Source organism: Paraburkholderia sp. C35 (assembly GCF_003121405.1).
GTDB lineage: Bacteria > Pseudomonadota > Gammaproteobacteria > Burkholderiales > Burkholderiaceae > Paraburkholderia.
Genome location: NZ_QBUY01000016.1, coordinates 57,672 through 115,342, shown reverse-complemented (window position 1 = coordinate 115,342; position 57,671 = coordinate 57,672). Strand labels below are relative to the sequence as shown.

The window sequence follows — 57,671 nt, the reverse complement described above, 5'->3', positions numbered from 1 at the left end:
GCTCGAAGGCATCGCGGTCGGGCTGATCCGGCCGACCGAATTCTAATTAGCTGAACACTGTCTGGAGAGTCTCATGGAACGCCTTGCCCGTTTGCTGCCTTTTCGCCAGTTCGGTCGTCTGCGCCACCTGCGCGAGCTCGTCCCCTGTGGTTCGCTGACGGCGCTTGCGTCGAATGTCGCGGACCGCACGGCCTCGCTGTTCGATGAAGAACCCCAGACGCTGCCTTCCGCTCAACCCGCGTTCGCACGCGTCTCGCTGAACTCGGCGCTCAACGCCGAACCGGCGCGGCGTGCGCCCGTGCGTGTCTATCATGGCTCGTCGCGGCTGATCATGGTCGGCACCGTGGACGCCGTGTGCAACATGATCGATCGCGCGATTGCCGAGCAAGGCGATCAACTGGCCAAGCAGGCAGCGTAAGCCCGTCATGGCCGCGTGCGGTCATGCGCGGAAACGCTTGCTTGCAAAGTTGCGGGATCGTTTCAGCGCCGATCGGGTCCATTCCTGACCGATACTGAACACGGAGCATTCCGCACAATGGCAGGTTTGAAAAGCATGAGAGGCCGGATTGGCCGGCCGGTTCTGATTGCGTTGATCGTGATCATCGTCGTGGCAGTGTTGGGTTATACGTACGCGTCGCCGTATCTCGCGCTCGAAAGGCTCAAGCGCGCCGCCGATTCACGCGACGTTGCAACGGTCAATGAATACGTCGACTACCCGGCGCTGCGCGACAGTCTCAAACAACAGGTCACCGGGCTGCTGACGCGCCGGCTCGACGTGCAGCACAACGGCAATCCACTGGCTGCGATCGGCGCGATGATCGGTGTCGCGTTGATTGGTCCGCTTGTGGATGCGTATGCGACACCGGATGGCGTCGCTGCATTGCTCAATGGCATGCCGCCGCGCGGCGAACCGGGCGAGCGCCCGCCTCCGCCGCCTGCTGCACAAAACGGCAATCCGGACTCGAGTCCGCAGCCGACGCCCGCGCCCGCATCTGGCGACTCGCATGACACCGGCAAGACACCGCCGCAGCCGCCGCAAACCACAGCGGGCTACCGCGGCATCAACGAATTTGTCGTGACTTATCAGCACGGTGTCGGCGACACACGCTATTCGGCGATCTTTCACCGCGACGGGCTGTTCATGTGGAAGCTGTCAGCCGTGGATCTGAACGGCTGACGCGTCATCCAGGCAACTGCTGCCTGGCAGTTGCCCGAAGTCACATCGTCACGCGGCGGCCTGTTCCTCTTCAGCCGCCGACGAGCACGCCACAAGAATGCTGCACGACACGCGGTCCAGCAACGGCGTGTTGCCCGCGCCCATCCACCAGCGCGACAGGCCGGTGCGGCAGCGATGCCCGACCACCACCAGATCGACATGCATTTCGTTGGCAAGCGACGCAATTTCGTCTACGGGATGACCGAACGCAAAATGGCCGGTCGCCCGCACGCCGCGCTCGGTGAGCCAGTCGACGCCTTCCTGCAGGATTTCACGCGCCGTCTTCTCGAAGCTGCCGCAGGCGACGTCGGTTAGCAGGCCTGCGCTTTGCGCAATGCTCGAGCGCATATCGACCACGGACAGCAGATGCGTTTCCGCGCCCAGGTCGAGCGCCAGATTCGCGCCGCAACGCAGCGCCTTGCGGCCTTCGCGCGAGCCGTCGTAGCACAGCAAGATCTTGTTGTAGCTCGCCATTTCACTTCCCCCCATTCCCGCGTCCATCGCGGTCTCACTTGCATCATGGTGCGCCGCAATTCGACATGCAAGGGATGGAAAACGCTAAGTGCGGTAGAGCGCGCAGTACGGCATGACGCAGCGCAAGATCGTGCCTATGATCGGCCAGCCACGCGTATCGACCCGCCAAACAAGGCGCGCACGATGCCCTAAAATAGGCAGCCGCCTCGCCTTTGCACCAGCAATGCACATATTCAGGGAGCATCGTTCTTCGTATGTCCGAAGCTGCAATTGAATTCCATCAGGTCGAAAAGCGCTACGGCGAGAAAATCGTCGTCGATGGCTTGTCGTTTCATGTGCGCGCAGGCGAATGCTTCGGACTGCTCGGTCCGAATGGCGCGGGCAAGACGACCACGCTACGTATGCTGCTCGGCATCGCCGCGCCTGACGCGGGCAACATCCGTCTATGCGGCGAACCGATTCCAGTGCGCTCGCGCTTCGCGCGGGCGCGCGTCGGCGTGGTGCCGCAGTTCGACAATCTCGATCCCGATTTCACCGTCCGCGAAAACCTGCTGGTGTTCGGCCGCTACTTCGGCCTGTCGGCCGCGCAGTGCCGCGCGAAGGTGCCCGAACTGCTCGAATTCGCGCGGCTGGAGAGCAAGGCCGATGCGCGCGGCGGCGAGTTGTCGGGCGGCATGAACCGGCGGCTGACGCTGGCACGCTCGCTGATCAACGATCCTGACGTGCTGATCATGGACGAGCCGACCACGGGCCTCGATCCGCAGGCGAGGCATCTGATCTGGGAGCGGCTGCGCTCGCTGCTCGCGCGCGGCAAGACCATTCTGCTCACCACGCACTTCATGGAAGAAGCCGAGCGTTTATGCCACCGGCTATGTGTGATCGAAGAAGGACGCAAGATCGCGGAAGGCGCGCCGAATGAATTGATCGCTTCGGAAATTGGTTGCGATGTGATCGAGGTGTTCGGTCCCGATCCCGTCGCGCTGCGCGACGAACTGGCGCCACTGTCGGTGCGCACCGAGATCAGCGGCGAGACGCTCTTCTGCTACGTCGACGATCCGCAGCCCATCCATGCGCGCCTGAAGCAACGCGCTGGCCTGCGGTATCTGCATCGCCCGGCGAATCTGGAGGACGTGTTCTTGCGGCTAACGGGCCGCGAGATGCAGGACTGACACACCTGCGCGAGCTTCGAGCCGCATACGGTCGCATCGGGTCACGACATCGAACGCACAGCAAAAACACGGCAAACGCATAGCACACGCACAGCAAAATGGACGCACGCACCTACGACACCCCCGAACCCGCCGCAATGCGCGAGCGCTTCGCCGCCTTCCCCGCGAATGCCGTCAACTGGACGGCCGTCTGGCGGCGCAACTATCTGGTGTGGCGCAAGCTCGCACTCGCATCGATGTTCGGCAATCTCGCCGATCCGATGATCTATCTGTTCGGGCTGGGCTTCGGCCTCGGCCTGATGGTGGGACATGTCGACGGCGTGTCGTACATCTCGTTTCTCGCAGCGGGCACGGTGGCGTCGAGTGTGATGATGTCGGCGAGTTTCGAATCGATGTATTCGGGCTTCTCGCGCATGCACGTGCAGCGCACGTGGGAAGCCATCATGCATACGCCGCTCACGCTCGGGGACATCGTTCTCGGTGAAACCGTCTGGGCAGGCAGCAAGGCCGTGCTGTCGGGTGTCGCAATCATGCTGGTGGCGGGCGCGCTCGGCTACGCGAGTTTTCCGTCGATGCTGATCGCGCTGCCCGTGATCGTACTGGCCGGACTCGCGTTCGCGAGCACCGCGATGATCGTCACGGCGCTCGCGCCGTCGTACGACTTTTTCATGTTCTATCAGACGCTCGTGCTCACGCCGATGCTGCTGCTCTCTGGCGTGTTCTTTCCGCTCTCGCAATTGCCGCCGGCCGCCCAGATCGCCGCGCAACTGCTGCCGCTCGCGCATGCTGTCGATCTGATCCGCCCCGCCATGCTCGATCGTCCGATCGACGGTGCCGCGCTGCACGTCGCCGTGCTCGCCGCCTATGTGCTGGGGTCGTTCTGCGTGTCGGCGGTGCTGTTCCGCCGCCGCATGATGCGCTAAGGGCGCCGCGGCGCACATTGCGTGCGCGGCGACGCCCTCGGGCAGATTGAGTCAGATCACTCTTCGTCGTCGGACCAGGGCACGTCGACGTCCGAGATGAACTCGACCGTCGCGAACGGGCCGCCTTCCTGACGGCCGATCTTGCCGTCCGCGCGATGCCATTCGACGCGGAAGATCGTGCCGGGATCGTCCGAGCGCAGGCGGATCGAGCGCAGCTCTTCGGGGTCGGCTTCTTCGACGGGGCCGTCGAGCGAGACGAGCAAGGCCTGCGGCCAGACGCCTTCGACGGGATCGTAAATGCGGTCGCCGTCGGGAATCGATGTGTGCGCTTCGACGCCGATCGTCGCCGATGCTTCGACGATCATCTTGCCCAATGCACGCAGCACGGCGGTTGCGCGCGCCGAGTTGGCCTGACGGATGGCGAGATCCCCTCGCGTCAGCGCCTGCTCGAGTTTCGGATTGGTCTTTTGTTGGGCCATGCGATGTCCTGATTGACTGATTGACGCCTGCGCGCCGTTTGTGCAGCTGAATGCGTATTGTGTGGTGCCTGCCGCCGCGTGCCACGTCTGCGACGGCAGCATGAACGGGCGCCATCGTAGCATTTGCGTCGGCCTCGCAGCGCCTTGCAATGCAACAAGCCTGTGTCATCTGCAACAGACGATGCACGCATTTATCCGCTTGCCTCCCCAGTGTAGGACGAGAATGCGCGCGGCGACGTTGCGATTTATTACAGGCAGTTTCCTAGAAACCCAGCGCCACGGCCAGCAAGCCGGCCAGCACACCGAACGCCACCACGCCGATGGCGACCAGCGTCAGCACGCGCGGCCGGAACGAGCGCGCGAGCATCGCCAGCGACGGCACGCTGATGGGCGGCAGCGTCATCAGCAGCGCGCCCGCCGGGCCGACACCCATGCCGAGCGACAGCATCGCCTGAATGATGGGCACCTCGCCCGCCGTCGGGATCACGAACAGCATCCCCGCGACGGCCAGCGCGACGATCCACACCAGTTCGTTGCCGATCTCCGGACCGACTTGCGGAAACAGCCACGCGCGCGCCGCGCCGAGCAGCAGGACGAGCACGATGTATTCCGGCACGAGACGAACGGCCATCCGTACCAAGATCGACAGCCAGCGTGCGAACGGGTTGCCCTCGCGCTGCTCGCCGATCAGTTCGACGAGACGCGCGTCGGCGGCTTGTGCTTCCGTGGGCGTGACGAGCCGGTTCACCAGATAGCCAAGCCCAAACACCATCGCGATGCCGAGCACGAGACGCAGCCCCGCCCAATGCCAGCCGAGCACGAAGCCCATGAACACCAGCGTGGCCGGGTTGAGCACCGAGTTGCCGAGCCAGAATGCAATCGCGCCGCCCGGCGATGCCTGCCGCGCGCGCAATCCCGCCCCCACGGGCGCCGCGCAACAGGTGCACATCATGCCCGGCAGCGCCAGCACGCCGCCCGCCGCGACGCTGCCGAAGCCCGTCTTGCCGAGCAGCCGCGCGACCCAATGCGCGGGCAGCAGCGCCTGCACGGCCGAGCCGAGCAGAAGACCGAGCACCATGGCCTGCCAGATTGCCTTGCCGTACGCGAGCGCGTAGGCGAGCGCCGCGCTCCACGACGGCGCGGGTGGCGTCGACGCCTTGCCCATCAGGATCGATGCACCGATCGAATGGGTCGAGGCCGCCGTGAACGCGCGGTTGTAGTACGGAAACCATTTGACGTAGAACAGCCCGACCACGGCCAGCAGTACGAATAGCGGCCAGGTCGAGGTGGAAGACGAGGAAGCAGAACGCGTGGTATTCATCGTCGTGGGATGGATTGTTGTGTGGTTGGCGACGTAGTTGCGCAAGGTATGGGTGATGCTCGCGCGAGCATGCCGGGCGGGCATCGCCGCACGGCAACGCTCACTGTACACGGATCAGCGTGGGGCGTAAAAAGTGGGGGCGAAAGCGGCAGAACCGTGCGCTTTCGCAAAAGAGTGCGCGTTGCGGGTGAAATGGATGTTGGCGTAGCGGCGACACGATCGTCACCGCTACGCGGCGCCTGATGTCAGGGCGCGGGGTTCGGCTGCAATTCGTGGAGCGCGTCGATCTCGGCGAGCACTTCCGGCGACAGCTTCACAGCAGCGCTGGCGATGTTTTCCTTCAACTGATCCAGCGAGGTCGCGCCGATCAGGTTGCTCGTGACGAACGGACGGCTATTGACGAACGCCAGCGCGAACTGCGCGGGCGACAGACCATGACGCTTCGCCAGTTCGACGTAGCGCGTGATCGCCTGCACGGATTGCGGCTTGCTGTAGCGCTGAAAGCGCTCGAACAGCGTAATGCGCGCGCCCGCCGGACGCGCACCGCCCTCGTACTTGCCCGACAGCCAGCCGAACGCCAGCGGCGAATACGCGAGCAGGCCGACGTGCTCGCGATGCGAGAACTCCGACAGCCCCGCTTCGAACGTGCGGTTCACGAGGCTGTACGGATTCTGGATCGACACGATGCGCGGCAGGCCGAGCTTTTCCGACGCGCGCAGGAATTGCGCAACGCCCCACGGCGTTTCATTCGATACGCCGATATGACGAATCTTGCCTTCCTTGACGAATTCGGCGAGCACGCTGAGCGTCTCTTCGATGGGTACGGTGTACGCGTCGTCGATCCAAGGATACGCGGGACGGCCGAACGTCATCGTGCTGCGGTCGGGCCAGTGCAATTGATACAGATCGACGTAGTCCGTTTGCAGTCGCTTGAGACTGTCGTTGAGCGCTTCCGTGAGATTCTTGCGGTCGAACTGATTGCCTTCGCCGCGAATGTGGCGCGGATTGTGCGGCTGGCGCGCGGGGCCGGCAATCTTGGTGGCGAGCACGATCTTGTCGCGCATTGCGCGGTTCTGTGCGATCCACGTGCCGATGTAGCGCTCCGTCGAGCCTTGCGTCTCCGGGCGCGGCGGCACCGGGTACATCTCGGCGGCGTCGATCAGCGTGACGCCCTGGTCGAGCGCGTAAGCGATCTGCTCGTGCGCTTCGCTTTCCGTGTTCTGCTCGCCCCACGTCATCGTGCCGAGACCGATCAGGCTGACCTGCACATCCGTTTCGCCGAGTCTGCGGTATTCCATCTGTCGTTCCTGTTCGTCTTTTTGCGGGTGATAAATCGGTAAAGGCCGAAATTACCACGTCCGCGCCAAACGCGTGCGTGGCTAGAATATCGGCTGGCCGCGCCGGTTTCGATGCGCTTACAACGTTTCCCGAGAGTCATGCCGATGTCAGAGTCACCGTCCCCATCAGCCCGTCCGTCGAACGGACGGCAGTCGCTCATCGTGCCACTGGTGGCCGCGGCATTTTTCATGGAGAACCTCGACGGCACGATCATCGCGACGGCGCTGCCGCAGATGGCGCATTCGTTCGGCGTGCATGCCGTCGATCTGTCGATCGGCATCACCTCGTATCTGCTGACACTCGCCGTGTTCATCCCGATCAGCGGCTGGGCCGCCGACCGCTTCGGCGTGCGCAATGTGTTCACGGCTGCGCTGGCCGTGTTCACGGCATCGTCGGTGGTCTGCGGGATGACGGATGGACTGGTCGGCTTCACGGCGGCGCGGATCGTGCAGGGTATCGGCGGAGCGATGATGGTGCCCGTCGGGCGGCTGGCCGTGCTGCGCGCGACATCCAAGGACGGCCTGATGCGCGCGATCTCGATCATCACGTGGCCGGGACTCGTTGCGCCTGTGATCGGGCCGCCGCTCGGCGGCTTCATCACGACGTATTCGTCGTGGCGCTGGATCTTCTATCTGAATCTGCCGCTCGGCATCATCGGCATGGTGCTGGCGTGGCGCTTCATTGCCGCCGAAACGGAAGCCCACAAGCGTCCTTTCGATGGCATCGGCTTTGCGCTGTGCGGCATCGCGGGCACGGCCATCATGTATGCGATGGAACTGCTCGGCCGCTCGGATGCGCCCTGGCGTGAAGCGCTCGCGTTTCTCGTGGGCGGCGTGGCGGCGGGTCTCGGCGCCCTCTTTCATCTGCGCCGAAGTGCGCATCCTGTCGTGGATCTGTCGGCGTTTCGCGTGAAGACGTTTGCTGTTGCAATGGGCGGCGGATCGCTGTTTCGTGTGTCGATCAGCGCGGAGCCGTTTCTGCTGCCGCTGATGTTCCAGCTTGGCTTCGGCATGAACGCGTTTCACTCGGGGCTGCTGACGCTGATCGTGTTCGCGGGCAATCTGTCGATGAAACTGCTCAGGACGCCTGTGATGCGCCGCTTCGGCTTTCGTCCCGTGCTGATCGTGAATGGCGCGCTCGCGGCGTTGAGCATCGCCGTGATGAGCCTGCTGACGGCGGATACGCCTTTGCTGCTAACCGCAATCGCGCTGTTCGCGAGCGGCCTGTCGCGTTCGCTGCAGTTCACGGCCGTCAACACGCTGGCATTCGCCGATATGCCGAAACCGCAGATGAGCGGCGCGTCGACCTTATCGAGTACCCTCTCGCAGATGACGATGGGCATGGGCGTCGCGCTCGGCGCGATCGCGTTGCGGCTCGCCGCGTGGCTGCATGGCCATGAGGCACAATCGGTGACGCCGGCGGATTTCAGCGTCGCGTTTCTGCTGGTTGCAGCCGTGGGGCTGGTGGCGATAGTCGATGTGTTCGGGCTTGCACGCGACGCGGGTGCGAATGTGAGTGGGCATCAACGTCGCACGCGCGCCTGAGTGGCGGACGTTTTTTGAAGGACTTGGCGTTGAGATGAATGTCGAACAGTTTGAATTGCTCGTGACGCGGACGATGCCGTTTGGCAAGTACAAGGGCCGCGTGATCGCCGATCTGCCGGGACACTATCTGAACTGGTTTGCGCGCGAAGGATTTCCGCCTGGCGAGATCGGCAGGCTGCTCGCGCTGATGCATGAGATCGATCACAACGGCTTGAAGGATATGCTCAAGCCGTTGCGCAGAGGTTGACGCGCGATGGCGATGGTGTGGATGCATCGAACGATGCGTCCTGTGTCATGCCACGAAGGCCAAAACAAAAACGGCATTGCGATTGCTCACAATGCCGTTTCTGAATTCTTTGGGGTGGCTGATGGGACTCGAACCCACGACGACAGGAATCACAATCCTGGACTCTACCAACTGAGCTACAGCCACCACTGCACTACACCTTCGCTGCTTTGCTGTAGAGCGCTGCTCAACAACGAAGAAGCGAGATTATACAAACACGAATCGTATTTGCAAAGCCCTTTATTCAAACATTTCGCTCGGCTCGCGCAAATGCTGTCGCGCCTCGTCGAAAATCGCGAGATCGCGCGCCTGCAGCTTCTTGCTATCCGACAGCACGCGCCGCCATCCACGCGAACCCGCCACGCCGCGATACAGCCCCAGCGCATGCCGCACGATTGCACCCGGATACGTGCCGCGCGCCATCTCCGCACGGCAATACTCGATCAGCTTCGCTTCCGCTTCTTCTCGCGTCGGCGCGGCATCCGTCGAGCCGTAGAAACGCGCGTCGACATCGGCAAGCACGTACGGGTTGTGATACGCCTCGCGTCCGAGCATCACGCCATCGACGTGTTCGAGATGCGCCTCGACTTCGTCGAGCGTCTTGATCCCACCGTTGATGATGATCTCCAGCTGCGGGAAGTCGCGCTTCAACTGATAGGCGTAGTCGTACTTGAGCGGCGGAATCTCGCGGTTCTCTTTCGGGCTTAACCCTTTGAGGATCGCATTGCGCGCGTGCACGATGAACACGTCGCAGCCGGCCTCGGCAATCGTGCCGACGAAGTCGCGTACGAACGAATAGTCTTCGACGTCATCCACACCGATGCGGTGCTTCACCGTCACAGGCACCGATACCACGTCGCGCATCGCCTTCACGCAATCGGCGACAAGCTGCGGCTCCTTCATCAGACACGCGCCGAACGCGCCGCGCTGCACGCGCTCCGACGGGCAGCCGCAATTCAGATTGATTTCGTCGTAGCCCCACTGCTCACCGAGTTTCGCCGAGCGCGCCAGATCGTCCGGTTCGCTGCCGCCGAGTTGCAGCGCGACGGGCGCTTCCTCTTCGGTAAACGCGAGGTGGCGCTCGACGTCGCCGTGAATCAGCGCGCCGGTGGTCACCATCTCCGTATACAACCAGGTGTGCCGCGACAAGGTGCGGTGAAACGAGCGGCAGTGGCGATCGGTCCAGTCCATCATCGGCGCGACGGACACGCGGCGGGGACTGACAGCAGGCTTCGAAGACATGAGGCGGCGAACCAGAAAAGAGAGAACGAACGACGGACAAACGGCGAAAGACCAGTCCGCAATTTTACCGCAAGCCGGCCCCGAACCCCTCGTTTTGCGCCGCAACAACCCCGGAAGCCCATGATTTACATAAGGTTTTTTCAACCGGAAGAAACCGCTTATCGGGGCGCATACACGGCAAAAGCCCGCCCAGCTTGCCTCCAAGCATTGTTTCTAATCTCAGAATAGTAATTTCAAATTATCGGCACAAAAAATCGATAGTAGGGGTATACACTGCCTTCCATCGACGTTGCGAACACAGCACTCCACGCAAGACCCGCAACGTCTTACTGAATCAAACATTACGGAGAGTTCACCATGAATACCAAGTTCATCGCTGCAGTTCTGGTCGCCGCATCCGCCACGCTGGCTGCTCCCGCTTTCGCAAGCGGCTACGGTCCGGCTCCGCATTACAACCCGACGGTCGGCGCACCGGCTTCGCAACAAGGCCAGAGCGCACAAACGCTGGCAGCCGAAGCACAGCAAGCCAACGCAAACGCGTACGGCGGCGTGCAAAACGGTTCGACGCAAGCTGGCAAGCATGAAGTCGTGACGGGCCCGGGCTCGGTCTTCTTCGGCCACTAAGCCGATCCTGACACACGCAGGTTTCGTTGCAGGCAGTACCGGCAGTACCCAGCAGTAAGAGGTAGCTAGCAGTATCGAGCAGTAGTGGTTGCACGCAGTACCTGAAGTTGCAGTGGTCGTAGAAGTTGCAGCAGGTAGTCCTGAAGTTGCAGTTCCAGATGTGGCAGTACCGCAGTCAAAGCTTCACGCAGTAAGCAGTACCGTTGATGGCGAAGTACGAAGCAAGCAGTGTCTGGAAGTACCCGCAGTTCGAAGTTGCCGTACCCTGGAAGTACCACGCAGTCTGTTGTTGCAGGTGTAGTTAAGCCGGATGTTCTCCTCCAGAGCATCCGGCTTTGTTTTTTTCAGCGCCTGAAGTTTGAAAGGCGCGTGAACAGCGGACGTCTATCCGCCGGCGGCCAGCAATTCGACATCGATGGCCTCGCGCGCCGCGCGAAAACCCGCTTCCGCCGCCGCATGCTCGGTCGGCAGGAAGCCGTCGATCGGCACGAGCCGCCAGTCCAGCATCACGGCGTCGTCCTTCAGTATGCGGAAATGGGCCTTCACCCCTGTCAGCACCTGTTCGACGCAGACCTCCATGTCGAAGTCCTTGTAGCGCTCTTCGTAGTCGCCCATGTCGATGCCTTTCGGCTTCATCGCGCATTCCTCCGTCGTCAGGTCGAGTTGCAGCTTCAAAAGCGGGTCCAGTCGCGGCTTCAATCGCAATCGCCGGACAGATACTTCCTGCCGTCGCAGGTAATCTCGACACCTGCACCCTTCCCCGATTTCGCCACCAGCCCCGCGCCGAGCAGTTCTTTTTCGATCACCGGCTCGACGGCGGGCGTCGTCTGTCCCGTTCCGACATCGTTCAGTTGCCGCAGGGTATCGATTGCATCTGCACTCAAGGACTTCGTCGTCGCAGCCTCCGCATTCGTTGGCGGCGCGCCGCCCGCATGGCAGTGCGCCAGTCGATGCTGAATTCATGCTAGCACTTCCTGCCGGGATTGCCTGGACGTAACCCATCCCCCATCGCGCAGGGCTGGCACACGCCTAGCGACAGGAAGAAAAACCGCAGGGAGAATCAGATGAATCCAGCGATGTCGAAACAGCGGCGCCGACTATGGGCGCCGGCAGGTGCCGCCTTGCTGGCGGTGTCGGCGGGCGTGACGCAACTGGCGTGGGGCCAGACCGTCGCGCCGCAGGCGGGCGGCACGCCAATGGTGAAGCCGCCGCCCGCGGCGGCCTCGGGCGCGGCGAGCGCGACCAATCCCGACAATATGCCCGTCAAGAAGCCACGCAACTCGCCGAATGACGACATGTCGGTGCATCCACCCGCCAGCGCGACGAATGCGAAATAGCGCGCGGCGGTTTCAACCCGCCGCGCGCTGCGTATCGAGAAGTGAAAGCAGGCGTTACAGCCGCGCGATCGACACCTCTGTCGACTTGACCAGCGCGACGACTTCCGCGCCGACCTTCAGTTCGAGTTCGTCGATCGAGCGTGTCGTGATGACCGACGTGACGATGCCGAACGGCGTGTCGACGTCGACTTCGGACACGACCGGCCCGCGAATGATTTCCTTTACCTTGCCCTTGAACTGGTTGCGTACGTTGATCGCGGAAATGCTCATGTCGGATAGCTCCGTGGTCGATGAAAATGGATGGGCGTCAGCCCTCTAATCGTGCTCAGTTGCGTGCTTAGTTGCGTGCTCAATTGCATGCTCGGTTGCGTGCTCAATCTCACGCTCAAACCGCCCAGCGAATGTCCCGCGCGTGCACCGTGCGAGCCTGCTGATAGGGCTCGACGTCTTCCGTTGCGCGGGTTTTCATCACCCGTTGCAGCACGCGTTCTTCGATCTGCGCGAACGCTGCCGTTGCCCGCTCGCGTGGCCGTGCGAGCGGCACGGCCTGATCGAGCGCAATCCTGCCCTCTTCGATCAGCAGAATGCGATCGCCGAGTGCGACGGCTTCCTGCACGTCGTGCGTGACGAGCAGCGCAGTGAAGCGATGCTCGCGCCACAGACGCTCGATCAGCGCGTGCATTTCGATCCGTGTGAGTGCATCGAGCGCCCCAAGCGGCTCATCGAGCAACAGCAGTTGCGGCCGATGCACCAGCGCACGCGCCAGCGCGACGCGCTGCCGCTGGCCGCCCGATAGCTGCGCAGGCCAGTCGTTTGCCCGTTCGAGCAGCCCGACTTCGTCGAGCACGGCACGCGCCTTGTCGCGCGAAGAACGGCCGAGGCCGAGCATCACGTTCTGCAGCACCGTCTTCCACGGCAACAGGCGCGCGTCCTGGAACATGATCCGCGTGTCGAACGGTTGCGTGCCATCCGCGTGCTTGTCGAGCGTGCCGGACGTCGGCGTCTCCAGTCCGGCGATCAGCCGCAGCAAGGTCGACTTGCCACAGCCGCTGCGTCCGACGATCGATACAAAGCTGCCGCGCTCGATCGACAGATCGAAGTCCGACAGCACCGCACGCTCGCCGTAGCGCTTGCCGACGCCGCGCAACTCGACCGAAATGTCGTGCTTCTGACGTCCCGTCTCACGCAACACAGGCGTCTGCGACGACACACGATCGTGCGCGCCCTGTTGCCGCAATTCGGCTTCCAGATCGACACCCGTGATACCGCCGATCAATTCGGACAATGTGCCTGCACTCATGCTTTCGTTCCTCGTTGATACGCGGGATGCCAGCGCAGCGATACGCGCTCGAGCCCTTTCGCGAGCATGTCGGCCAGCTTGCCGAGCGCCGCGTACAGCAGAATGCCCACCACCACCACATCCGTTTGCAGGAACTCACGCGCATTCATCGTCATATAGCCGATACCCGATTGCGCCGAGATCGTTTCCGCGACGATCAGCGTGACCCACATCAGGCCGAACGCGAAGCGCACGCCGACGAGGATCGACGGCAGCGCGCCCGGCAGGATCACGTCGCGATACAGCGCGAAACCTTTCACGCCGTAGCTGCGTGCCATTTCGATCAGATTGGTATCGACGGAACGGATGCCGTGATACGTGTTCACGTAGACGGGGAAAAACACGCCCAGCGCCCCCAGAAACAGCTTCGCTTCCTCCTCGATGCCGAACCACAGGATCACAAGCGGAATCATCGCCAGCGCGGGGATGTTGCGAATCATCTGCACGGTCGTGTCGAGCGCAATATCGACGGGACGAAACAGGCCCGTCGCGAGCCCGAGCACGAAGCCGATGCCGCCGCCGATCGCAAAGCCCGACACGGCGCGCCATGTGCTGACCTTCACGTCCGCCCACATTTCGCCCGATTCGATCAGCGACCACGCGGCCTTCACCACGGCGAGCGGTTCGGGCAGCACGCGCGTCGAGAGCACGCCGCTGCGCGCAGCGATTTCCCACGCGAGCAGGATCAGCAGCGGCACGCTCCATGGCGCAATCCGGCGCGCGAGTCCCGCCACGTTCAGGCCCGCGAGACGCGCGCTCGCGGGACGTTTACCAGAAACAGTCGACATCAATCAGCACTCCTTTCATGAGACGTTGCGCCGTGACGCAGCGTCGTCGAATCCACCTGCAGCGCAATCAGCTCTGCGACGCCCTGGGCGCATAGTTGTTGCCGACGATCTCGCCGACCGGCCCCGACAGCGGCCCGCTCACGCCCGCGCGCTGGCGTCCAGGCAACAGCGGGAACACGAGTTCGGCAAAGCGATACGATTCTTCGAGATGCGGATAGCCGGACAGAATGAAGGTTTCGATGCCGAGGTCCGCGTATTCCTGCATGCGCGCCGCGACCTGTTCCGGACTGCCGACCAGCGCCGTGCCCGCGCCGCCACGCACGAGGCCCACACCCGCCCACAGATTCGAATAGACCTCCAGTTCCTTGCGCGAGCCGCGCTTGCCGCCGTGCAGCGCGGCCATGCGGCGCTGCCCTTCCGAGTCCATCTTCGAGAACGAGGCTTGCGCCCGTGCGACGGTGTCGTCGTCGAGCTTGCTGATGAGTTTGTCGGCGGCGGCCCACGCTTCGTCTTCCGTCTCGCGAACGATCACGTGCAGGCGAATGCCGAATTTGATCTGGCGGCCATGCTGCGCAGCGCGCGCGCGGATGTCGGCGACTTTCTTCGCGACGGCTTGGGGCGGCTCGCCCCACGTCAGATACGTGTCGATATGCTCGCCCGCCATCTCGTGCGCCGCCGCTGACGAACCGCCGAACCACAGCGGTGGATGCGGACTCTGCACAGGCGGATACAGCACCTTGCCGCCCTTCGACGTCAGATGCTTGCCGATGAAATCGAAGGCTTCGCTCTGGTGTGCGCTCGTCAGCAGTCCGCGCCAGATGCGCAGGAACTCATCGGTGATTTCGTAGCGCGTGTCGTGATCGACGAACAGGCCATCGCCTTCCAGTTCGGCGGCGTCGCCGCCCGTCACGACATTGATCAGCAAGCGCCCGCCCGAGAGCCGGTCGAAGGTCGAGGCCATGCGCGCCGACAGCCCCGGCGACGAAATGCCCGGCCGGATCGCGACGAGAAACTTCAGGCGCTTCGTCGCGGGGATCAGACTCGATGCGACTACCCATGCGTCTTCGCATGAACGGCCCGTCGGCAGCAGCACGCCCTCGTAGCCGAGCGTATCGGCTGCGACGGCGATCTGCCGGAAGTAGTCGTAGTCGGCGGCACGCGCGCCTTGCGAGGTGCCGAGATACCGGCTGTCGCCGTGAGTCGGAATGAACCAGAACACATTCATGGGAGGCTCCTGCTTTATAGGTGTGTTGTCGCCCGCTGTGACGTCGCATGCGATGCGGTTGCGCCGCGCGCCTGGCTCGCGTCGATGCACAGGCGCAGGACGTGACACGCCCTGCCGCGCATACGCAGCGTTTCGCAAACGGATGGATTAAGAAGACCGCGTCAGCAGCGACAGCGCGGCGGCCTGTCAGCCAGACCCGCGTCGCGCATGGCGGACGGCACAGCCGGACAGACGCGAATGGGCATCGGATGGGACATCGCGACGGGTTCTCTCAAATGAATCGAAGTGAATCGACATCAGCGACGCACGGCATGCCATGCTCGCGTAATCCATAGCGTGGCGGCGTCCGGCGCATCACGCGCCATGCACGAAGGCAACGCCGCCTGCATGGGAAAACAGTCTATGGACCGCGCCGTTTCTTTTGAACGATTTTTTTGAGCTTAGGTTTTCCACTTTCGTGATTTACCTGACGTTGCAGCATACGTGGCGAAAGCGCCCATTGCCCGAATCCCCCGCCCGCCGCCGATATAATGGCGCTCGTCTCCGATCAACCTGCGCGGGCGTTGCGACAAGTCATTGACGCCCGGCGACCGTCGCTGTCAAGCATGCAAAAAATTATCCTGCCGTTCGTGTCCGGCTTTCTGGCGTCGCTGTTCTTTCACGAATCGACGCTCGCGCTCCTGCACGCCGCCGGTCTCATCGACCCGACAGGGTTCTCGACTGCGCCGTTCATGCCCATCGGGCTGCCCGAATTCATCGCCAATGCGATCTGGAGTTCGGTGTGGGCCGTGCTGATGGCGTGGCTGCTGCGCGTGTCGCCCGAACGGCCGGCGCCGTGGGTGCAGGCCTTCGTGTTCGGCGGCATCGTACTTACGGCGGCGGGCGTGGTCGTGGTCGATCCCATCCGGGGCATCTGGCCGACGGGCAACATGCTGCCGCGCCTGGCGCTCGGCTTCGCGTCGAATGCGATGTGGGGCTGGGGCGCGCTGGTGTTCATGCGCGCCTTCATGACGAACGACGACTGAGGCCGCCCGCCGTTCCTGTATTTCAGCCCTGCAGGTCCTTGAGCGGATGTTCGTTCGCGGGCCACGGGCTTTCAAACATCTTCGCGACGTCGGCAGGCGTCACGTCGTCGAAGCGCGCAAAGCGCCACGCCGGCTTGTTGTCCTTGTCGATGATGCGTGCGCGGATGCCTTCCGCCGCATCGCCTTGCTCGAACGACGAACGCGTCAGGTCGAGATCGCGGCGCAGGCATTCGGCCATCGTGCCTTCGGCGCGCGTCACCCCCTCCAGTGCCACGGCCATCGACAGCGGCGAGCGCTCGCGCAGCGTCGCGCCCGTCTGCTCGGCCCAATCCGCGTAAGCGCAATCGCCTTCGCGATCGAGCGACTGGATGATCTGCGCGACATCGGGCAGCGAGAAGTGTTTGTCGATGGACACGCGCGCGTCGGCGAGCGGCGACACGTCGGGCGCGGGCACGACCTTGTGCCGTTGCGCTTCGTCCTGCACGCAGGCGACCACGTCCGCGCCCTGCTCGAACGGCCGCGACTTCAGGCGATCGAGCAGCGCGGGGATCGCTTCATCGGGCAGGTACGCATCGGCGAGGCCTGCATACAGCGCCTCAGCGGGACCGATGGTCTCGCCCGTCACGGCAAGAAAGCGGCCGATCGCGCCCGGCGTGCGCGCGAGAAACCAGCCCACGCCGACATCCGGAAACAGACCGATGCGGGTTTCCGGCATCGCCATGCGCGTGCTCGACGTCACGACCCGCAGGCCGCCCGTGCGATGCGCGCCCTGCGAGATACCCATGCCGCCGCCCATCACCACGCCGTTCATCAACGCGATATACGGTTTCGTGTAGGTGAAGATGGCGTGGTCGAGCCGGTATTCGTCGATGAAGAAGGTATCGACGGCATCGCCGTCGCCGCGCTGGAACGACTCGTACAGATAGCGGATATCGCCGCCCGCGCAGAAGGCGCGCTCGCTCGTGCTGCGCACGACGACGGCGAGCACGTCGGGGTCTTCGCGCCACTCGTCGAGCGCCGCGTGCATCGCGCGCATCATGCCGAGCGACAGCGCGTTGAGCGCCTTGGGCCGGTTCAGTTCGATGAAACCGATCTGGTTGGCGACGTAGGCGATCAGTTCGTCGGAGGCGCTGCGCGATTCGTGTGTCGACATGGTGTGGGCGTTAAGCGATTGAATGAGCTTGCGACGTCAACGGTAGCATGCACACCCGACTTCTTCAGTGAAACCGGCAAGGCAGACGCACGCCGCAAGCTATGCCGCTTTCGCTTTCGATGACGCGCCGCGCCGCGGCTTCGCTGGCTTGTCGGCTTGAGCGTCTTCGTTCGCGTGATCGGCGCTATGCACCGCGCTTTGTACCGCGTCGGCCCCGAACCACGCGACGAGCGCAGCGTCCACCACGGCGTCGAGCGGCGCACGCGGAAACACCGGGCAAGTCAGATGCAACGCGACGATGCCGTGCATGGTCGCCCAAAAGGCCTCGGCGCACACGTGGCTGTCAGGCGCGCCCGGCAGACGGCCTTGCGCCTTGAGCGCATCGATCGATTCGACCATCAGACGAAACGACTTGTCGTCGGCCTTTTCTTTTTCATCGGCGCCCTCGCCGCCGTCGAGCGCCGCGCCCGTGTACGACGGATCCTCCATGAAGATCAGCCGGTACGTTTCGGGATGCGCGACGCCGAACGCCACGTACGCGCGCCCGAGCGCCTTCAGCCGGTCCGCCGGGTCGGCGATGCCGAGCACAGGCTCGAAGCTGGCAAGCAGTTCCGCGTAGCCCTCCGCGCACAGCGCGTGAGCGATGGCGTCGCGGCTGGCGAAATGCAGATAGAGCGTGGCGGGCGAATATTCGATCGCATCGGCGATCTTTCGCATGGACAGCGCGGCAAAGCCCTCGCGCATGACGATCCGCCGCGCGGCATCGAGGATGCGTGTGCGCAGCTCCAGTTTCTGTCGTGTCTTTCTTTCGGCGATTCCCATGCAAGCGATTTTCGGGTTGACAAACTGAAAAGTCAATTTAAACTGAACATCGTTCAGTGAACAGTGTTCAGTAAATTTATTGCACTCAGTTTCGGCCCGGTCCGGCTCTCTGGACGACGGGCGCACTCGACGGGAGTTGTCATGGAAAACGCAGCACAGATCGGACTGTTCGGCGCGGCGGGCGCGGCCGGACGCAGCATCGCGCATGCGCTCAGCGTGGCGGGCCGGCGTTATCGCGTGATCGGGCGGGGACGCGAGGCGCTGCAGGCGTCGTTCGGTCATGATCCCCTTGCGGCGATCGCCGGCTGGAATCCCGACGATCCCGCCAGCATCGCCGCTGCCGCCGCGGGCTTGCAGACTGCCGTGTATCTGGTCGGCGTCCCGTATCACCAGTTCGAACAGCATCCCCTGCTGATGCAGAAGACGCTCGACGGATTGCGCGCGGCAGGCGTGCAGCGGCTGATCCTGATCGGCACGGTGTATCCGTATGGGCGCGCGCGCAGCCTGCCCGTTACCGAATCGCACCCGCGCGAGCCGCATACCTTCAAAGGAAAAATGCGGCTGGCGCAGGAAAATCTCGTCATCGACGCGCATGGCCGTAACGGACTTGAAACACTCGTGCTGCGTCTGCCGGATTTCTACGGGCCGGGCGTCGATCGCAGCCTGGTGCATGGCGTCTTCGAAGGCGCCGCGCACGGTTCGCGCGCGCAGATGATCGGCCCGATCGACGTGCCGCACGAATTCGTGTTCATGCCCGATGTCGGGCCGGTCGTCGAACGACTGTCACGCACGCCGGAAGCTTTCGGACGCGTGCTGCATCTGGCGGGCGCGGGCACGACCACGCAGCGGGCCATCGCCGAACGCGCTTACGCGCTGGCGCAGCGCGAGCCGAAGCTGATGGTGGCAAATAAAACGATGCTGCGCGTGATGGGCGTCTTCAACCCGTTGCTGCGCGAGATGGTGGAAATGCACTACCTGCTGACCGACCCCGTCATACTCGACGACTCCGCATTGACGAAGCTGATTGGCCCGGTGATGAAGACTTCGTATGAGGCCGGCATTGCGCAGTCGCTTGCGGCTGCGCAGCGCGCCATCCCGCAAACGGGTGTCCAGCCGGCATGATCGGCGGCCGCCGCGCACGAGACCATCTGTCGTTTGAGAACGCGCGCAGCACGCGCCCGTCTCACGTACCTGCCAGATTGCCGGGCGGAAAGTGGCCGCTTTTGAGCAGAACGGGCGTGCCATTGCTGATCAGCAGATGCTCGCGCGCAACGGCTTCGATGCGTTCGCGGCCTGCGGCGACCGCGCGGCGCCAGCCGGCGGTGTCGTTCGTGTTGGCGCCGAAGTGATCTTCCAGCGCTTCGACAGAAATCGCGCACGGCACCCTTTCACCGTCGACCAGCGCCGGAAACACCAGCGTCAGGTTGAAGTCGCGGTAAGCGGGGGCGTCGGCGGGAAAACGAATCTCCATGGTGACCTCATCGGGAAAATCCGGCGGGGCGAGTTGCCGTGTGGGTCCATAGGACGCGCCACGCGGACGGCTCGCCCATTCAGCGGGCTTTATGGTACTCGTAGCGACGTGCGGCGGTCCAGCGTGGGGCATGCTGCGGTTGCGGCTACGACCGTGGCCCTCGCCGGACTGGCGTGATGTCCAGCGCCGCTGCGCGATTTCGCGTCAGGCCCCGTCCAGCAGCCTGTCCACATACGCACGGCCCGCTTTTTCGACGAATGCGAGGGCTTCGTCTTCCGTCGCGAAACGATGTTCGTCGCCGATCCCGATCAGCGTCTCCATGCGGTGCGGATCGTCCGGCCCGCGCTCCGACAGGCTCACCGAGCCGACATACAGCCCTTCCCGCTCGCCCGCGCGCCGCGCCGGCTCGTGCGGCTGCACGAGCCGCGCCGACGCGCTGATGTAATAGCCCCGATAAGGGCCGCTGACCCGCTCTGCCACATCCGCCTCTCGTTCGCTGATGTCGATGCCGGCGAGTTCATGCCGGCGAGTCGATGCCGGTTATGAGATCGACAGCACGCGGCACGCCACGTGCGATAGACAATAAGTCCGCGCGCCGCGCGATAAGTTCTGCGCGTCCATTCCGGCGCGCGCCCGGCCGCGTTACCTCCAGTTACCTGCAATTTCCGGACGAGAACCAACGATATGGGAAAATATTTTCTTCGAGAGCGCGAGATCGCCGAACCGGACGCGGCCAATGCATGGTTCGCATATGCGGAAAGTCACGGTATCGACATTCCGAAGGCGATCAGCATCTGGGAGGACGCGGCGACGGAAGAAGGCGTCGAGAGCCGACGCACCGTCGAGCGGGCAGGTATCCGTCTCGATCTGTCGGAAGTGGGCCATCCGGGCCTCGCGTCGGGGGTTTGACAGATGCCGTCGGGCACGATCGATCGGGCAATACAGGTTAGCGAGCCGCACCGGCTGCATCGACGTGCGTTAAAGCGCTTACGCCGGTTCGCACTACCCGACGCCTGATCGCCTGCGATGTTCGCCCGCGCTCGCGCCGTCCGCGTGACAGGACGCCGCGAGCGCACGCGTCCGTGTTCCCGCGCCCCGCTCTGCACATCAATTCTGGAAGAGAAGGAAACGTAATGAAGTCGATCGAACGGCGCGCGCGCCACTCTGCTGTCTCCCACGCGATCCGTGCCGCGGCGCTGCCGCTCGCCGCACTCGCGCTCGCGAGCCTTGGCGCATGCGCGTCGTCGAATACGACCTCGCTGATCAATCTGCCCAACGGCGAGACGGGATTCGCAGTCAGCTGCAGCGGCGCGGACGCAAGCTCGAGCTGGGCGTCGTGCTATGTGCAGGCGGGCAAGGCCTGCGGCGCGACGGGTTACGACATCGTGTCGAAGGATAACGACGAAGGCGGCACAGCGGGCGGCAGCATCACGAACGTGGTGTCGGCGAACGTGAAGACCCGCTCGATGGTGATCCGCTGCAAGTGACCGGTTGCGAATGACCCGCTGCAAGAAGCAACCTGCAGCGGATCATTCGACACAAGCGGATGTTCCGCGCAACGTCAATGCGCCTGCATCTTCGAAAAGAGATTGAGCACGACCACGCCCGCGACGATCAGGCTCAACCCGGCGACAGCGGCAAGATCCGGCACCTGCCGATACATCACGATAGCCACCAGCGTGATCAGCACGATGCCGACGCCGGACCAGATCGCATAGACGATGCCGACGGGCACGCTCTTGAGCGTAAGCGACAGGCAGTAGAACGAAATGCCGTAACCCAGCAGCACGACGACGGCAGGCAGCAGACGCGTGAAGCCTTCCGACGCGCGCAGCGCCGATGTCGCGATCACTTCGGCGACGATGGCGATGGCGAGCAACGCATAAGGTGGCACGCGCATCCGTCAGGCCTTCGCAAGCGCGAGCTTGCCGTAGTCATGGCCGAGTTGCGCGCACAGCGCTTCGACCACCAGTTCATGATCCGAGCGCTGCGGCAGACCCGATACCGTCACCGAGCCGATCACGCCGGCGCCCTTCACGCTTAGCGGAAACGCGCCGCCATGCGACGCATAGTCGGCGCTGTCGAGCGCGTGCTTGTCCGTGAGCGTGCCGTTCGACTGTTGCAGCTTCAGGCCGATCGCGTATGAGCTGCAGCGGAAATGCGCGACGGTGTTGCCCTTGCGGCGCGCCCAGTTGACGTTGTCGGGCGTCGCGCCGCCTACCATCGAAAAGAACATCGGCTGACCGAAGGTACGGATATCGATGGCGATCGAGAGGCCGCGCGCGGTCGCGACCTCACGCAGATACGCGCCGAGTTGCCACGCGGTATCGGCGTCGAAATGAGGGAAGACAAGCGTGTGTTCCTGCGCAGCGATCGACTGCAAATCGTGAGCGATGTCCATGGCGTGTCGAGAGAGCGTTGATGAATACGCGCCGCGCGATGAAGCGCTTGCGAGCTTCGCGCGGCACAGAAGAACGGCGATTCTAGCGCACGCGCCGTGCGCGACGAGACCATGCTCTCACAGGAACGGCACGCCTTCGTCATGCATTCGATGCGCGTGTCGCGGCGAGTCAGATCACCGTCGCTTTGACCACTTTCATGTCGATTCTTAAAAACTGATTGCATCGAGCCTGCGGTTGTCCTATAATCTTTTCTTCGACGGACGCGGGGTGGAGCAGTCTGGCAGCTCGTCGGGCTCATAACCCGAAGGTCGTAGGTTCAAATCCTACCCCCGCAACCAGTACTTACTGGTCATATGCTCCAGGTAATATCAAGAGCCGTCGTATCATCAAACCCGCCAATGGCGGGTTTTTTGTTTTCTGCGCGCCATTCGCGTCAGACTTCAATGCGGCCTGCCATCAAGCGCACACGGCAGCGCCACGCACGCGAGCGACATCGTCAAGCCCCGGCCCGGTGATACACTCCCATCACCATTGCCCATCCCCTCTCTATGAAATTCTGTTCCGTCTGCGGCCACGCCGTGAGCCTGAGCATTCCGCCCGGCGACAACCGCGAGCGCTTCGTGTGCGCGAGCTGCGGCACCGTGCACTATCAGAATCCGCGCAACGTGGTCGGCACCGTGCCCGTCTGGGACAACAAGGTGCTGCTGTGCCGCCGCGCGATCGAACCGCGCTACGGTTACTGGACCCTGCCCGCAGGCTTCATGGAAATGGGCGAGACGACTTCAGAAGCCGCCGCGCGCGAGACGCTCGAAGAAGCCGGCGCACGCGTCGAGGTACAAAACCTGTACACGCTACTGAATGTGCCGCATGTGCATCAGGTGCATCTGTTCTATCTTGCACGGCTGCTCGATCTCGACGTCGAAGCAGGCGAAGAGAGTCTCGAAGTGCGCCTGTTCGAAGAGCATGAAATCCCGTGGAGCGACATCGCGTTCCCGACCGTCGCGCAGACCTTGCGCTTCTTCTTCACCGACCGCGCGTCGGGCAACTACGGTCTGCACACGGGCGACATCTTCCGCTCGCTGCGCGACGGCTGATCACACCAGCTGTCGCATGGTCCCCTGGCTCGGCCCCGACGATCCCTTTCCGCCTGTCGAGCGCGCGCTGTCTGCCACCAGCGGCGCGCCTGGCTTGCTCGCGGCAAGCGCCGATCTGCTGCCGTCGCGTCTGATCGACGCGTATCGGCGCGGCATTTTTCCGTGGTATTCGGACGGACAGCCCGTGCTGTGGTGGACACCCGATCCGCGCATGATCCTGCGTCCGGATGAGTTCAAGATTTCGCCGTCGCTGAAAAAGACGCTCAAGCGCGTATTGCGCGACGATGCCTGGGAAATCCGCGTCGACGCCGACTTCCCCGCCGTGATGCGCGCCTGCGCGCTCGCGCCGCGCCACGGCCAGCGCGGAACGTGGATCACCGCCGACGTGATCGACGCCTACACGGCATTGCATCGGCGCGGCCAAGCGCACAGCATCGAAACATGGCACGAAGGCAAGCGTGTCGGCGGATTGTATGGTGTGTCGTTCGGCAAGATGTTCTTCGGCGAATCGATGTTCGCGGAAGTGACGGATGCATCGAAAATCGCGCTCTCCGCGCTCGTCTTTCACTTGCGACGTCACGAAATAGAAATGATAGACTGCCAGCAGAACACGTCGCATCTGGCGTCGCTGGGCGGCCGCGAGATTGCGCGCAAGGCTTTCGTTGCGCATGTGCGCGCGAATGTCGATGCAGCGCCGATCCCCTGGCCGTTCGACAAAACCGTCCTGCGCGATCTTTTGGCGCCGGCGGCGTGAAGCGCGAGCGGTCGAGGGCCGACGCCGCCGCGCGAACGACGCAAGTCGTGATGCACGTGTCCTTCGGGCAAGGCTGCAAGCTAACGGTGAACACAGCCAGCAGCGCGCCCGATTGGCAAAACCAGAAACGCTTCGAGAGCTGCCAACGTGACTCACCCCAATGAGCTGCCGCTTTCACCGCTTTCGGCGCTGCAATTCTATGCAACAGCGCCTTACCCTTGCAGTTATCTGGAAGGGCGCGTCGCGCGCTCGCAGGTTGCGACGCCCAGCCATCTGATCAACTCCGACGTCTATACCGAACTCGTGCGGGCCGGCTTTCGCCGCTCCGGCGTGTTCACGTATCGCCCATATTGCGACGGCTGCCGCGCGTGCGTGCCCGTGCGCGTGCCTGTCGAGCGCTTCTCGCCGAACCGCACGCAGCGGCGCGTCTGGAAACGTCACGGCAACCTGATCGCCACCGTCGCGCCGCTGCATTACGACGAGGAGCATTACGCGCTCTATATGCGTTATCAGTCGGCGCGGCACGCAGGCGGCGGCATGGATCGCGACAGCCGCGACCAGTACGAACAGTTTCTGCTACAAAGCCGGATCAACTCGCGGCTCGTCGAGTTCCGCGAACCGGCCAATCCCGGCTATGCGGGCCACCCCGACATGCCCGGCACGCTGCGCATGGTCAGCATGATCGACATCCTCGGCGACGGGTTGTCGTCGGTGTATACGTTCTTCGATCCCGACCTGCCGCACACCAGTTTCGGCACCTACAACATCCTCTGGCAGATCGAGCAGGCGCGCAGCCTGAAGCTGCCGCACGTGTATCTCGGCTACTGGATCCGCGAAAGCCCGAAGATGGCCTACAAGGCCAACTTCACGCCGCTCGAAGGCCTGTTCGACGGCAACTGGAAAGTGCTCGATCCCACTGCGCTGGAACTCTCCCCTGTCGAAGCCGCGAAAGCCGGCATACGCGGGCGCGGCTGAGCAGAAAGGCGGCGCGACGGCAGTTGAAAACGGAAACGTCGATGGCCGCCGCGCCGACCCGTTAAAATAGCGGGTTCCCATTTTTCAGCCGCCAGGCGCCCCGCCGTGTTCAGTTCCCTCTATCCGCTCGTACGCGCCCAACTCTTCCGCATGGACGCGGAAGACGCTCACCACCTCACCCTGCGCCTGCTCGGCGCGGCCGGACGCACCGGTATCGCGGGCGCGCTCGCGCCGCACGTGCCCGATTCGCCGCGCACCGTGATGGGCCTGAAGTTCCGAAACCCGGTCGGCCTCGCCGCGGGTCTCGACAAGGATGGCGCGTGCATCGACGGACTGGCCGCACTCGGTTTCGGCTTCATCGAAGTCGGTACGGTGACGCCGCGCGCCCAGCCGGGCAATCCGCGTCCGCGCATGTTCCGCCTGCCGCAGGCGAATGCTGTGATCAACCGGATGGGCTTCAACAACATGGGCGTCGAGCAGTTCGTGAAGAACGTCCAGGCCGCGCGCTATCGCGGCACGCTCGGGCTGAACATCGGCAAGAACGCCGACACGCCCATCGAACGCGCCGCCGACGATTATCTCTTCTGCCTCGAACGTGTCTATCCGTTCGCGAGCTACGTGACGGTCAATATCTCGTCGCCGAATACGAAGAACCTGCGTCAGTTGCAAGGCGCGGGCGAACTCGACGCGCTGCTCGCTGCACTGAAGGACAAGCAGCAACGTCTCGCCGATCTGCACGGCAAGCTCGTGCCGCTCGCACTGAAGATCGCGCCCGATCTCGACGATGAGCAGATCAAATCGATCGCCGATACCCTGCTGCGCCACAAGTTCGAAGGCGTGATCGCGACCAACACCACGCTGTCGCGCACGGCCGTGCAAGGTCTGCCGCACGCCGACGAAGCGGGCGGCCTGTCGGGACGCCCGGTGTTCGACGCATCGAATGAAGTGATTCGCAAGCTGCGCGCGGAAGTGGGCAGCGAGGTGCCCATCATCGGCGTGGGTGGGATTTTCTCGGGCGCGGACGCGAAGGCCAAGCTCGAAGCCGGCGCGTCGCTGGTGCAGCTTTACACGGGCTTCATCTATCGCGGCCCGGCGCTGGTCGCCGAGTGCGCGCAGGCGCTCGCCGGGCGCGCTGCCTGATCTTCACTGAAGCGTCAGCGGCGCGCGCAGCTATGCATCAGCGCGCTGCGACCGCATCGAGCCGCGCACCGAACCGGTCGAAACGCGGCTCGTAGTAGTGATCCGGGTCGAGCGAAAACGCCACGCGGCGGGTGCGGCCCATCAACTCTTCACGCGGAAAGAAGCCGAAATAGCGCGAATCCGCGCTGTCATCGCGATTGTCGCCGAGCATCAGATACTCGCCCGCCGGCACCGTCACCGGCCCGAACGAGCGGCGCGGACTCGGCGCGACTTCCGACAGCCGCACCACATGCGCGACGCCCTCGAAACGCTCGGTCAGGTAATCGCCGGGTGACACGATGTCGCCCGGCAGCGGCGCACGTACGAGCGGCTGATAGCTCGCGCGCACATTGTTCACATACAGCACGTTGTCGCGCATCGCGACGATATCGCCGGGCAGACCGATCAGACGCTTGACGATCAGTTCATGCGCAGCCGACGAATCGATCGTCACGATGTCCCCACGCTGCGGATCGTGCAGGTGCGCAATCGCGATGTGCGTAAGGGGAATGCGCAGATCGTAGGCCATCTTGTCGACGAGGATGCGGTCGCCCTCGCGGATAGTCGGCAGCATCGAGCCGCTCGGCACGACGTTCCAGTCGGCAATCGCGCTGCGAAACAGCACCATCAGAACGATAAACGCGACGAGACTCTTGTACTCGCGCCACAACCTGGCCAGCATGCGCATCATCGCGCTCCTTGCAAACGGCTTGAAAACATAACAGAACGATCACGGCCGGGCGGGTTTTCAGCGGCCGCTGCGGCCCGCTTCAATGTGCCACTACGTGCCTCCGCGTGCCTCGACCCGCATCCGTCCGCGACGATCCTATCACTGCACGCCCTCACCCTGCTGTTTCATTCGCACGGAAAACGCAGGCCGAGCGCCGCGCGCGCTGCATCGGCCATCCCGATCATCTGGCGCGACTTCGCGTGCGTCATGACGGGACTTTCGAGCGCGCCGCTGCGGATCAGATCGCAGAAATGCACGGTCTCGTAGTTCAGGCCGCCGCCTTCGAACGGCGCGTCGAGTTCGACCACGCGTCCGCCGGTGTAACGCACGGTCGCGCGCGTCGGGTTCCACCAGTTCTCGTGAATCGTGACGTGACCTTGCGTTCCCGCAATAAACGCATCGCCCTTGCCGAACAGATCGAGTCCGCAAAAGAGCTGCGAAATGCCCTTCTCGTGGCGGCTGTTGAGACTCGCGAAGGTATCGACGCCCGTGCTCCCGAGCCGCCCCAGCGTCTGCACGTCAAGCGGTGCGCCGAGCCAGTCGACGGCCAGAAACAGCTCGTAGATGCCGATATCGAGCAGCGCGCCGCCCGCCTGCTCGAACGACAGCGACGGATGATCGTCGGGCACGCCGGGCACCGAACAGCCCGCACGCACGAGGCCGATCTCGCCGATGGGATCGGCGGCGAGATGCGCGCGCAGCTGCTGGTAAAGCGGATAGAACGGCGGCTTCATCGCGTCCATGAAGAGCCGCTGCGACGCGCGCGCGCTGTCGATCACACGGTCGAGTTGCGCCGTATTCACCGTGGCAGGCTTTTCGCACAGCACATGAATACCGGCTTCGAGCGCGGCGCAGGCGTAATGCGCGTGACTGTCCTGCATCGTCGCGATATAGAGCGCGTCGATACCGCTCTGGAGAAGGGCTTCGAAGGAATCGAGGGCTTGTCCGCCGTGTTGCTGCGCAAACGTTTCAGCGGGAGCGCGGCGGCGCGACCAGACTGCTGTCAGCCGCGAATGGGGTACATGCGCGAGGCTCTGCGCGAAACGATGGGCGATGCGGCCTGTGCCAACGATGCCCCAGCGTATCGTCGCCGGTTGCCCGGATGGGGTGTGGGTTGTTGCGTGATTCATCCGTCGCAAGAAGTGGGTTCATCCAGAGAGAGACAGCCGACATTGTCGCAAATGTCGCGTATCGCCTCGCCAGACTGCCTTCATGCGGTCCGTACTGCTTTTACTGCCGTGTGCAGCGTGCTTCTGTCCAGCCTGTTGCCGACTTCAATCCGATGCAGCCTGACTGTCAGCCAACAGCGTTCAGCCAACAGTCATGCCGACTCGTCCGGCACCGCCGCGCTCATGCGGCTCATCGAGAAATCGATCAGCGCAATCGCGGCCGTTTCCGCTTCCTTCGCATCGTGCCGTTCGATCGCATCGACCACGCGCGAATGCAGGCGCACCGTCTCTTCCCATGCGGCGGGCGGCAGATCGACGAGCGGCTTCAATGCCGACAACGCACCGCGAATGATGGCGGCCATCTGCTGGAAGAACTGGTTGCCGCTTGCAATCACGATACGCGTAGGCAGCGCCTCATCCGCAGTCTGATGGCCAGGTTCTCCCGGCGGACTGTTGCGGAAAGCCTCGAACGCATCGCGGATCGCAGCGATGTCCGAAGCATTGCCACGCGTCGCGGCCTGTGCAGCCGCACGCGGTTCGATCAGCACGCGGAACTCGATCACGTCACGCAGGAACGTGGGGTCGGGCGTCGCGCGGAAACGCCAGTTCACGACGTCCTCGTCGATCATGCGCCAGTCGTGCATCGGCCTGATGCGTGTGCCGATCTTCGGCCGCACGTCGAGCATGTGCCGCGCGAGCAGCATCGACAGCGCCTCGCGCATCACCGTGCGGCTGACGTCGAATTCCTTCGACAATACGTCTTGCGGCGGTAAGACCGCACCGTACTTTTCTTCGACGATCCCGGTCACGAGTCCATCCATGACCTTGCTGACCAAGGAACGTTCTTTATTGGTTTGTTCCATCATCCTTCTCCCCGATGCGGCGTTTTCGCCTGCGATAAGTGTTGATCACGTGCCCTCGTGTCATTTTTTATTAGTGAACAATACGTTGCTTCGCTTTATCTGGATGCGCCAGTTGGGAAACCACCCGAGAGGGTATTCCCTCCGACCAATTGTTACTTTCGTGCAACGCGTCGTGAAGCGAAGTCTGACGCACATCGCAACAGGTCTGCGCAATGGGGAAAAATTGCATCGAAAGTACTGCACACATAGGTCCGTCAAGCGATTGCGGTTACAGTCGTTACGTTTTTTACCAATCGAATCAATTAGCAGGCCGCATGCAAATCGATAAAGCGAATCGTCTCTCACCGCTTCTACCCTATCGATCGATACCGGCCACCAACTGGTCATGCAACATACTTCCTCTCCAGTATTCGGTCGTCTCATGACAACGGATCGTCATCGACTGCTTTCAATCGTCACGTGTACCGACAGACCTCACGTCATCAGACTTGCGCATGTCCACTGGCCTACCTGCCTGCACGTGATATAGCGCGACCTCGCCCCGGAGATTGTTCACATGGATCGCATGCTTGAGCGCCATTGAAACCGATCTTGTATGTGTCGCTCTGTACGTGCACACACACTTTCGAGGCGCTTTGGCATCGATGATGCCGTGGCTGCGCGCACGACACGACCAGGCGCGGCAGTTGTCGACCTGGCCCGGTATGCAAATGGTCCTATGTGCCGCTCCATTTTTCATTGGGTATTTCATTGCGCCTTTCATCCCGCCTGTCATCCGTTATCTCATCCATGAGACAAACCGGACACGGCCCGATCGCGTCGCAATCGCCCGCTCTCCGGATCGCGCGCGCAGTGCGCCCCTTGTCGAACCATTTCACCCGATCTGATTCGACGCGGCTATGCAGCATCGCGCCCGTTACGTGCGACACGCCTCATACCAGGCAGCGCTGATGATCCGATGGGACAAGCCGCGCGATCGTCATCGCCTCGACGGTATCGATGAAAAACGTTTGCGAGGCCCACTGGACGGCAACTGCGTATCCAACTGACAAATAGCGGGCGCGCGCCAACACTCCTCTGATGATTGTTGCTATTCGTACGACACAATCAGATTTCGCCGCGCGGCATGCCGTCTAAAAATCGGCTTTCGGTGCGGGAACGCACGAAAACGATAGAACACATCTGAATCAAATCCGGTTACGTCCGGAATCGCTCTTAGGTGGGCGTTTCGCCCATGTTTCAACTCTGAAAACGCATCGACCGCATGCAGGCGATTATTTTCAAATCCCGATAAATCAGCGAGTTAGCACGTATAAGTTAAGACAATTTCTCGAATCCGCCGCCAAACCGCGTTGTGCAGATTTGAAACAAATCGACACATTTTGATCCGCATCAATGGTGGGCAACACCACGCTGCGCCGCACCAGTACTCATTTTCCCGTCGATTGGCACAGTCCTCGCTAAATGCTCGGCGTGGTGAAAGCCAGCCTCGATGCAGACAGTCAAAACAATCGCATCGACGGCGGGTTGACGGGGCCGGTCTGTACGAATCTCGCCGCGAGCCAGGCGGCAGGCATTGAGAGCGAACAGCACCGGGTTAAAAAGACAAGGGGGTCGTGCAGCGCACGACTTCATGCGAGGACCGATCATGCTGACGCTTCAATCCGACCTGCACGGCAATCATTTGCTCGGCGCATTGCCTTCTCACGAGTGGCAAGCCATTGCTCCCCATCTCGAACTCGTCCATCTGCGCACGGAGCAGTTGCTGTGCGATTCGGGGCAACGCATTCATCACGTGTACTTTCCCACGACGGCCATCATCTCGATGCTCTCGACGATGGAAGACGGCGGCTCTGTCGAGATCGCCGCTGTCGGACGCGAAGGCATGACGGGCGTACCCGTGCTCACGGGCGGCGAAACCATGCCGAACCGCGTGCAGGTGCAGTGCTCGGGCTTTGCCTACCGGATGACGGCACAGGCGCTGCGCCAGCAGTTCGCGCGCTCCGACTTCCTGCGCCGCCTGATGCTGCTCTACATGCACGCGCTGCTCACGCAGGTCGCACAAACGGCAGCCTGCAACCGTCACCATTCGCTGAACAAGCAACTGTGCCGCTGGCTGCTGATCGAAGTCGATCGCGTCGCATCGGATGATCTGTCCGTCACGCAACAGCTGATCGCCGACATGCTCGGCGTGCGCCGCGAAGGCATCACGGAAGCGGCCGGCAAGCTGCACAACGACGGTCTGATTCACCACAGCCGCGGCCATATCCGCGTGCTCGACCGCAAGGGCCTCGAAGCGCGCGCATGCGAATGCTACGGTCTTGTGAAGCGTGAATTCGACCGCCTGCTGCCGCGTCTGCGCGAAGCCGAGACGGTGAGCTAAGGTGCGCGCCGGGCATGATGTCGGCGGCCTCACCGGCCGCACGCAGCACGCCGGTTCGCACGTCGCAGCTTCGAAGCGTGTCTTGAAAAGATAGCGTGGGAGAACGGCCGTCACATGCCGCTCGCACGCTATCGTGCACCTGCGCAACTGCTGTCATCGATTCATTCAGGCGAGTTGTCGATGGTTGCGTTGTCGCCTGATACACGTTGCGTCCGCAACATCATCGCGAAGTCAGGTTGCAAATCTGATTCATTTCGCGTTGCGTGGTCGTTGCCATGTCTTCTTTCCTGACTCCGCCTTCTGCGCCGCAAGTCCACGTATGGCAGTGGGATCTCGAAGCCTGCGATGACGATATCGAAGGCTACTGGAACACACTCGGCGCCCAGGAACGCGAACGCGCCGGCAAGTTCCGCTTCGATCTGCATCGGCGCCGCTTTATCGCGGGACGCGGCGAACTACGACGGCTGCTGGGCCACTACCTTGACGTATCGCCGTCGGATGTCGCGATCGGTTATGGCCCGGATGGCAAGCCGTATTGCACCAGCCAGCCTCGTGACTGGATGCTCTGCTTCAATCTCAGTCACAGCGAGAATACGGCCGCCCTCGCGATAGCGAACGGTATCGAGATCGGCATCGACATCGAGCGAATCCGGGTCATTGAAGACACGCTGCCGCTCGACGTTTTCTCGTCGCAGGAACGGGCCGACTACGCGGCCACGCCCCAGGCCGAACAACAGACCGTCTTCTTCGAAAGCTGGGCGCGCAAAGAGGCGTGCCTGAAAGCGCTCGGCACAGGCTTCATTCTGCCGCCCACGCATTTCGAATTCGACGTGTCCGTGCACGGAGATACGACGCCGCGCGTGGTCGGCGGCGACGTGCAGGAAGCAGCGCATTGGCGCGTTCGCACGCTGTCTTCCGTTGCGGGTTGCGCGGGCGCGGTCGCGGCGCGGCGCACGGACTTGTCGATCGTCGAGATGGGAGCGTTGTGTCTTCATCCCGGATGAGTCCAGCGACGTCGACGCCCCGCGTCACGGCATCGAATCGCCCGACAGCGCGCGCACGCCATGCATGCCGCTAAAAACCGACAGGAACGTCGCGACGCTTTGCGCAGACGTCAACAATGCCGACGTATCAATTAGGAATCCAACGCTAAACGTGAAAACCGGCCATCGATTCACGGCGGTTGCGTCCGGAACGACGCTCGACTGCCCCTGTTTCGTCGCCGAAACAAACGCGCGCGCATCGCCGGATTCAAACGATTGCGCGCCCGGCACTGTGGGAGTCCGAACACTTGCGAAATCGATGTGTTGTTGCGTCGTTAGTGTGTGCGACGGCGTACGGATAGGCACCCCGCAGAAGTTTAACTTTCACTAACCGCAATTTTCGTACGTAAGGCATGGGGCGGGCGCGCATCGCCCCGACCTGCTTTTGCCTGCTGTAGCCGGCCACCCTATGTGCGTTTTCCGTGCGCGCATCAAGAGACGTGGCCCAGCACACGGCCTTTCAAATCACTGGAGAGCGGCACATGTCACACAGAGATGAATTTCCAGGCAACGTGCCGGGCGGGACCGACCATGTGCCCGGCGTGGCCGCGCGCTTCGACACCGTATGTGCGGAGTTTGCCCATCATCTTGCTGTGATCGACGCCACGGGTGAAGAAGACTACGCCGCCCTCGGCGAACGTTCGGCCCGGATGGCAAGCGTCCTGCGCAATCTGGGACTCGAACCTGGCGAGCGCTGCGCGATCATGGTGCCGCGCAGCCGGGACACGCTGGCGCTGATGCTGGCGATTCTGCGCGTGGGCGCTGTCTATGTGCCGCTCGACCCGGCTTATCCGCGCACGCAACTCGATTTCATCGTGTCCGACTGCGCGCCGAAGCTGATGATCGCCGACAGCGCCGCGCTCGCCAGCGTGGGCGACCTGAACGGCACCTGGATGGATCTGGCCGCAATCGTGAGCGCGTCGGCAACGGCCGATCGTGCGCCCCTGCAGCCCGTGAGCCGCGACGACGCGGCCTACATCATGTATACGTCCGGCTCGACGGGCAAACCCAAGGGCGTGATCGTCCCGCATCGCGCGATTCTGCGTCTGGTGCACGGTCAGACCTTCACCGGCCTGTCGCCGCAGACCCGCTTTCTCAACCTCGCGCCGCTCGCCTTCGACGCCAGCACGCTCGAAATCTGGGGCCCGCTGCTGAACGGCGGCAGCGCGGCCATCATCAGCGAGGTTCAACCTTCGCTCGATGCAATCGCCGCAGGCATCGCGCAATTCAGCGTGACGAGCGCGTGGCTCACGGCGGGTCTCTTCAACGCGCTCGCCGATTATCGGCTCGAAGCCTTCTCGCCGATGAAGGAAGTGCTGACGGGCGGTGACGTGCTGTCGCCCGTGCATATCCGCAAGGTGATGGCGGCGCATCCCGCGCTGCAGATCATCAACGGTTACGGCCCGACCGAGAACACCACCTTCACCTGCTGCTACCGCATCCCGCGCGACAGCGCGGCGCTGGCCAGCGGCGATGCCATTCCGATTGGCGACGCGATCGCCGGCACGCGCGTGCATATCGTCGACGACAAGCTCGTGCCCGTTGCCGATGGCGAAGTCGGCGAACTCGTCACGGGCGGCGACGGCGTCGCGCTGGGCTATCTCAACCGGCCCGAACTGAGCGCCGAGAAATTCATCGACGATGTCTTCTCGCCCGGCACGAAGCTCTATCGCACGGGCGATCTGGTTCGCCGCCGCCCCGACGGCGCGATCGATTTCCTCGGCCGCAATGACCGGCAGATCAAGATCGCCGGCAAGCGCATCGAACTCGACGAGATCGAGCATGCGCTGCGCGCGGCACCCGGCGTCGCCGATGCAGCCGTTGCGGCATTCGAAGGCCGCATGGGCAAGGCGATCGCCGGCTTCGTGAAGGCCGACGTTGCCGATGCAACGGCTGCCACCTTCCTCAACGGCTTGCGCGCTCATCTGAAGGCTGCCCTGCCCGACTATATGGTGCCGACGGAACTGCGCGCGATGGCGGACTTCCCGCTGACGCCGAACGGCAAGATCGACCGCAAGACCTTGCTGGCGAGACTCGATACGCCTTCCGCGGCACCCGCCGAATCCGCGACAGGCGACGAAGACATCGCCGCCAGGCTGGCGGCAGTGTTCGAGGGGCTGCTCGGCAATCCCGTCGATCGCCACGCGAATTTCTTCGACCTCGGACTGCGCTCGCTCGATCTGATGCGCGCGCACGCGATCATCGCCCGCGACGTATCGGCGAAAGTCGCGCTGGTGGATCTGTTCCGCCATCCCAATGTCGAGGCGCTCGTCGCCCATCTGCGTGACACGCTCGGCATGGCACAGCAAGGCTCCGTCCGCGGCCGCCGCGATGTGCAGGATGGCGCGATCGCCGTCGTCGGTATGTCGGGACGGTTTCCGGGCGCGCGCAATGTCCGCGAGCTGTGGAGCAACATTCTCGAAGGACGCGACTGCATCACGCATTTCGATGTTGCAGAACTGGAAGACAGTTTCGACGACAGCACGCGCCGCGAAGATCGCTATGTGAAGGCACGCCCGATCCTCGCGGACGTCGACCGGTTCGATGCCGGTTTTTTTGGCGTGATGGCACGCGAGGCTGCGCTGACCGATCCGCAACAGCGGCTGTTCCTCGAAATCGCGTGGGAAGCCTTCGAAGATGCCGGCTATGACCCCGCGAAGATCGCCGGTGCGGTCGGCGTGTTCGCCGGCACGTCGATGAACACCTACTTCCTCAAGCACGTACTGACCGATCGCGGCGTGATCGACGAATTCACGAGCCAGTTCCAGATCGGCGAGTATCAGAAGCTGGTCGGTGCCGGCGATTTCGTCGCCACCCGCACGGCGTACAAGCTCGGTCTCACAGGCCCGGCGATTTCCGTGCAGACGGCCTGCTCCACGTCGCTAACGGCAATCGGTCTCGCGGTCGAAAATCTTCGCGCGGGACGCTGCGACATGGCGCTGGCTGGCGGCGTGTCGATCACGTTCCCGCAGAAGCGCGGCTACTTCTACGAAGAAGGCGGCATGGGCGCCGCCGACGGCGTGTGCCGTCCGTTCGATGCCAATGCCAAAGGCACGGTGTTCGGCAGCGGCGCGGGCGTGGTCCTGCTCAAACGGCGCGACGACGCGATCGCCGACGGCGCCCCGATCTATGCCGTGGTGCGCGGCGTCGGCATGAACAACGACGGCTCCGACAAGGTCGGCTTCACGGCACCGAGCGTCGATGCGCAGGCCCGCGCGATTGCCATCGCGCACGCCGAGGCAGGCATCGATCCCGCCACCATCGGCTATATCGAAGCGCACGGCACGGCGACGCCGCTCGGCGACCCCATCGAATTCGCGGGCCTCGTGCAGGCATTCCGTCTGGGTGGCGTCGAAGGCGGCCAGTTCTGCGCGCTCGGCTCGGCGAAGGCCAATGTCGGACACCTCGATGCGGCAGCGGGCGTCACGGGCTTTATGGCAGCGGCGCTTGCGCTGCGCGACCGCACGCTGCCGCCGCTCACGCATTTCCGCGCGCCGAACCCCGGCATCGACGTGACGAACAGCCCGTTCTTCTTCAACGCGGCAAAGCGCCCCTGGGCCGATGGCCCGACGCCGCGCCGCGCAGGTGTGAGTTCGTTCGGCGTGGGCGGCACCAATGTCCACCTGCTGCTGGAAGAAGCACCGTGCCGTGTCGATGTTGCAGACACGGAACAAATCGGCGCACAGGACAAGCCGCAGATTCTGCCGCTCTCGGCGAGAAGCGCGCCCGCGCTCGAACGCGCGAGAGCGAATCTTGCCGGACATCTTGCCGCCAACCCCGGCCTCTCGCTCGCTGACGTCGCCACGACGCTGCAAACGGGCCGCCGTGACTTCACGCATCGCGCCGTCGTGATTGCCGAGAGTCTCGAACAGGCGCAGGCCAAACTGCAAAAAGGCGCGATCGAAGCTCAGGCTCCGCAGACGGCCGGCCCTGTCGTTTTCATGTTCCCCGGACAGGGCTCGCAATATCCGGGCATGGGCGCCGCGCTCTATCGCAGCGAACCGGTCTTTCGCGAGTGGATCGACAAGGGTGCCGTCACGCTGGCGCCCCACCTCGGGCTGGATATCCGCACGCTGCTGCTTAGCGAGGCACCGGAAGGCGCCGACACGCCGCATCCCATCCGCTCGACGATCTACGCGCAGCCGGCCTTGTTCCTCGTCGAATATGCGCTCGCGCAGCTGTGGATGTCGCGCGGCATCAAACCGACGGCGATGATCGGCCATAGCGTCGGCGAACTGGTCGCGGCCTGCGTCGCCGAAGCGGTCGCCTTCGAAGATGCGTTGTATCTGATCGCGAAACGCGGCGCACTCATGCAGTCGGCCGAGCCGGGCGCGATGCTGGTCGTGCGCCTGTCGGAGGCCGAGCTCGGCCCGATGATGGGCGACGAGATCGATCTTGCTGCCGTCAACGCGCCGTCGCTCAGCGTGGTGGCCGGCCCCTTCGCGGCGATGGAAGCGTTCGAGGCGAAACTGAAGGCAGCCGACATCGATCATCGGCGGCTGCATACCTCGCATGCATTCCACTCGCGCATGATGTCCGGCGTCGTCGAAGATCTTGCGCGGGTCGCCGATACGCTTACCTTTGCGATCCCGAAGATTCCGTATGTGTCGTCGGTGACGGGGCAATGGGCGTCGATGGATCAGCCGGTGCGCGGACGTTACTGGGCCAGCCATTGCCGTGACGTGGTGCGCTTCAGCGATGCACTCGCCACGGTGACGGCCGACAGCAAGCCGCTGCTGCTCGAAATCGGCCCTGGCCGGACGCTGTCGACCTTTGTCATGCAGGGCTTGCCGAGAGACCGGCATCTGGGCGCGCTGGCCTCCCTGCCCGATTTCGCGATGCGCGACCAGGAGCTTGCCGTACTCGCCGAGGCGACCGGGAGGCTTTGGCTGAACGGCGTCACGCCGAACTGGACCGTCGTTCAGGGCGAAACCGCTCGCCGTATTTCGCTGCCGACCTATCCGTTCGAACGGGAACGGTACTGGATCGACGCGCCGGTATCTGCGTCTGCCTCTGCCGCCGCATCTGCTTCGTCAAGCAACCTCACGACGCAAGCCGCGGTCATTGCCGCGCCTGCCATGCCCGAAGCCATCATCATCACTACTACTACACAGACCACCATGGACCAAACCGTACAGATCGATCGCAAACCGCGTCTCATTGCCGAACTGGCATCGCTTCTTGCCGAGTTGTCCGGCGAGGCACCCGACATCTCCGATCCGGATGTCACCTTCTGGGATCTCGGTTACGACTCACTGTTCATGGGACAGGTCTCGCGGCAACTGCGCCGTCGCTATGACGTCACGATCAGCTTCCGGCAGATCATGAGCGACTATCCGACGCTGCCCGCGCTCGCGCAGTTCCTCGACAGCACCTTGCCGCCCGACCCGGCCCAGCCGGCTGCGCCGGCAGTCGTCGAGGCCGCACCCGTTGCCGTCGCTGCGCCGGTTGCTGCCGCGGCTGCTGCGCCCGTCGTCGTGGCAGCAGCGCCTGTGGCGGCTGCGCAGTTCACGCCGAGCGCAGTGACAGGTGATATCCAGTCGGTGATCCGCGACCAGATCGCTGCGATGCAGTCCCTGATGGCGCGTCAGCTCGACGTGCTGCAAGGCGCGCCCGTCGCAATCTCGCAACCTGCCGCCGCCGTGCAGGCCGCCGTGGCGCCCGCGCAGATCGTCGCGGCAGCGCCCGTAGCCGCCGCACCGCAACCGGCTGCCGCGCCTGTGCGCGCCGCTGGTCCGGAAATCAAGTTCGAGGAAAACCGGCCGACGCGCTTCACCGCCTACAAGCCCGGCGCAAGCAAATCGGCCGAAATCACGGATGCGCAAAAGGCGTTCATCGTCGATCTGACCACGCGCTACTCGGCCAAAACGCCTCAATCGAAATCCCGTACGCAATCCTATCGATCGGTGCTGGCCGATCCGCGCACCGCGAGCGGCTTCCGTGAAGAATGGAAGGAACTCGTCTATCCGATCGTCGCGCAGCGCTCGAAGGGCTCGAAGATCTGGGATATCGACGGCAACGAATATATCGATATCGTCAACGGCTACGGCCAGACCGCATTCGGCCACACGCCCGATTTCGTGGTGGACGCCGTCAACGCGCAGATGGCCGAAGGTTTCGCGATCGGACCGCAGTCGCCGCTCGCGGGTGAAGTCGCGCAGATGTTCGCCGACATGACGGGCCATCAGCGCGTGACGTTCTGCAACACCGGCTCGGAAGCCGTGATGGCTGCCATGCGCCTCGCGCGCACGGTGACGGGCAAGGACAAGATCGTCTGCTTCGACGGCGACTATCACGGCCAGTTCGACGAAGTGCTCGTCAAACCCGGTAGCGAAGCCGGCGTGCCGCGCGCGTTCCCGCTCGCCCCTGGCATCCCGAACCAGTCTGTCGGCAACATGGTCGTGCTGCCGTACGCGCGCACGGAAAGCCTGGAATGGATCAAGGCCAACATCGACGATATCGCCGGTGTGCTGTTCGAGCCCGTGCAGTCGCGTCACCCGAATCTGCGTCCGAAGGAATTCGTGCAGCAGTTGCGCGAAATCACAGCCGCCAATGAATCCGCGCTGATCTTCGACGAAGTCGTCACGGGCTTCCGTGTGCACCCGGCCGGCATGCAGGGCTACTGGGGCATCAAGGGCGACATGGCGACCTACGGCAAGGTGGTCGGCGGCGGCCTGCCCGTCGGCGTGCTCGCCGGCACCACGCAATACATGGATGCGCTCGACGGCGGCCAGTGGCAATTCGGCGACAACTCCGTGCCGGAAGTCCCGCCGACCTTCTTCGCGGGCACCTTCGTGCGTCACCCCGTCGTGCTGGCCGCGATGAAAGCCGTGCTGCTGCATCTGAAGGAAGCCGGCCCGTCGCTGCAGGAAACGCTCGCGGCCCGCATGGACGGCCTCGTGCAGCGTATCAATGCGTATCTGGAGAAAGTCGGCATCGCCGCGCGGGCGGAATCGTTCTCGAGCTGGTTCTATGTCAGCTTCGCGAGCGAAGACCGGCTCGGCAGCCTGTTCTATCCGTACATGCGCTATCTCGGCGTGCACGTGATGGAAGGCTTCCCCTGCTTCCTGACGACGAGCCATTCGGACGAAGACATCCGCAAGATCGGCGATGCGTTCATCGCGAGTATCGACGCGCTGCAACGTGTCGGCATTCTCGGCAACGCGCCGCAACCTGCGCCCGTGCAACTCACGCAGGCGCCGCTGACCGAGCCGCAGAAAGAGATCTGGATGTCGGCGCAACTGGGCAACGAAGCGTCGCTGGCATTCAACGAGTCGTTCACGCTCGAACTCATGGGCAACCTGAACGAGGCCGCGTTCGAACGCGCGTTCGCAGCGACGATCGCCCGTCACGACGCATTGCGCGTGCACTTCTCGCGCGTCGGCGACACGATGTTCGTGGACCCCGCGACGACCGTGCCGCTCGAGCACATCGACCTGTCCAGCCACGCCGATCCCGCCGCCGAACTCGCGACGATCGTCGAAGCCGAAGCGCACGAAGTGTTCGATCTGACCCGCGCGCCGCTGGTACGCGCCGCGCTGGTCCGGCTCGAAGCGCAAAAGTGGGCGTTCGTGTTCACGGCGCACCACATCATCTGCGATGGCTGGACGATCAACATCATCCTGCGCGATCTGCAAGCGCTCTACGAGGCCGAAGTAACGGGCAAGCAAGCCGAACTCGACGAGGTGCAGAGCTTCCTCGCGTTTGCCAAGGCGCAGGATGAAGCCGGCGCGGACGCGAATGCACGCGACTTCTGGATGAACCTGCATCGCGAACCGGCGCCTCAACTCATGTTGCCCGGCGATCGCCCGCGCCCGGAAATCAAGAGCTTCCGCGGCGCCTCGACGACGCGCCAGTTGAGCGCCGATCTGCTCAAGCAGGTGAAAACGACGGCATCGAAACAGGGCTGCTCGCTGTTTGCCGCGCTGTTCGGCGCCGCGCAAGTGCTGTTCGGGCGTCTGGCCGGCAGTGACGACATCGTCCTCGGCGCACCGATGGCCGGCCAGTCTCAAGCGGGTGAAGCGCTGCTCGCCGGACATTGCGTCAACTTCCTGCCGATGCGCGTCCGGTTCGACCGCGACAAGCCTTTCGCTGCTCACATGAAGGCAGTACGCGATCACGTCTACGACGCAGGCGACCGTCAGAACTATACGTATGGCGCACTGGTGCGCGACCTCGGCATCAAGCGTGATTTCAACCGCCTGCCGCTGACCGATCTGCAGTTCAACCTGGAGAAGGTCGACGGACAACTCGACATGGCGGGCATCGCCACGCGCTTCACGCCGAACGCAAAGGCCTATAGCAACTTCGATCTGTTCATCAACATCATCGAATCGGCACAGGGCCTGCGTCTGGATTGCGACTTCAACAGCGACATCTATGACGAAGCGACCGCACAGCGCTGGCTCGGTCACTACGAAACCTTGCTGACGGCCATCGCACGGGATGCCGAGACGCCCATCGCGGCCCTGCCGCTGCTGAACGAAGCCGAGATCCATTACCTTCGCGACGAGCTGAATGCCACGCAGCGCGACTACGATCTGTCGCAGACCGTTCCCGCGATGCTCGCCGCGCAGGCCCGCAAGACGCCCGATGCGACGGCGGTATCGGACGAAGCGCGGCGCCTGACGTATCGCGAACTCGATGCACACGCCAGCCGGATCGCACGCAAGCTGGTGGCGGCAGGTATCGCACCGCGTTCACGGATCGCGCTGGCGATGGACCGCACGGCGCTGACCGTGGCCGCCATGATCGGCGTATGGCGGGCCGGTTGTGCCTACGTGCCGCTCGACATGATGATGCCGGCTGCCCGCCTGCAGGTGATTCTCGAGGGCGCCGACATCGCTGCGATCCTCAGCGATGCGACCAGCCGCACCGTGCTGGAACCGGGCACGCATCGCGTGCTGGAACTGGAGGCTTTCCTCGCCCAGGCCGACGATCAGGCCGTCACGCTGCCCGCTGTGTCGGATGCGGCTTCCGCCTACGTGATCTTCACGTCGGGTTCGACGGGCAAGCCCAAGGGCGTGGAGATTCCCCACCGCGCGCTGACCAACGTGCTGCTGTCGATCGCGGAAAAGCCGGGCTTTACGGCTAGCGACAGCATCGTCGCGGTCACCACGTTCACCTTCGATACGTCGGGCATCGAGCTGTACCTGCCGCTGATCGTCGGCGCGCGGACCTTCATCGCAGGCCATGCCGAGGTGCGCACGGGCTACGAACTGGTGGACCGGCTGAAGGACGAAGCGGCCACCATCCTGCAGGCAACGCCGTCGCTGTGGCGCATGCTGCTCGAAGCGGGCTTCAAGGCACCGGCCAACTTCCGCATCATCTGCACGGGCGAAGCCCTGCCGCGCGATCTCGCCGACCAGCTGCTTGCAACGGGCGAAGAGGTGTGGAACCTCTACGGCCCGACGGAGACGACGATCTGGTCGTCCGGTGCGCGCGTGGTGGCGAACCAGCCTGTGCTGATCGGCGCGCCCGTCGCCAATACCGATATGCACGTGCTGCCCGACGATTTCCATCTGGCGCCGGAAGGCGTGAGCGGCGAACTGTGGATCGGCGGTGAAGGCCTCGCCAAGGGCTACCTGCACCGTCCCGACCTCACCGAGGCCGCCTTCAGGGAGATTGCCATCGAGGGCAGCGCGCCGCGCCGCCTCTACCGCACGGGCGATCTCGCAAGGCGGCTTGCCGACGGCTCGCTGCAACATCTCGGCCGCCGCGACCAGCAGATCAAACTGCGCGGCTTCCGCATCGAGATCGAAGACATCGAGGCCGCCTTGCGCAAGGCGACCGGCGTGGCCGCAGCCGCCGTCGCGCTGCATACGGTGAGCGGCAGTGCACGCCTCGTGGGCTACATCGTCGAAGCTGCCTCCGGCACGCTCGACCAGGGCGCGGTCGCGGCGCATGTTGCCGCCACACTGCCGACGTATATGGTGCCGACCCTGTGGATGAAGCTGGACGCGCTGCCGCAGACAAGCAGTGGCAAGCTCGAGCGCAAAGCCCTGCCCGTGCCGACGGCCGATATGGTCGCAACGCCTGTCCGCCGGCCGCACGTGGCGCTGAAGGTGGTGCCGCCTGCGCCCGCGCCTGCCGAACCGGTGGCGGCCGCGAGCGAACCGGTGCCCGTGGCGGCCGAACCGATCGTCGTTGCCACGGAACCTGCGGAGCTGGCCAGCGAACCGGCAGCGATGACGCCTACCCAGGCGACGATCGCCGGCATCTGGGCGGACGTGCTCGGCCTCGAACATGTCGACATCGACCAGCAGTTCTTCAGCCTCGGCGCAGACAGTCTCCATCTGTTCCGCATCGTTGCACGGATGAACGAGCGCGGACTGGGTGTCGACGCCCGTCAACTCATGAAGAACGTCACGGTTGCCGAACTGGCGGCGACCCTCGACGGTACGCAGGAGAACGAGGTGAAACAGGCGCCTGCCGTCATGAGGCCGTCGATCCACAACTTCAAACGCAGGCATGCGGAGGGAGTCTGAGCGATGAACGGGATCACCCTGAATCTCGCCCCCGACTACGAGATCGAAGCCGGCTACGCGCTGTTTCCGGCGACCGCCTGCCAGACACGGTTCTGGCATGAGCAGAAGGCGTCGCCGAAAGCTTCCGCGCTCAACAGCGCGTTCCGGCTGCAGTTGTCGGGGCCGCTGAAAGCCGCGAGCATCGAACAGGTGCTGTGCGAACTGGTCGCGCGACACGAGATCTTGCGTACCGGCTTCCAGATGACGGGCGCCGGGCTGCGCCAGCAGGTCGCGAGCCGCGTCCCGTTCCAGCTCGACGTGGTCGACCTGACGGGCTTCGAGGAAAAGGCTGCCCTCGCGGAGGCCGAGCGTGTCGGCCGGCTGCAGGCCAGCACGCCGTTCGAACTGTCGTCCCCGTCGTTCTTCCGCGCCGTGTGGCTGCCCAGGTCGCTCACGCAGGGTGAATTGCAACTGACGTTCCATTCGCTTGTGATCGATGGCTGGTCGTTCGCAAGCCTGGTGTGCGAACTCGTGGAAGGGCTGGCCGCGTTGCATGCCGGCCACGATCCCAGATTCGCCGATGTCGAGCTTCATCACGGCGACTACGCGCTGTGGAAGGAAGAGTTCCTCGCCAGCGGTGCGCTCGACCGCGCGCGCGCACACTGGCGCCAGGAACTGCGGGATTTCCACCGCTTCGAGGTTCCCGGCGATCGTCCCCGGCCGCAGGAGCGGCGCTTCCAGGGCGTGATTCGCTCGATCCTGTTGCCCGGTGCGCTCGGCGACCGCCTGAGTGCGGCCGCCAAGGCCCAGGGCGTCACCCTGTTCAGCGTGGCGGCGGCGGGCCTTGCAATGGCGCTGCAAGCGGCGACGGGTCAGAACCGGGTGACGATGGGCACGCAGATGTCGGTGCGCGACCAGCAGGAACTCGAAAGCGTGATCGGACCGCTTCTCAACACGGTCATTCTTCGTCTCGACGTGCCGGCCGACAGCAGCCTCGCCGACGTGACCGCACAGTGCGGCGCCAAGCTCAGCGACGCCATCGAACATCTGCATCTGTCGTTCGAAGAGATGATCGAGATGGCAGGCGAAGTGGCCGACGGCGAACGCCCGCCGCTGTGCCCCGTCAATTTCGCCCTGCAGCAGAGCTTTGTCGGCGTGGGCGACGAGGTTCGCCGGCAGGAGTTCGCCGCGACCACCTCGCCCTCCTACAACGCGGGCGCGCTCTACGACCTGAACTTCTTCATGGTTCGGCGTCCTGAAGGCTGGCGCATCTCCTGCGAAGGCGACACGGACATTTACGACATCGAGACGATCGACGGGCATCTGGCGAAGTGGCGCGAGATGCTGGAAACCGTCGATAGCGCAGCACAACGCCCACAGGCGCCCAGTGCCGGGATCGACGCGCCGAAAGCCGTGGCGGGTGTCGGCGCCAGCGGTTTCATGAGTCAGGCCGAGCTGGAAGCGATAGCGCGCAATATCGTCCGATACAACGAGAATGCGCCGGGCACGCCCGTCATCGCGCTCAACAACACGGCCGTGCTGTTCGGACTGGCTCAGCAGATCGGCTCCGGCCGGCCGCTGATCGACATTCCCATGGTGCCCGAAGGCCCGCCGCGCGATTTTCCGCCGCGCGCCTTCGAGGATATCGCCGCCGATGCCGTGCGGCTGATCAGGCTGGCCCAGCCCAAAGGTCCCTATATCCTGATGGGGCTGTGCGTGCTCGGTGCGTTGTCGCTGGAGGCGGCGCATCAGCTTCGGCGCGAAGGCGAAACGGTCGAACTCGTCATCCTCAACGATTCCTGGTGCCCCGGTTATCGCGAGATGATGCCCTGGTACGATCGCGAGTTGCGCAAGATGCAGGTGCGCGCGGACAACATCCCGCGCGACTTCCGCAAGGCCATGCGAGGCGAGTCGTCGATGGTCTCGTTCCTCAAACAGTATCGGATCGTGCGCAAGCTCGGCATTGCAGACCTCGCGCTCAAGCTCGGCCTGATCAAGGATGCGGCGCAAGATCACACCGTCGCCGAGAACCGCTGGTACATGGAGTATCTGCTGGCGCAGCAGGTCCGCTACCGTCCGGCACCTTACGACGGCAACGTGCAGATTTTCCGCAGCGAGCAGGTGCTCAAGGGCCGTCTGTTCGCCTGGGACCTCGGATGGCAGCGTGTACTGACGGGCAAACAGGTCGTCAGCCCGGTTCCGGGCATGCACGACCAGATGTTCCGCGCCGCGGGCGCTGCCGTCATCGGCAAGCAGGTGCGCGAGCATCTCGCCGACATCGAGGCTGACGGGACCAAGGCCAGCGTCGGCGAGCAGGACGCGCCGGCCGAACGCCCAAGCCGTGCCGAAGCCTAGATTCGCGGGCGAATGGCTTATGTCCCGTTTGCGTCGAGTCGTACTGGCCGCGTTTTGCGGTGCACTGACGGTAGCCGGCCTGGTCTTTATCCGGCTGGGCGGCCCGGAACTGTTCCGCCGCCCGGCCGCCGCCGTCGCGGCCGGTGCCGGGGCCACAATGCCCTCTGAGCGGATAAGGCTTGCCGTGCTCGGGGATTCGAACAACCAGTCCTACCACGACACGCTGCTACTGCGCGATCCGAGCCTGCGAGGCGGGCCCTTTCGCGCGACCACGTATCAGTGGACCGAGGTGCTCGCCCGGCTAAGGGGCGACCAGATCGACCTCGGCGAATGGGGCGCGTGGGGCACCAACCAGTATCGCGCCTACGCCGACGAGGCGTTTGGCTTCCCCGCCCGCACGCCGCCGAAAGACGACTATCGCTACAACTTCTCCGTCAACGGCGCGACCTGCAACCAGTTGATGGGACACCCGGCGCGCCAGGCCATCCGGCTGGTCAAACTGATGGACACGGAACCCGAGGCCTGGCGAGGCGGCATCGTGTATATCCGCATCGGCGAGGCGGATTTTGGCGATCAGGACGTCCTCGACGAGCTGGCCCATGACCCCACTGCACGGCGCCCCCTCGCCCTGATCGATGCCTGCACCCAGGCCGTCAGCGAGGCCATCACCCTGATTCGCAAACACCATCCCGACACCTATGTCGTGGTCGCACAGGCAACGGGCGACGGCAACTGGACGGGCAACTACAACGATCCGCACGTGACCAGCCAGCTGGCCAACGTCGTCGCGGGTATCGATCGCTTCGACAATGGCATGCGCAAGCTGGCGGCCGCGGATCACCATGTCTATTTCCTCGACGATCGCCCGTGGCTGACCAGGTTATGGGGCGCGCGCGACGCTCAGGGCCGTCCCGTCGACAAGACCTTGCATCTCGCACCCGGCTGGGCGATCACCATGACCCTGGGTGACGATCCGCATCACGCCGTCCTTGCCGACGGTCATGCCGGCGTGGTCTGGAACGCCCTTTGGGCGCAGCATTTCGTCAACGAGCTGAACGCCGCATTCGGATTCCATTTCAAGCCGATCACCGATGACGAAGTCATCGCCTTTCTGCAACCGTCCTTTACGGCGAGCGAGCGCCTGGCGCCGCCACTACCGGCAGCCGCGGCGAAAAACTGAGCTCGCGCCTATGCCCCGCCATGCGTACGGCCTCGCACAAACATGTGATCGTTCATTGTTCACAATGAATCGCAGAGTCATGCTGGCGCTCGACCCCGCCATGCATCGACGTATGCAGAAAACAATCAGGTTCGGCTACCCGGTACGATCATGGATCAGGTGAAGTCCTCGAAGGCCCGTGCGGAGCTTATCGCGACGTATTTCGCGTACGCCCTGCGTTACGTTTACCCGCTGCTGCTCCTGCCGTTTTATGGCCGAACCCTCGGACCGGCCGGCTATGGCATCGTGCTCGCCGGCATGTCGCTGTCGAATACGATCTGGCGCTTCGTGTGCTTCGGATTCCCGACAGTCGGCGGCCGCGATGCGGTTCACGCGACCAGCGACGCCGACCGCTCAGCCATCCTGTCAAGCCAGATGACAGCCAGGGTGCTGCTGGGCATCCCGATCGCGCTGTGCGGATTCGGCGCCGTCGCGCTCTCGCCTGCGCTGTCGGCCCACCCGTTGCTCGGCTGCTCGACGGTTCTGCTCGGCCTGCTCGCTGCGTTCAACCTGGGCTGGTATTACACGAGTACGGGACGCGTCAGACGCAGTGTCGTGATCGAGATTGTCGGATTTATCGCCTCGCTCGTGCTGATCTTCTCGTTCGTCCATCACCCGTCGGATCTCTCGCTGGTCTTCCCGCTGCTGCTCATCTCGGCCGTCATACAGACAGCGCTAGCCTATGGATTCGTCAGGCGGGAATTTTCCGGGTGGTTCTCGTCGATCCGGGCCGGCATCGAATTGATCCATCGCTCGAAGATCATTTTCATCTACACCAGCACGGCGATTCTGTTGATCACGGCCTCGACCTACATCCTGTCCGTGTTCGCGCCCGCCTCCGAGGTCGGCGCGTTCGGCGTGGCCGAGCGACTGATCGCGGTCGGGCTCAGCCTGCCCGTCCCGGCCACCCAGGTACTCGTTCCGAAGGTCACCTATCTGGTCGGCACGGACCCTGCGAAAGCCAACCGGCTCTCGTTCCAGATCCTGATCTTCTTCTTCGTCGGTGCAATCGGCGCGGTCGCCTGCACGATGCTGCTCGCCGACTGGGCCGTGCCGCTCGTGATGGGCAACGGTTTTCAGCATGCCGTCACCGTGCTGAAGGTCTTCGTGCTGGTTTTGCCGTTGAATGTGATCAACCAGGTTATCGCCCTGTATTTTCTGATTCCCCGCAATCGCGAAGCCCTGCTCGCTCGCGCCGGCGTGACGACCGCGTGCGTGAATCTCGTCATCGCCGTGCCGCTTGCCATGCATTGGGGAGCGATGGGCATGGTGGCCGCGCGCCTGTTTGGCGAGGTGACGCTGCTGACGGCCCTCATCGTCAATATGATCCGGTCCGGTCTGATGGGAGAAATCCTGTCGACGCATCCCACTGTTCTCGCCTTGCGCCCTCGCGGCGAAGGTTGAGGTTCCGCGCCTGTTGAACCGATGGCTGCGTCGTGTGCGATGCGGTGAGTCCGTCGTCGTGCGATGCGCTGGTGAACGGGCGTGTCTGTGGCTCATTGCGCAGCGCGTGTTTGAGCAGTCTCGTGTGGTGCGCAAAGCACAGCGAAACTGCGTTGACCTGCTACAGACGGCAGTCGCGAAAGAGCTTGTCTTGCCTCGTCTCACGGCAGCGTTCGCTGCCAGTCACCGGAAGCGAATATCGGATTCGCTGCAAATGGCAGCCGGGGCAAGTCTCGCGGCTGCAGCCGGTTACCGGCTACTGGCGATCGGAAGTGGAATTGAAGCGAGATTGAATCTGGATCGAAGCGGGAGCTAAGCGAGCTTGAAGCATAAGGACCGCACTCTCGTGGCTCCGGGCAGATACAGACCCGGTAACCACCGACATATCAGCGGCCCAACGCACGGCGCACAACGGCTGACTGCCATCGCCTCGCGCGCCGGCCCGTCTCAGGTTCCCGCACCTTGCGTTCCCGTCGATACGCCCTTGCCAGCACGCGTCTCGCCGAGCCGTTGCCGAAGCAGCCGACGGCCCAGCCGCATGGTCGGCACTTCGAGCTTGCGATAGGACAGGACGGCGAAGCCCAGCGTGCCCGGTACGAAGATGGCGAAGAACAGCACGACACGCAGCGTCGGCCCCACCGACAGATGATCCACCAGCAACGACGAGGCGCGCATGACGAATAGATGCGTGAGATAGAGGCTGTACGACGCATCGCCGATCGTCAGAAGCAGCTTCGGATAAGCGATATCGCGGCGACCCAGCACGGCGCCGGCGAATATGGCGGCGGCGGCCGGTCCCCATACGAGGCCGCGCATATCGAATGTGCCGTTCGCGGGCGGCCCCATCAGCAGCCAGCCTGCTACACCTGCCACGATCAGCGCAATCTGCGCCGTCGCCCCAATCCGGAATCCGGAGAGACGCAATTGCGCGAACAGCACGCCGAACACGAACTCGAGGATGATCGTGTGGGTCCAGCTCTTCAGGATGACGTTTTCAGGATTTACCCACGCACCGATCGCGACAAGACTCACGAATATCGCCGCCACGACCAGATACACACGACGGATACCCGTCAGCAGGACGAGCGAGATGACGGCATAGAAGAACATCTCGAAGTTCAGCGTCCATCCCAGTCCCAGCACGGGTTCTGGCGCACCTGTCAGCGGGTTGCTGGACGGCACGAAGAATAGCGAGCGCAGCACGTACGCCACTTCATAGCAGTTCTTGTGCTTGAGTGCGGGTAGCGCGAGACCGATGCAGATCGACAGCAGCGTCGCTGCCCAGTAGAGCGGCACGACGCGCACGATGCGATCGCTGATGAACCAGGCCGCCGCGTTGCTTCCCGGGCGCTGCCCCGACACGATATACATCATGACGAAGCCGCTGACGACGAAGAAAATATCGACGCCGAACAGGCCCTTCTCGTTGACTAGGTGCCATGTCTGCGATGCGGATACACCATGGCCGCCCACCTCGCCCGCCGCGTGGCAGAACACCACCAGCAACGCGGCGACTGCGCGGAGTACCTGGATCGAATCCAGTTTCTTCATTGCCTTACCCCCAAAAAACGATGCAACCGTATCGTCAGCCCATCAACCAGTCGATGCCGGCTAGTCGGGCGTCGCTGCTTTCACGGCATCGAACAGTTTTTGTGCGGCCCGTTTCCAGGTGAACAGGCCGGCCTGCCGACGCCCCGCCGCAATCACCGATTCACGCGTTGCCTGATCGTCGAGCACCGTTTGCAGTTGCAGGCTCCATGCGTCCGCGTCGAAGGGATCGGCATAGCGCGCGGCCGTGCCGCACACCTCCGGCAGTGCGCCAAACGGCGCAGCCACGACGGGACAACCCAGCGCCATTGCTTCCAGCGGCGGCAGACCGAACCCTTCCGTCAGCGACGGGAAAGCAAGTGCGCCCGCGTTGGCCATCAGCCCCACCAGTTCAGGATCGGTCACCCAGCCGGTGAACTGCACATTGGGCGGCACGACATGCCCCAGTTCCTCGAACCTGGCCTTGCTCGCGCCGCCGAACAACACCAGCGTCACGTCCTTCATCTCCGGTTTCGCGAAAGCCTTGAGGAGGATGCCGACGTTCTTGTGCTTCTGCGTGTTGGCAAGCGCGAGGACATAGCGCCCCGGCACGAGCTTCAGCTTCGCAAGCTGCCCCTCGTCGGGCCGTATCTGCAAGACGTGATCACAGCCGTTGTGTACGACCACGATCTTGTCGGCACTGGCGACGCCGTAATGCACGAGTTCCTGCCTCGAGAACTCCGACACGGTGACGATGAGCTTGTGGCGTCTGCCGATAAAGAAGAACAGAAACTTGTACCAGAGACGGAATCCACGGGAATAGGACTCCGGTGCGGAATACACCTGGGCATCGTGGATCAGCGTCGCACAATCGTGATGCAGCAGTGGCCCCAGATTGCAGAGATTGAGAATGAAGTCCTTTCTGCGCGCTAGCGGGAGATACGCCTGCTCCCACGCGATTCTGTGCATCCGGCGGACCAGCGGACTCTCACGCACACACAGAATCTTGCGATAAGACGGCACCTTGACCCGGTCTCTGATCACGAGCGCGTACTCGGCGCCCTGAGCGGAATGCTCGGCAATCAATGCATCGGTCGCGGCAATGAGTTGCTCGGCAACCCGGTGCACACCCGTTACCTCGGCGCCGAAGAACTTGCCGTTGAACGCTATCGTCTTGTACATGCAGCACCGCCTCGTCGACAGATGGTCGGCTGACACGAAGTCATTCGCCGGCATTCATAGTTTCGCCGCCCGTTCAGGCGGCAGCCGGCCTCGCACGCAATCCCACAGGCCGATCAGATTGCCGCCCAGGCGTCCCCGACGGTCGATCCATGGCTCGGGCGCAAAGCTCTTCACCACATTGCTCGCGACATTGCGCAGGACATGGTCGACGGCATCGCGCCAGGGCATGGTCTTCTTTCTCACCAGATAAAGCGGATTGATGACCTGCGAATAGCCGAGTTTGCGGCCGGACACCCTGCCACGCTTGACGCCCAGGTGCACGCCGAGTGCCGTATTGATGCGCACCACCCGACCGCCCCGATTCCAGATCTGGCCGCCGAAATCGCGATCCTCCTGCCAGCCATAGAGCACGAGCCGTTCATCAAACCGGAGTCCGGCAATGCTGCTGGCGCGAAACGCCATGTTGCATCCGTAGGGGCCACCCGTCGCAACGGCGCTCAGGTTCTGCGGAACGTCGCGTGTCCTTGCGAGGATTGCCTGTCCTTCTTCGATGGAATAACCCGGCCCATGGATGCCATCGGCGAGTACCGTTCCCGTCACACAGGAAATCGAGGCATCGCTATCCAGCGCCTTGAGCATCTCGGCGATCCATTGGCCATGCATCAGAAAATCATCGTCGAGGATGATGACGGCATCGAACTCGGCCGGCACATGGTTCAACGCGTGGTTGCGTTGCGCGGAACTGCCGGGCTTACCCTTGATCCCCAGCAACCCAGGCCGGCTTGCGAGCCTGCCGGCATCCTCGTCCGTGACACAGGAGACAATGATGAGATCGGGCCGCACCGGCTGCGAATCGACGGCAGCGACGACACGTTCCAGCACCTCGGCGCGTCCGCGCGTGGGAAAGAGCAAACAGACCTTCGCTTGCGCAGCGGACGATGGCAGGCTCGTTTCCCCGGCCAGGTTCACTTGCGAACAGACAGTCGAATTCAACATTCACCTCGTCGGCCAATGCATGCTTTTCTGGAAACGGAAACACGGCGGTCCGTCTAGCGCCGGACCCGAGCGTCCCGACCGTGCCAATGGAAGAGGCCATTCGCGCCGGCATCGCGAGAACCATGCTATCGATGCCGCAGATGCAGCACTGCTGCCTACCCCACGCAAACGCACGCATCCTGAACGCCGATGTATGCCGTGCATACGCTGCGACGCACGGCCACGAACCGCATCCGGCACACTCACCCGCGAATGCGTTGCGCGACCCATTCCGGTTGCCTTGCCACGCGTCTCGGCGCGCGCTGCGACAGCGCGCTCGCGGCGGCCGCAAACAGGTAGAAGGTCGAACCCAGTTCGAACACTCCGGCTGCAAGCGAAGCGACGACCAGGGTCGCGATCATGCCGTGCCGTGCCGCGTGGCAGACGGAGCGTTCCGTCAGCGGGTAATGCGACGACACCGGCGTCAGCAGCGCTTTGCCAAGAAACATCCCGTAGCAGATCACGCCCACGGCACCGAGGTTAGCCACCACCACCACGATGAAACTCGATGCGCGAATGCTGCCCAGTCCCACGCCTACCCCGTAGGTTTCGAGGAAGTTGGTCATGCCTTGCGTGTTCCAGCTCATCCGTTCGATGCCGGACGAGCTACCCGCCTTGTTCATGACCGTGGTGTCGACGAAGTCGCTCAGCGCTTTCGCGACGCCCGGCATGAATACGATGACGTAGAGGGTGCCCAGCACGCCCGCGCAAGCGGCGATGATCCACATGCGCTGCTGGCGCTCGACGGCGCCGGGCGTCACACGACCGGGCCGGCTGAACACCTGCACACACATATAGGCTGCCAGCCCGACATAGGCCGTGCCGGAGGTGGACATCAGCAGCAGGGTTCCCGTCGCGATCGCCAGCACCCCCGACAGCTTCGGGCGATACCCAAGCAGCCAGAGATTGAGACAGAAGACGAACAGCGGCAGCGTGAAGCTCGAAAACGCGGAGGTCTCGGCGAACGTGCCCGTAATGCGCACCAGTCCGCCCAGCTCTTCCCCGCTCAGATCGGCGTACTGAGCCGTCTTGATCACGGACATCACATCCAGACCGGCAGCATGGGTGACGAAGTCGATCACGCCCGCCGACACATCGAGGATCGTGAGCAGAAAAATGCCGTTGGCCAGCGCCCGGTACGCGCCGCGATATTTGAGAAATGCGTACATGCACGCATACACCAGCAGATCGCCGATCAGATAGATCGCCTGCGACAGATTGCCGGAAACGGGACCGAGCGGCTGCAGCATGGCAGCGCCCGTGAGACTGCGGTCAACCGGGAAGACGAGCGTCGCGCCCTGCAGCAGACGCGGCAACATGATGGCGCCCGCGACGCCCCACACGCAGGTGCAGAGCAGCCAGAAGCCCGGCTTTTCCATCGACAGCGTATCGCCGATGCCCTTTCCGCCAACGAGATTGAATGCTCTCAGCGTGAAGAAAATCAGAAAGAGCTGGGCCGGCATGATGCCGATCGAACCCAGACTCAGCGCCAGCGTCATGGCAAACAGCGAAAATGCCGCCATCGCGTAAACGGCACCGCGAAACGATCCATAGAGCACCAGCAGCCCGATGACGATGACCAGGATTCCGTATATTGACGGCACTGCTTCCCCCTCAACTCGCCGCACGGCTGCGCATGCGGACCTGCTATTGCACGGCTCAGGCAGATCGCCAGCGGCGGATCTCCGGCTCGGAATCATCGACGGACACCTTGCTGGCTTCGACGGCGCGCTCCACCACACCGAGGAACTCGCGCTTGAAGCGCTCTTTCGTAAAGCGCAGCGCGTTGCGGCGGCACACTTCCGCGCGGAATGGCGGCGACTGCTCGAACCGCTCCACCGCATCGACGATGGACGCCACGCTCTGTTCGCTGAAGAACAGCCCCGTCGCCCGTTCAGGGTCCTGTGATTCGACGACGATTTCCCGCACGCCGCCCCGGCCCAACGCGATCACGGGCGTCCCGCAGGCTTGCGCTTCGACTACCGAAATGCCGAAGTCCTCTTCCGCAGCGAACACGAAAGCCCGCGCGCGCTGCATATAGTCCACCAGCGCCGCGTCGGGCTGATAGCCGAGCAACGTCACGTTGGGCGTCGCGCATGCCTTGGCGCGCGCGAAATCCGTGCCGTCGCCGATCACCACGAGGCGCCGCGACGGCATCGCCGCAAACGCTTCGACGATCAGCGGAATGCGCTTGTACGGAACCATGCGCGATGCAATCAGATAAAAGTCCTCGCGCTCGTTGCTGAGTTCGAAGCGCTCGACATCGACGGGCGGATAGACGACTGCGGCGTCCGTCCCGTAGGCCTTGCGAATCCGTCGGCCCACGAAGGCCGAATTGGCGACAAAGGCATCCACGCCATGCGCGGTGCGGTGATCCCAGATCCGCATGTAATGCAGCAGCAGGCGCACGATCCAGCTTTTCATGCCGCGCTGCATGCCCGCCTCGGCGAGGTATTGATGCTGCAGATCCCACGCATAGCGGATCGGCGAGTGCACATAGCTCACGTGGACCTGATGCGGGCCCGTCAGCACGCCCTTGGCCACCGCATGGTTCGATGAGATCACCAGATCGTAGCCCGACAGATCGAACTGCTCGATCGCCAGCGGCATCAGCGGAAGATAGGGGCGAAACGATTTGCGCGCGCGCGGCAGATGCTGGATGACCGAGGTATGCGCGCGTTTTCCGCCCAGCACGTCCCGCTGCTCTTCAGGGAAAAAATCGACGACGCTGTACAGATCGGCGTGTGGGAACAGTTGAAGAATCTGTTCGACCACCTTCTCCGAGCCTGCGTACGCAGCCAGCCAGTCGTGTACGAGTGCGACGCGGCCAAAGCGGCGCACGTCGTTGGCAGGGGTTGGGGCAAGCGTTACATTAGCCACGGCGAAATCTCCTCGATCAACCTGGCAGCCGTCGCGCGCCATGTCAGTTCTTCCGTGCGTGCACGCGCCCGCTCGCGCAGGCTCGCACGCAAGCTCGCGTCCGCGGTGATCCGTTCGAGCAGGCCCGCGAGTTCGGCGGGATCGTCGGGCGACGTGTAGAGCACGGCATCGCCGCACGCTTCCTGGATGGCCGGCAGCCTCGAAGCGATGACGGGACAGCCCAGCGCCAGCGCCTCGACAGGCGGCAACCCGAATCCCTCATAACGTGATGGATAGACAAAGCACGCGGCACGCCGGTAAAGCGCGGCCAGTTCGCCATCGCTGACGTAACCGAGATGCTTCACGAAGCCCGGCAACGCGTCCTTGTCCGTCCCATATACCCGCGCATCGCCGCCGCCCACCACGACGATGTCGAATGGCGCATCGCCAATCCGCTTCGCTGCCTCTGCCACGAGCTGAAAATTCTTGTGCCGGTTGAGGCTGCCGACTGCAAGCACGAACGGACGCCCGTTCAGCTTCGACGCTACGGACGCCTCGTCCTCCTGCACGCGCAACATATGCTCGCCGCTCTCCAGCACCACGCCAATCTTGCCCGCCGGAATCCGGTAGGCGTCACACAGTTCGCGCCGCGAGAACTCCGATACCGTAATGACACGCTGCGATACGCGGCCAAGGCGCGGCGCCATCAGCCGATACCACGCAACGAAGGACCGGCTGTAACTATCGGGCACGCGTGCAGGTGCCGCGTCGTGCAGCACCGTGACCTGACGGCGATACATCAGAGGCCCGGAGTTGCAGAGATTGAGCAGCAGCCGGCCGCGTGCGGCCCGTGGCAACGCGAGCTGTTCCCAGCGCAGTCCACCGCCCTTGCCGCTTGCCTGCAGACTCACATGCCGAAAAGGATTCGAGATGCCCGTCAATGCCTCGGGCACGATGATCTCGGCCCGCAATGCCGAGACAAGGGGATCGCGCGATTCGATGAGCTGATCGAGCGCCCGGATGGTCTCGAACGCGAAGCGGTCGACACCCGTCGCGCGGCGGCCAAGGAAGCGGCCGTTTATCAGCAGATTGGGAGCATGCGTGTGTTTCATCGACAGGGTCCAGGGCATCTCGCATCAGCGGACGTCGTCCGTGTACCAAAGCACCCGTAGTACACGAACGGACTCAACATGCCGCACCATGCAGTTCATTTGAATAGGAGTGTGGCCGATCTACGCGCCGATGAATGTTCGCCGACGCTCACGCCAGGCTAACTCGCGTACGCAAAGCCGGTGACGAAAAGTCGAAACGGGCTGATCTGCCGCGAGCGACGAGCGGCGAGCGACGGGATGGCTAAAGATGTGCCGCGCCATGTCCCGGTCGATCGGCGCATTCAAGGAAGATACGGCATCCGAACCAGTCATTCACTGGTTCGGATACGACCGCTGGTAACGCGCACTGGCGCAGCAGATACCGATGTCGAAAGCGTCTTCGCCTAGCGCTTGACCAGCCGCCTGACGGCATTCAACGGTGCTTTCAGCCTGAACACCGGCGTGTGGACGACCTCGGAAAAGGTCTTCGGATTGCGGTGCTCCAGCGTCGCGATGACGTTTCGCTTCAATGTGTCGCGCAACGAAGAAACGCCAGGCGACACGGGATTCAGACCCATCATGCGCAGAAAGTAGTTCGCCTGATACACCCTCGCACGTCGCTCGAGCGTCTTCGTGCAGTAGTTGATGCTGATGCTCACCGAGATATTGTCGCCGTTCTTGACCCAGTGAGGCGCGAGCGGCGGATGATGCACCACTTCGCCCGGGTTGAGCCGGTAGACGGTGCCGCGATCCTGCATGTCGCCGCGATAATGCGCAGCTTCGAAGTTGCCGCTGTAATAGCGTTCGATCTCCGGGTCCGGCACCAGCTCGCGATCGGTCGCCGGGAACAGACATACGTCCTTCGAACCTTGTATCTGGAACAGGAAGTTGGTTTCGTGATCGATATGAAAAGGAGTCGAGATGTTCGGTGACGAAAGCAACAGTGTCATCGACACAAACGTCATGTCCTTGCGCAGAGGGAAATCAGACAGGCTTTCGAGTTCGGCCGTGATCGTATCCAGAACCTCGGCGTACTCGGGGTCGTAATCCTGCGCGCGATTGAGTTTGATCCACGTACCGTTTTCGCCAAGGCGGGCTACCGTCTCGGCGAGACGCTCGCTCTCCGGCATCGCGCTGAACTTCGCATCGATCGAACCCTGCTTGAAGTTGAGGGCACAGAAATTCCCGTTCCTGGCGATGATCCGCTTCGCGAGTTCGACAATTCGGGGAATCTCGAACAGGCCGCTCTGATGCAATGTATGGTTGAACTTGAACGAGCGCTGGTTGAAACTGCTTTTGAACTCCTGGTGGCTGGCCCGAAGAATGGTGTCGCCTGATGTCCGCTGGCGTGATGTATCGGCCAACACCGCATCGTAGGTAGGCACAAACATGGCGCACCTTTATAGGTTAGAGAGCACTGCCTGCAGCCTACTATTCGTGCAGTCAGTCACATGTGCGTTGCCGAACATCCGTTCCATGTTGGGGCGACGCCTGAATTGACCGGCTCAGGTCTCAGGTGAGTGCCGTCTGGCGAATCCGGGAGCGCTTGCCCTCGAGCCGCGCGAGCAATGGCTTCTCCAGATACACGTGAACACCGAGCGCAAAGACGATCGCCAGAACGGCCACCACGAACGCCGCCAGATAGAGGCTGGGCGCAGTGTGAAACGCACCCGATTTGACTGCCTTCGCGAACGCGTTCATCCAGAATCCATGCGTCAGATATAGCACGTAGGACGCATTGCCGAGCAACGTCAAGGCGTGCGTGATTCGCCCGCCCTTGTTGTCCGTGTGCATGAATGCGGCCACGAGGAGCGTCGCCGGAAGACCCCACGCCCACCACCTGAATGAGGCCGGCAAGCCATGTGTTGCGGCCGCATCGGGCGATGCCAGGGAAGCCCAGGCGAAGAGCGCGAGACTCGTCACCAGCATCACCCACCTGATACGCGGGCCCGGCCCGGCGAACTGTCTGCTTGCCATGCCCAGAAACACGCCGCACAGGAACTCGATCACGATCGGGTTCCCGTAATACTCGGCCTGGACCGCGACACCCGCCGCGTTGAGCGCATAAGGCACGCTTGCGATCAGGGCGACGATCACGCCCACCCGGTATCGTTGCCATGGAAGAC

At 63.4% G+C, this 57,671-nt stretch carries 51 protein-coding genes and 2 tRNA genes (2 of these 53 cut by a window edge); 24 read left to right on the top strand and 29 right to left on the bottom strand.

The features are described from left to right. The 3 genes from lexA to DK391_RS13360 all read left to right on the top strand — a co-directional run. Positions 1–46 carry the 3' portion of a transcriptional repressor LexA gene (lexA, locus tag DK391_RS13370; RefSeq protein ID WP_109478441.1) on the top strand. 605 nt of this gene lie to the left of the window's left edge, so the window shows 46 of its 651 coding nt (coding positions 606–651); its start codon lies beyond the left edge, outside the window; its stop codon occupies positions 44–46. A 27-nt stretch (positions 47–73) separates the two neighbouring features. Beyond that, a complete protein-coding gene (locus tag DK391_RS13365) occupies positions 74–418 on the top strand; it encodes a hypothetical protein (protein ID WP_109478440.1) in 345 nt (114 codons plus the stop codon). Between the two features lie 117 nt (positions 419–535). Beyond that, positions 536–1,177: a DUF2939 domain-containing protein gene (locus DK391_RS13360; protein WP_109478439.1), complete on the top strand. Its 642-nt coding sequence runs from the start codon at positions 536–538 to the stop codon at positions 1,175–1,177. Between the two features lie 48 nt (positions 1,178–1,225). Here the strand turns inward: DK391_RS13360 and DK391_RS13355 are convergent, their stop codons facing one another. Continuing rightward, the gene (locus DK391_RS13355) at positions 1,226–1,690 is read right to left on the bottom strand and encodes a universal stress protein (RefSeq protein WP_109478438.1); all 465 of its coding nucleotides are present in this window, start codon (positions 1,688–1,690) and stop codon (positions 1,226–1,228) included. A 254-nt stretch (positions 1,691–1,944) separates the two neighbouring features. On the opposite strand from DK391_RS13355, the gene nodI reads away from it, so the two are divergent. Next, positions 1,945–2,859, top strand: coding sequence for a nodulation factor ABC transporter ATP-binding protein NodI (gene nodI / locus DK391_RS13350; protein ID WP_109478437.1), 915 nt, complete (start codon positions 1,945–1,947; stop codon positions 2,857–2,859). Positions 2,860–2,957: 98 nt separating this feature from the next. Continuing rightward, positions 2,958–3,782, top strand: coding sequence for an ABC transporter permease (locus DK391_RS13345; RefSeq protein ID WP_109478436.1), 825 nt, complete (start codon positions 2,958–2,960; stop codon positions 3,780–3,782). 56 nt (positions 3,783–3,838) lie between these two features. Here DK391_RS13345 and DK391_RS13340 read toward each other — a convergent pair whose 3' ends face one another. From DK391_RS13340 to DK391_RS13330, 3 genes are all read right to left on the bottom strand, one after another. Beyond that, positions 3,839–4,261, bottom strand: a complete 423-nt coding sequence (locus DK391_RS13340; RefSeq protein WP_109478461.1) for a hypothetical protein — start codon at positions 4,259–4,261, stop codon at positions 3,839–3,841. 262 nt (positions 4,262–4,523) lie between these two features. Next, complete coding sequence (locus DK391_RS13335) at positions 4,524–5,582, bottom strand: permease (protein WP_109478460.1); 1,059 nt, start codon at positions 5,580–5,582, stop codon at positions 4,524–4,526. Positions 5,583–5,827: 245 nt separating this feature from the next. Then, complete coding sequence (locus DK391_RS13330) at positions 5,828–6,880, bottom strand: NADP(H)-dependent aldo-keto reductase (RefSeq protein ID WP_109478435.1); 1,053 nt, start codon at positions 6,878–6,880, stop codon at positions 5,828–5,830. A gap of 138 nt (positions 6,881–7,018) precedes the next feature. Here DK391_RS13330 and DK391_RS13325 point away from each other — a divergent pair, with 138 nt between their 5' ends. Continuing rightward, positions 7,019–8,464, top strand: coding sequence for an MFS transporter (locus DK391_RS13325; protein ID WP_109478434.1), 1,446 nt, complete (start codon positions 7,019–7,021; stop codon positions 8,462–8,464). A gap of 34 nt (positions 8,465–8,498) precedes the next feature. Beyond that, the gene (locus DK391_RS13320) at positions 8,499–8,711 is read left to right on the top strand and encodes a DUF3820 family protein (RefSeq protein ID WP_109478459.1); all 213 of its coding nucleotides are present in this window, start codon (positions 8,499–8,501) and stop codon (positions 8,709–8,711) included. A 110-nt stretch (positions 8,712–8,821) separates the two neighbouring features. Here DK391_RS13320 and DK391_RS13315 read toward each other — a convergent pair. Both DK391_RS13315 and dusA read right to left on the bottom strand, forming a co-directional pair. After that, positions 8,822–8,897: transfer RNA gene (locus DK391_RS13315), tRNA-His, on the bottom strand. A 93-nt stretch (positions 8,898–8,990) separates the two neighbouring features. Continuing rightward, on the bottom strand, positions 8,991–9,992 hold the full coding sequence (gene dusA, locus DK391_RS13310; RefSeq protein WP_109478433.1) for a tRNA dihydrouridine(20/20a) synthase DusA: 1,002 nt from the start codon (positions 9,990–9,992) through the stop codon (positions 8,991–8,993). Positions 9,993–10,349: 357 nt separating this feature from the next. Here dusA and DK391_RS13305 point away from each other — a divergent pair, with 357 nt between their 5' ends. Further along, complete coding sequence (locus DK391_RS13305) at positions 10,350–10,616, top strand: hypothetical protein (protein WP_109478432.1); 267 nt, start codon at positions 10,350–10,352, stop codon at positions 10,614–10,616. A gap of 384 nt (positions 10,617–11,000) precedes the next feature. Here the strand turns inward: DK391_RS13305 and DK391_RS13300 are convergent, their stop codons facing one another. Together DK391_RS13300 and DK391_RS13295 are read right to left on the bottom strand one after the other, a co-directional pair. Then, on the bottom strand, positions 11,001–11,252 hold the full coding sequence (locus DK391_RS13300; RefSeq protein WP_109478458.1) for a hypothetical protein: 252 nt from the start codon (positions 11,250–11,252) through the stop codon (positions 11,001–11,003). Positions 11,253–11,311: 59 nt separating this feature from the next. Beyond that, positions 11,312–11,500, bottom strand: a complete 189-nt coding sequence (locus tag DK391_RS13295; protein WP_239482809.1) for a hypothetical protein — start codon at positions 11,498–11,500, stop codon at positions 11,312–11,314. A 180-nt stretch (positions 11,501–11,680) separates the two neighbouring features. Between DK391_RS13295 and DK391_RS13290 the strand changes: the two genes are divergently transcribed. Next, positions 11,681–11,953, top strand: a complete 273-nt coding sequence (locus tag DK391_RS13290) for a hypothetical protein (RefSeq protein WP_109478430.1) — start codon at positions 11,681–11,683, stop codon at positions 11,951–11,953. Positions 11,954–12,007: 54 nt separating this feature from the next. Here DK391_RS13290 and DK391_RS13285 read toward each other — a convergent pair whose 3' ends face one another. From DK391_RS13285 to ssuD, 4 genes are all read right to left on the bottom strand, one after another. Next, a complete protein-coding gene (locus DK391_RS13285; protein ID WP_012401038.1) occupies positions 12,008–12,223 on the bottom strand; it encodes a molybdopterin-binding protein in 216 nt (71 codons plus the stop codon). 115 nt (positions 12,224–12,338) lie between these two features. After that, entirely contained in the window at positions 12,339–13,253 is a 915-nt protein-coding gene (locus DK391_RS13280) for an ATP-binding cassette domain-containing protein (RefSeq protein WP_109478429.1), read from the bottom strand. Beyond that, complete coding sequence (gene ssuC / locus DK391_RS13275; RefSeq protein WP_109478428.1) at positions 13,250–14,080, bottom strand: aliphatic sulfonate ABC transporter permease SsuC; 831 nt, start codon at positions 14,078–14,080, stop codon at positions 13,250–13,252. The genes DK391_RS13280 and ssuC overlap by 4 nt, the downstream gene beginning before the upstream one ends. Positions 14,081–14,147: 67 nt before the next feature. Further along, positions 14,148–15,305 carry an FMNH2-dependent alkanesulfonate monooxygenase gene (gene ssuD / locus DK391_RS13270; protein ID WP_109478427.1) on the bottom strand — a complete coding sequence of 386 codons (1,158 nt, stop codon included), beginning with the start codon at positions 15,303–15,305 and terminating at the stop codon, positions 14,148–14,150. A 605-nt stretch (positions 15,306–15,910) separates the two neighbouring features. On the opposite strand from ssuD, the gene DK391_RS13265 reads away from it, so the two are divergent. After that, positions 15,911–16,330, top strand: a complete 420-nt coding sequence (locus DK391_RS13265) for a hypothetical protein (RefSeq protein WP_109478457.1) — start codon at positions 15,911–15,913, stop codon at positions 16,328–16,330. A gap of 22 nt (positions 16,331–16,352) precedes the next feature. On the opposite strand, the gene DK391_RS13260 is transcribed toward DK391_RS13265, so the two are convergent. Both DK391_RS13260 and DK391_RS13255 read right to left on the bottom strand, forming a co-directional pair. Then, positions 16,353–17,483 (bottom strand): enoyl-CoA hydratase/isomerase family protein, encoded by a 1,131-nt coding sequence (locus DK391_RS13260; RefSeq protein ID WP_109478426.1) that lies wholly within the window; start codon positions 17,481–17,483, stop codon positions 16,353–16,355. Positions 17,484–17,582: 99 nt separating this feature from the next. Then, a complete protein-coding gene (locus tag DK391_RS13255; protein ID WP_109478425.1) occupies positions 17,583–18,305 on the bottom strand; it encodes a TetR/AcrR family transcriptional regulator in 723 nt (240 codons plus the stop codon). 141 nt (positions 18,306–18,446) lie between these two features. On the opposite strand from DK391_RS13255, the gene DK391_RS13250 reads away from it, so the two are divergent. Continuing rightward, positions 18,447–19,427, top strand: a complete 981-nt coding sequence (locus tag DK391_RS13250) for an NAD-dependent epimerase/dehydratase family protein (protein ID WP_109478424.1) — start codon at positions 18,447–18,449, stop codon at positions 19,425–19,427. 61 nt (positions 19,428–19,488) lie between these two features. On the opposite strand, the gene DK391_RS13245 is transcribed toward DK391_RS13250, so the two are convergent. Further along, positions 19,489–19,776, bottom strand: a complete 288-nt coding sequence (locus DK391_RS13245) for a DUF1488 domain-containing protein (protein ID WP_109478423.1) — start codon at positions 19,774–19,776, stop codon at positions 19,489–19,491. A 204-nt stretch (positions 19,777–19,980) separates the two neighbouring features. Further along, positions 19,981–20,256, bottom strand: coding sequence for a hypothetical protein (locus DK391_RS13240; RefSeq protein ID WP_109478422.1), 276 nt, complete (start codon positions 20,254–20,256; stop codon positions 19,981–19,983). A gap of 204 nt (positions 20,257–20,460) precedes the next feature. Between DK391_RS13240 and DK391_RS13235 the strand changes: the two genes are divergently transcribed. Next, complete coding sequence (locus tag DK391_RS13235; RefSeq protein ID WP_109478421.1) at positions 20,461–20,685, top strand: hypothetical protein; 225 nt, start codon at positions 20,461–20,463, stop codon at positions 20,683–20,685. Between the two features lie 224 nt (positions 20,686–20,909). Next, on the top strand, positions 20,910–21,263 hold the full coding sequence (locus tag DK391_RS13230; protein WP_109478420.1) for a hypothetical protein: 354 nt from the start codon (positions 20,910–20,912) through the stop codon (positions 21,261–21,263). Between the two features lie 74 nt (positions 21,264–21,337). Here DK391_RS13230 and DK391_RS13225 read toward each other — a convergent pair whose 3' ends face one another. Then, positions 21,338–21,676, bottom strand: a complete 339-nt coding sequence (locus DK391_RS13225; protein WP_109478419.1) for a multidrug efflux SMR transporter — start codon at positions 21,674–21,676, stop codon at positions 21,338–21,340. A gap of 3 nt (positions 21,677–21,679) precedes the next feature. Further along, a complete protein-coding gene (locus tag DK391_RS13220) occupies positions 21,680–22,177 on the bottom strand; it encodes a heme-degrading domain-containing protein (RefSeq protein WP_109478418.1) in 498 nt (165 codons plus the stop codon). 262 nt (positions 22,178–22,439) lie between these two features. Here DK391_RS13220 and DK391_RS13215 point away from each other — a divergent pair. From DK391_RS13215 to DK391_RS13195, 5 genes are all read left to right on the top strand, one after another. Next, positions 22,440–22,516 (top strand) — tRNA-Met (locus DK391_RS13215). Between the two features lie 210 nt (positions 22,517–22,726). Beyond that, positions 22,727–23,272 (top strand): NUDIX hydrolase, encoded by a 546-nt coding sequence (locus DK391_RS13210; RefSeq protein ID WP_109478417.1) that lies wholly within the window; start codon positions 22,727–22,729, stop codon positions 23,270–23,272. Between the two features lie 16 nt (positions 23,273–23,288). After that, on the top strand, positions 23,289–24,026 hold the full coding sequence (aat, locus tag DK391_RS13205) for a leucyl/phenylalanyl-tRNA--protein transferase (RefSeq protein ID WP_109478416.1): 738 nt from the start codon (positions 23,289–23,291) through the stop codon (positions 24,024–24,026). 147 nt (positions 24,027–24,173) lie between these two features. After that, positions 24,174–25,001 carry an arginyltransferase gene (locus DK391_RS13200; protein ID WP_109478415.1) on the top strand — a complete coding sequence of 276 codons (828 nt, stop codon included), beginning with the start codon at positions 24,174–24,176 and terminating at the stop codon, positions 24,999–25,001. Between the two features lie 105 nt (positions 25,002–25,106). Next, complete coding sequence (locus DK391_RS13195) at positions 25,107–26,141, top strand: quinone-dependent dihydroorotate dehydrogenase (protein WP_109478414.1); 1,035 nt, start codon at positions 25,107–25,109, stop codon at positions 26,139–26,141. A gap of 37 nt (positions 26,142–26,178) precedes the next feature. Here DK391_RS13195 and lepB read toward each other — a convergent pair whose 3' ends face one another. From lepB to DK391_RS13180, 3 genes are all read right to left on the bottom strand, one after another. Then, positions 26,179–26,868: a signal peptidase I gene (gene lepB, locus DK391_RS13190; protein WP_109478456.1), complete on the bottom strand. Its 690-nt coding sequence runs from the start codon at positions 26,866–26,868 to the stop codon at positions 26,179–26,181. A 167-nt stretch (positions 26,869–27,035) separates the two neighbouring features. Continuing rightward, the gene (locus tag DK391_RS13185) at positions 27,036–28,040 is read right to left on the bottom strand and encodes a Gfo/Idh/MocA family oxidoreductase (protein ID WP_109478413.1); all 1,005 of its coding nucleotides are present in this window, start codon (positions 28,038–28,040) and stop codon (positions 27,036–27,038) included. Positions 28,041–28,231: 191 nt separating this feature from the next. After that, positions 28,232–28,942 (bottom strand): FCD domain-containing protein, encoded by a 711-nt coding sequence (locus tag DK391_RS13180; RefSeq protein ID WP_109478412.1) that lies wholly within the window; start codon positions 28,940–28,942, stop codon positions 28,232–28,234. Between the two features lie 1,648 nt (positions 28,943–30,590). Here DK391_RS13180 and DK391_RS13175 point away from each other — a divergent pair. The 6 genes from DK391_RS13175 to DK391_RS13145 all read left to right on the top strand — a co-directional run bounded on the left by DK391_RS13175 (position 30,591) and on the right by DK391_RS13145 (position 47,812). Further along, positions 30,591–31,325 (top strand): Crp/Fnr family transcriptional regulator, encoded by a 735-nt coding sequence (locus DK391_RS13175; RefSeq protein WP_007588058.1) that lies wholly within the window; start codon positions 30,591–30,593, stop codon positions 31,323–31,325. Between the two features lie 275 nt (positions 31,326–31,600). Continuing rightward, positions 31,601–32,329, top strand: coding sequence for a 4'-phosphopantetheinyl transferase superfamily protein (locus DK391_RS13170; protein ID WP_109478411.1), 729 nt, complete (start codon positions 31,601–31,603; stop codon positions 32,327–32,329). Between the two features lie 521 nt (positions 32,330–32,850). After that, positions 32,851–42,855, top strand: a complete 10,005-nt coding sequence (locus DK391_RS13160; protein WP_109478409.1) for a non-ribosomal peptide synthetase/type I polyketide synthase — start codon at positions 32,851–32,853, stop codon at positions 42,853–42,855. Between the two features lie 3 nt (positions 42,856–42,858). Further along, entirely contained in the window at positions 42,859–45,189 is a 2,331-nt protein-coding gene (locus DK391_RS13155) for a condensation domain-containing protein (protein WP_109478408.1), read from the top strand. Positions 45,190–45,208: 19 nt separating this feature from the next. Then, complete coding sequence (locus DK391_RS13150) at positions 45,209–46,369, top strand: hypothetical protein (RefSeq protein ID WP_109478407.1); 1,161 nt, start codon at positions 45,209–45,211, stop codon at positions 46,367–46,369. Between the two features lie 150 nt (positions 46,370–46,519). Continuing rightward, positions 46,520–47,812 carry an oligosaccharide flippase family protein gene (locus tag DK391_RS13145; RefSeq protein WP_109478406.1) on the top strand — a complete coding sequence of 431 codons (1,293 nt, stop codon included), beginning with the start codon at positions 46,520–46,522 and terminating at the stop codon, positions 47,810–47,812. A 486-nt stretch (positions 47,813–48,298) separates the two neighbouring features. Here DK391_RS13145 and DK391_RS13140 read toward each other — a convergent pair whose 3' ends face one another. From DK391_RS13140 to DK391_RS13105, 8 genes are all read right to left on the bottom strand, one after another. Then, positions 48,299–49,402 carry an acyltransferase gene (locus DK391_RS13140; RefSeq protein WP_109478405.1) on the bottom strand — a complete coding sequence of 368 codons (1,104 nt, stop codon included), beginning with the start codon at positions 49,400–49,402 and terminating at the stop codon, positions 48,299–48,301. Between the two features lie 60 nt (positions 49,403–49,462). Then, on the bottom strand, positions 49,463–50,560 hold the full coding sequence (locus tag DK391_RS13135; protein ID WP_109478455.1) for a glycosyltransferase family 1 protein: 1,098 nt from the start codon (positions 50,558–50,560) through the stop codon (positions 49,463–49,465). A gap of 54 nt (positions 50,561–50,614) precedes the next feature. Further along, positions 50,615–51,556 carry a glycosyltransferase family 2 protein gene (locus DK391_RS13130; protein ID WP_109478404.1) on the bottom strand — a complete coding sequence of 314 codons (942 nt, stop codon included), beginning with the start codon at positions 51,554–51,556 and terminating at the stop codon, positions 50,615–50,617. Between the two features lie 242 nt (positions 51,557–51,798). After that, positions 51,799–53,199 (bottom strand): hypothetical protein, encoded by a 1,401-nt coding sequence (locus DK391_RS13125; protein ID WP_239482808.1) that lies wholly within the window; start codon positions 53,197–53,199, stop codon positions 51,799–51,801. Positions 53,200–53,254: 55 nt separating this feature from the next. Then, positions 53,255–54,475 carry a glycosyltransferase family 4 protein gene (locus DK391_RS13120; RefSeq protein ID WP_109478403.1) on the bottom strand — a complete coding sequence of 407 codons (1,221 nt, stop codon included), beginning with the start codon at positions 54,473–54,475 and terminating at the stop codon, positions 53,255–53,257. Further along, positions 54,463–55,566 carry a glycosyltransferase family 1 protein gene (locus DK391_RS13115; RefSeq protein WP_109478402.1) on the bottom strand — a complete coding sequence of 368 codons (1,104 nt, stop codon included), beginning with the start codon at positions 55,564–55,566 and terminating at the stop codon, positions 54,463–54,465. The genes DK391_RS13120 and DK391_RS13115 overlap by 13 nt, the downstream gene beginning before the upstream one ends. A 383-nt stretch (positions 55,567–55,949) precedes the next feature. After that, a complete protein-coding gene (locus DK391_RS13110; protein ID WP_109478401.1) occupies positions 55,950–56,936 on the bottom strand; it encodes a cupin-like domain-containing protein in 987 nt (328 codons plus the stop codon). A gap of 121 nt (positions 56,937–57,057) precedes the next feature. After that, positions 57,058–57,671 carry the 3' portion of an acyltransferase gene (locus tag DK391_RS13105; protein ID WP_109478400.1) on the bottom strand. It continues 460 nt past the right edge of the window, so the window shows 614 of its 1,074 coding nt (coding positions 461–1,074); its start codon lies beyond the right edge, outside the window; it ends in the stop codon at positions 57,058–57,060.

What these genes read in the sequence shown, in the direction of transcription:
- DK391_RS13280 (WP_109478429.1), bottom strand. Translation starts at nt 13,253, where the DNA reads ATGAGTGCAGGCACATTGTCCGAATTGATCGGCGGTATCACGGGTGTC.
- DK391_RS13255 (WP_109478425.1), bottom strand. Translation starts at nt 18,305, where the DNA reads ATGGGAATCGCCGAAAGAAAGACACGACAGAAACTGGAGCTGCGCACA.
- DK391_RS13160 (WP_109478409.1), top strand. Translation starts at nt 32,851, where the DNA reads ATGTCACACAGAGATGAATTTCCAGGCAACGTGCCGGGCGGGACCGAC.
- DK391_RS13335 (WP_109478460.1), bottom strand. Translation starts at nt 5,582, where the DNA reads ATGAATACCACGCGTTCTGCTTCCTCGTCTTCCACCTCGACCTGGCCG.
- dusA (WP_109478433.1), bottom strand. Translation starts at nt 9,992, where the DNA reads ATGTCTTCGAAGCCTGCTGTCAGTCCCCGCCGCGTGTCCGTCGCGCCG.
- lepB (WP_109478456.1), bottom strand. Translation starts at nt 26,868, where the DNA reads ATGCGCATGCTGGCCAGGTTGTGGCGCGAGTACAAGAGTCTCGTCGCG.
- DK391_RS13260 (WP_109478426.1), bottom strand. Translation starts at nt 17,483, where the DNA reads ATGTCGACACACGAATCGCGCAGCGCCTCCGACGAACTGATCGCCTAC.
- DK391_RS13250 (WP_109478424.1), top strand. Translation starts at nt 18,447, where the DNA reads ATGGAAAACGCAGCACAGATCGGACTGTTCGGCGCGGCGGGCGCGGCC.
- DK391_RS13235 (WP_109478421.1), top strand. Translation starts at nt 20,461, where the DNA reads ATGGGAAAATATTTTCTTCGAGAGCGCGAGATCGCCGAACCGGACGCG.
- ssuD (WP_109478427.1), bottom strand. Translation starts at nt 15,305, where the DNA reads ATGAATGTGTTCTGGTTCATTCCGACTCACGGCGACAGCCGGTATCTC.
- DK391_RS13140 (WP_109478405.1), bottom strand. Translation starts at nt 49,402, where the DNA reads ATGAAGAAACTGGATTCGATCCAGGTACTCCGCGCAGTCGCCGCGTTG.
- DK391_RS13220 (WP_109478418.1), bottom strand. Translation starts at nt 22,177, where the DNA reads ATGGACATCGCTCACGATTTGCAGTCGATCGCTGCGCAGGAACACACG.
- DK391_RS13265 (WP_109478457.1), top strand. Translation starts at nt 15,911, where the DNA reads ATGCAAAAAATTATCCTGCCGTTCGTGTCCGGCTTTCTGGCGTCGCTG.
- DK391_RS13175 (WP_007588058.1), top strand. Translation starts at nt 30,591, where the DNA reads ATGCTGACGCTTCAATCCGACCTGCACGGCAATCATTTGCTCGGCGCA.
- DK391_RS13210 (WP_109478417.1), top strand. Translation starts at nt 22,727, where the DNA reads ATGAAATTCTGTTCCGTCTGCGGCCACGCCGTGAGCCTGAGCATTCCG.
- DK391_RS13290 (WP_109478430.1), top strand. Translation starts at nt 11,681, where the DNA reads ATGAATCCAGCGATGTCGAAACAGCGGCGCCGACTATGGGCGCCGGCA.
- DK391_RS13245 (WP_109478423.1), bottom strand. Translation starts at nt 19,776, where the DNA reads ATGGAGATTCGTTTTCCCGCCGACGCCCCCGCTTACCGCGACTTCAAC.
- ssuC (WP_109478428.1), bottom strand. Translation starts at nt 14,080, where the DNA reads ATGTCGACTGTTTCTGGTAAACGTCCCGCGAGCGCGCGTCTCGCGGGC.
- DK391_RS13225 (WP_109478419.1), bottom strand. Translation starts at nt 21,676, where the DNA reads ATGCGCGTGCCACCTTATGCGTTGCTCGCCATCGCCATCGTCGCCGAA.
- DK391_RS13320 (WP_109478459.1), top strand. Translation starts at nt 8,499, where the DNA reads ATGAATGTCGAACAGTTTGAATTGCTCGTGACGCGGACGATGCCGTTT.
- DK391_RS13365 (WP_109478440.1), top strand. Translation starts at nt 74, where the DNA reads ATGGAACGCCTTGCCCGTTTGCTGCCTTTTCGCCAGTTCGGTCGTCTG.
- DK391_RS13130 (WP_109478404.1), bottom strand. Translation starts at nt 51,556, where the DNA reads ATGTTGAATTCGACTGTCTGTTCGCAAGTGAACCTGGCCGGGGAAACG.
- DK391_RS13340 (WP_109478461.1), bottom strand. Translation starts at nt 4,261, where the DNA reads ATGGCCCAACAAAAGACCAATCCGAAACTCGAGCAGGCGCTGACGCGA.
- DK391_RS13110 (WP_109478401.1), bottom strand. Translation starts at nt 56,936, where the DNA reads ATGTTTGTGCCTACCTACGATGCGGTGTTGGCCGATACATCACGCCAG.
- DK391_RS13285 (WP_012401038.1), bottom strand. Translation starts at nt 12,223, where the DNA reads ATGAGCATTTCCGCGATCAACGTACGCAACCAGTTCAAGGGCAAGGTA.
- DK391_RS13325 (WP_109478434.1), top strand. Translation starts at nt 7,019, where the DNA reads ATGCCGATGTCAGAGTCACCGTCCCCATCAGCCCGTCCGTCGAACGGA.
- DK391_RS13170 (WP_109478411.1), top strand. Translation starts at nt 31,601, where the DNA reads ATGTCTTCTTTCCTGACTCCGCCTTCTGCGCCGCAAGTCCACGTATGG.
- DK391_RS13180 (WP_109478412.1), bottom strand. Translation starts at nt 28,942, where the DNA reads ATGGAACAAACCAATAAAGAACGTTCCTTGGTCAGCAAGGTCATGGAT.
- DK391_RS13115 (WP_109478402.1), bottom strand. Translation starts at nt 55,566, where the DNA reads ATGAAACACACGCATGCTCCCAATCTGCTGATAAACGGCCGCTTCCTT.
- DK391_RS13185 (WP_109478413.1), bottom strand. Translation starts at nt 28,040, where the DNA reads ATGAATCACGCAACAACCCACACCCCATCCGGGCAACCGGCGACGATA.
- DK391_RS13145 (WP_109478406.1), top strand. Translation starts at nt 46,520, where the DNA reads ATGGATCAGGTGAAGTCCTCGAAGGCCCGTGCGGAGCTTATCGCGACG.
- DK391_RS13305 (WP_109478432.1), top strand. Translation starts at nt 10,350, where the DNA reads ATGAATACCAAGTTCATCGCTGCAGTTCTGGTCGCCGCATCCGCCACG.
- DK391_RS13230 (WP_109478420.1), top strand. Translation starts at nt 20,910, where the DNA reads ATGAAGTCGATCGAACGGCGCGCGCGCCACTCTGCTGTCTCCCACGCG.
- DK391_RS13355 (WP_109478438.1), bottom strand. Translation starts at nt 1,690, where the DNA reads ATGGCGAGCTACAACAAGATCTTGCTGTGCTACGACGGCTCGCGCGAA.
- nodI (WP_109478437.1), top strand. Translation starts at nt 1,945, where the DNA reads ATGTCCGAAGCTGCAATTGAATTCCATCAGGTCGAAAAGCGCTACGGC.
- DK391_RS13300 (WP_109478458.1), bottom strand. Translation starts at nt 11,252, where the DNA reads ATGAAGCCGAAAGGCATCGACATGGGCGACTACGAAGAGCGCTACAAG.
- DK391_RS13360 (WP_109478439.1), top strand. Translation starts at nt 536, where the DNA reads ATGGCAGGTTTGAAAAGCATGAGAGGCCGGATTGGCCGGCCGGTTCTG.
- DK391_RS13330 (WP_109478435.1), bottom strand. Translation starts at nt 6,880, where the DNA reads ATGGAATACCGCAGACTCGGCGAAACGGATGTGCAGGTCAGCCTGATC.
- DK391_RS13135 (WP_109478455.1), bottom strand. Translation starts at nt 50,560, where the DNA reads ATGTACAAGACGATAGCGTTCAACGGCAAGTTCTTCGGCGCCGAGGTA.
- aat (WP_109478416.1), top strand. Translation starts at nt 23,289, where the DNA reads ATGGTCCCCTGGCTCGGCCCCGACGATCCCTTTCCGCCTGTCGAGCGC.
- DK391_RS13150 (WP_109478407.1), top strand. Translation starts at nt 45,209, where the DNA reads ATGTCCCGTTTGCGTCGAGTCGTACTGGCCGCGTTTTGCGGTGCACTG.
- DK391_RS13155 (WP_109478408.1), top strand. Translation starts at nt 42,859, where the DNA reads ATGAACGGGATCACCCTGAATCTCGCCCCCGACTACGAGATCGAAGCC.
- DK391_RS13345 (WP_109478436.1), top strand. Translation starts at nt 2,958, where the DNA reads ATGGACGCACGCACCTACGACACCCCCGAACCCGCCGCAATGCGCGAG.